At 46.5% G+C, this 52,885-nt stretch carries 45 protein-coding genes (1 of these 45 running past the window's edge); 25 read left to right on the top strand and 20 right to left on the bottom strand.

The genetic code is table 11. The features are described from left to right. Positions 1-417: NUDIX hydrolase (locus QUA83_RS07460; RefSeq protein WP_333292361.1), on the bottom strand; the 417-nt coding region annotated here is incomplete at its 3' end. 90 nt (positions 418-507) lie between these two features. Between QUA83_RS07460 and QUA83_RS07455 the strand changes: the two genes are divergently transcribed. Further along, the gene (locus QUA83_RS07455) at positions 508-1,836 is read left to right on the top strand and encodes an AMIN domain-containing protein (protein WP_333292360.1); all 1,329 of its coding nucleotides are present in this window, start codon (positions 508-510) and stop codon (positions 1,834-1,836) included. Further along, entirely contained in the window at positions 1,833-2,066 is a 234-nt protein-coding gene (locus QUA83_RS07450) for a hypothetical protein (RefSeq protein WP_333292359.1), read from the top strand. The genes QUA83_RS07455 and QUA83_RS07450 overlap by 4 nt, the downstream gene beginning before the upstream one ends. Positions 2,067-2,168: 102 nt before the next feature. Here QUA83_RS07450 and QUA83_RS07445 read toward each other — a convergent pair whose 3' ends face one another. Continuing rightward, positions 2,169-2,771, bottom strand: coding sequence for a DUF3172 domain-containing protein (locus QUA83_RS07445; RefSeq protein WP_333292358.1), 603 nt, complete (start codon positions 2,769-2,771; stop codon positions 2,169-2,171). A 291-nt stretch (positions 2,772-3,062) separates the two neighbouring features. Here QUA83_RS07445 and clpS point away from each other — a divergent pair, with 291 nt between their 5' ends. Beyond that, entirely contained in the window at positions 3,063-3,344 is a 282-nt protein-coding gene (gene clpS, locus QUA83_RS07440; RefSeq protein ID WP_015178019.1) for an ATP-dependent Clp protease adapter ClpS, read from the top strand. A 239-nt stretch (positions 3,345-3,583) separates the two neighbouring features. Here the strand turns inward: clpS and QUA83_RS07435 are convergent, their stop codons facing one another. After that, a complete protein-coding gene (locus tag QUA83_RS07435) occupies positions 3,584-3,913 on the bottom strand; it encodes an RNA-binding protein (protein WP_333198593.1) in 330 nt (109 codons plus the stop codon). Positions 3,914-4,200: 287 nt separating this feature from the next. Next, positions 4,201-5,481 carry a hypothetical protein gene (locus QUA83_RS07430; RefSeq protein ID WP_333292357.1) on the bottom strand — a complete coding sequence of 427 codons (1,281 nt, stop codon included), beginning with the start codon at positions 5,479-5,481 and terminating at the stop codon, positions 4,201-4,203. A gap of 408 nt (positions 5,482-5,889) precedes the next feature. Here QUA83_RS07430 and QUA83_RS07425 point away from each other — a divergent pair, with 408 nt between their 5' ends. Further along, positions 5,890-7,272 carry a UDP-N-acetylmuramoyl-tripeptide--D-alanyl-D-alanine ligase gene (locus tag QUA83_RS07425; RefSeq protein ID WP_333292356.1) on the top strand — a complete coding sequence of 461 codons (1,383 nt, stop codon included), beginning with the start codon at positions 5,890-5,892 and terminating at the stop codon, positions 7,270-7,272. A 123-nt stretch (positions 7,273-7,395) separates the two neighbouring features. On the opposite strand, the gene QUA83_RS07420 is transcribed toward QUA83_RS07425, so the two are convergent. Next, positions 7,396-7,830 (bottom strand): hypothetical protein, encoded by a 435-nt coding sequence (locus QUA83_RS07420; protein ID WP_333292355.1) that lies wholly within the window; start codon positions 7,828-7,830, stop codon positions 7,396-7,398. A 241-nt stretch (positions 7,831-8,071) separates the two neighbouring features. Here QUA83_RS07420 and QUA83_RS07415 point away from each other — a divergent pair, with 241 nt between their 5' ends. Beyond that, positions 8,072-9,169 (top strand): HNH endonuclease, encoded by a 1,098-nt coding sequence (locus QUA83_RS07415; RefSeq protein ID WP_333292354.1) that lies wholly within the window; start codon positions 8,072-8,074, stop codon positions 9,167-9,169. Positions 9,170-9,285: 116 nt separating this feature from the next. Here QUA83_RS07415 and QUA83_RS07410 read toward each other — a convergent pair whose 3' ends face one another. From QUA83_RS07410 to rpsB, 6 genes are all read right to left on the bottom strand, one after another. After that, complete coding sequence (locus tag QUA83_RS07410) at positions 9,286-9,822, bottom strand: Uma2 family endonuclease (protein WP_333155025.1); 537 nt, start codon at positions 9,820-9,822, stop codon at positions 9,286-9,288. A 123-nt stretch (positions 9,823-9,945) separates the two neighbouring features. Beyond that, positions 9,946-12,030 (bottom strand): elongation factor G, encoded by a 2,085-nt coding sequence (gene fusA, locus QUA83_RS07405; protein WP_333292353.1) that lies wholly within the window; start codon positions 12,028-12,030, stop codon positions 9,946-9,948. A 554-nt stretch (positions 12,031-12,584) separates the two neighbouring features. Beyond that, entirely contained in the window at positions 12,585-15,098 is a 2,514-nt protein-coding gene (gene recG, locus QUA83_RS07400) for an ATP-dependent DNA helicase RecG (RefSeq protein ID WP_333292352.1), read from the bottom strand. 150 nt (positions 15,099-15,248) lie between these two features. Further along, positions 15,249-16,172: a hypothetical protein gene (locus tag QUA83_RS07395; RefSeq protein ID WP_333292351.1), complete on the bottom strand. Its 924-nt coding sequence runs from the start codon at positions 16,170-16,172 to the stop codon at positions 15,249-15,251. A gap of 317 nt (positions 16,173-16,489) precedes the next feature. Then, a complete protein-coding gene (tsf, locus tag QUA83_RS07390) occupies positions 16,490-17,149 on the bottom strand; it encodes a translation elongation factor Ts (RefSeq protein WP_333056024.1) in 660 nt (219 codons plus the stop codon). A 432-nt stretch (positions 17,150-17,581) separates the two neighbouring features. Continuing rightward, positions 17,582-18,409, bottom strand: a complete 828-nt coding sequence (gene rpsB, locus QUA83_RS07385; protein ID WP_333292350.1) for a 30S ribosomal protein S2 — start codon at positions 18,407-18,409, stop codon at positions 17,582-17,584. A gap of 564 nt (positions 18,410-18,973) precedes the next feature. On the opposite strand from rpsB, the gene QUA83_RS07380 reads away from it, so the two are divergent. From QUA83_RS07380 to QUA83_RS07365, 4 genes are all read left to right on the top strand, one after another. Next, entirely contained in the window at positions 18,974-21,178 is a 2,205-nt protein-coding gene (locus QUA83_RS07380) for a cation:proton antiporter domain-containing protein (RefSeq protein ID WP_333292349.1), read from the top strand. A gap of 97 nt (positions 21,179-21,275) precedes the next feature. Next, a complete protein-coding gene (locus QUA83_RS07375) occupies positions 21,276-21,812 on the top strand; it encodes a hypothetical protein (protein ID WP_333292348.1) in 537 nt (178 codons plus the stop codon). 422 nt (positions 21,813-22,234) lie between these two features. Next, complete coding sequence (locus QUA83_RS07370; protein ID WP_333292347.1) at positions 22,235-22,861, top strand: DUF3038 domain-containing protein; 627 nt, start codon at positions 22,235-22,237, stop codon at positions 22,859-22,861. Between the two features lie 3 nt (positions 22,862-22,864). Then, the gene (locus QUA83_RS07365) at positions 22,865-24,037 is read left to right on the top strand and encodes a DUF4335 domain-containing protein (RefSeq protein ID WP_333292346.1); all 1,173 of its coding nucleotides are present in this window, start codon (positions 22,865-22,867) and stop codon (positions 24,035-24,037) included. Between the two features lie 349 nt (positions 24,038-24,386). On the opposite strand, the gene QUA83_RS07360 is transcribed toward QUA83_RS07365, so the two are convergent. Together QUA83_RS07360 and QUA83_RS07355 are read right to left on the bottom strand one after the other, a co-directional pair. Further along, positions 24,387-26,465 carry an abortive infection protein gene (locus tag QUA83_RS07360; RefSeq protein ID WP_333292345.1) on the bottom strand — a complete coding sequence of 693 codons (2,079 nt, stop codon included), beginning with the start codon at positions 26,463-26,465 and terminating at the stop codon, positions 24,387-24,389. 5 nt (positions 26,466-26,470) lie between these two features. Next, positions 26,471-27,142, bottom strand: a complete 672-nt coding sequence (locus QUA83_RS07355; RefSeq protein ID WP_333108427.1) for a hypothetical protein — start codon at positions 27,140-27,142, stop codon at positions 26,471-26,473. Positions 27,143-27,520: 378 nt separating this feature from the next. Between QUA83_RS07355 and QUA83_RS07350 the strand changes: the two genes are divergently transcribed. Then, entirely contained in the window at positions 27,521-28,456 is a 936-nt protein-coding gene (locus QUA83_RS07350; RefSeq protein ID WP_333292344.1) for an OmpA family protein, read from the top strand. Between the two features lie 165 nt (positions 28,457-28,621). Here QUA83_RS07350 and QUA83_RS07345 read toward each other — a convergent pair whose 3' ends face one another. Beyond that, positions 28,622-29,734: an AI-2E family transporter gene (locus QUA83_RS07345; protein WP_333292343.1), complete on the bottom strand. Its 1,113-nt coding sequence runs from the start codon at positions 29,732-29,734 to the stop codon at positions 28,622-28,624. Positions 29,735-29,830: 96 nt separating this feature from the next. Here QUA83_RS07345 and QUA83_RS07340 point away from each other — a divergent pair, with 96 nt between their 5' ends. The 3 genes from QUA83_RS07340 to QUA83_RS07330 are packed head-to-tail and all read left to right on the top strand — an operon-like array spanning position 29,831 to position 31,532. Next, positions 29,831-30,220: a type II toxin-antitoxin system RelE/ParE family toxin gene (locus tag QUA83_RS07340; RefSeq protein ID WP_333292342.1), complete on the top strand. Its 390-nt coding sequence runs from the start codon at positions 29,831-29,833 to the stop codon at positions 30,218-30,220. Next, the gene (locus tag QUA83_RS07335) at positions 30,213-30,542 is read left to right on the top strand and encodes a helix-turn-helix transcriptional regulator (protein ID WP_333142960.1); all 330 of its coding nucleotides are present in this window, start codon (positions 30,213-30,215) and stop codon (positions 30,540-30,542) included. The genes QUA83_RS07340 and QUA83_RS07335 overlap by 8 nt, the downstream gene beginning before the upstream one ends. 33 nt (positions 30,543-30,575) lie before the next feature. After that, positions 30,576-31,532: an alpha/beta hydrolase gene (locus tag QUA83_RS07330; protein ID WP_333292341.1), complete on the top strand. Its 957-nt coding sequence runs from the start codon at positions 30,576-30,578 to the stop codon at positions 31,530-31,532. Positions 31,533-31,645: 113 nt separating this feature from the next. Here QUA83_RS07330 and QUA83_RS07325 read toward each other — a convergent pair whose 3' ends face one another. Further along, the gene (locus QUA83_RS07325) at positions 31,646-31,873 is read right to left on the bottom strand and encodes a hypothetical protein (protein ID WP_333292340.1); all 228 of its coding nucleotides are present in this window, start codon (positions 31,871-31,873) and stop codon (positions 31,646-31,648) included. 112 nt (positions 31,874-31,985) lie between these two features. Here QUA83_RS07325 and QUA83_RS07320 point away from each other — a divergent pair, with 112 nt between their 5' ends. Beyond that, a complete protein-coding gene (locus QUA83_RS07320) occupies positions 31,986-32,174 on the top strand; it encodes a DUF433 domain-containing protein (RefSeq protein WP_333292339.1) in 189 nt (62 codons plus the stop codon). A 50-nt stretch (positions 32,175-32,224) separates the two neighbouring features. Here the strand turns inward: QUA83_RS07320 and cysS are convergent, their stop codons facing one another. The 5 genes from cysS to QUA83_RS07295 form a co-directional block, all read right to left on the bottom strand. Beyond that, positions 32,225-33,796, bottom strand: coding sequence for a cysteine--tRNA ligase (gene cysS, locus QUA83_RS07315; RefSeq protein ID WP_333292338.1), 1,572 nt, complete (start codon positions 33,794-33,796; stop codon positions 32,225-32,227). 74 nt (positions 33,797-33,870) lie between these two features. Beyond that, positions 33,871-34,431 carry a Uma2 family endonuclease gene (locus QUA83_RS07310; RefSeq protein WP_333292337.1) on the bottom strand — a complete coding sequence of 187 codons (561 nt, stop codon included), beginning with the start codon at positions 34,429-34,431 and terminating at the stop codon, positions 33,871-33,873. Positions 34,432-34,628: 197 nt separating this feature from the next. Further along, the gene (locus QUA83_RS07305; protein WP_333292336.1) at positions 34,629-38,129 is read right to left on the bottom strand and encodes a WD40 repeat domain-containing protein; all 3,501 of its coding nucleotides are present in this window, start codon (positions 38,127-38,129) and stop codon (positions 34,629-34,631) included. 23 nt (positions 38,130-38,152) lie between these two features. Then, the gene (locus QUA83_RS07300; RefSeq protein ID WP_333292335.1) at positions 38,153-38,836 is read right to left on the bottom strand and encodes an effector-associated domain EAD1-containing protein; all 684 of its coding nucleotides are present in this window, start codon (positions 38,834-38,836) and stop codon (positions 38,153-38,155) included. Positions 38,837-39,067: 231 nt separating this feature from the next. Then, positions 39,068-39,199 (bottom strand): hypothetical protein, encoded by a 132-nt coding sequence (locus tag QUA83_RS07295; RefSeq protein WP_333292334.1) that lies wholly within the window; start codon positions 39,197-39,199, stop codon positions 39,068-39,070. 235 nt (positions 39,200-39,434) lie between these two features. On the opposite strand from QUA83_RS07295, the gene QUA83_RS07290 reads away from it, so the two are divergent. From QUA83_RS07290 to QUA83_RS07240, 11 genes are all read left to right on the top strand, one after another. Then, positions 39,435-40,799 (top strand): DUF4912 domain-containing protein, encoded by a 1,365-nt coding sequence (locus tag QUA83_RS07290; protein ID WP_333292333.1) that lies wholly within the window; start codon positions 39,435-39,437, stop codon positions 40,797-40,799. A gap of 546 nt (positions 40,800-41,345) precedes the next feature. Next, positions 41,346-42,662: an ABC transporter substrate-binding protein gene (locus QUA83_RS07285; protein WP_333292332.1), complete on the top strand. Its 1,317-nt coding sequence runs from the start codon at positions 41,346-41,348 to the stop codon at positions 42,660-42,662. Between the two features lie 182 nt (positions 42,663-42,844). Beyond that, positions 42,845-43,753, top strand: a complete 909-nt coding sequence (locus QUA83_RS07280; protein ID WP_333292364.1) for a sugar ABC transporter permease — start codon at positions 42,845-42,847, stop codon at positions 43,751-43,753. Positions 43,754-43,824: 71 nt separating this feature from the next. Beyond that, on the top strand, positions 43,825-44,688 hold the full coding sequence (locus tag QUA83_RS07275; RefSeq protein ID WP_333292331.1) for a carbohydrate ABC transporter permease: 864 nt from the start codon (positions 43,825-43,827) through the stop codon (positions 44,686-44,688). A gap of 118 nt (positions 44,689-44,806) precedes the next feature. Then, positions 44,807-45,889, top strand: a complete 1,083-nt coding sequence (locus tag QUA83_RS07270; RefSeq protein ID WP_333292330.1) for an ABC transporter ATP-binding protein — start codon at positions 44,807-44,809, stop codon at positions 45,887-45,889. Between the two features lie 333 nt (positions 45,890-46,222). Then, positions 46,223-46,570: a hypothetical protein gene (locus tag QUA83_RS07265; protein ID WP_333292329.1), complete on the top strand. Its 348-nt coding sequence runs from the start codon at positions 46,223-46,225 to the stop codon at positions 46,568-46,570. A 484-nt stretch (positions 46,571-47,054) separates the two neighbouring features. Next, entirely contained in the window at positions 47,055-47,492 is a 438-nt protein-coding gene (locus QUA83_RS07260) for a DUF3574 domain-containing protein (RefSeq protein ID WP_333292328.1), read from the top strand. 162 nt (positions 47,493-47,654) lie between these two features. Continuing rightward, positions 47,655-47,858: a hypothetical protein gene (locus QUA83_RS07255; protein WP_333292327.1), complete on the top strand. Its 204-nt coding sequence runs from the start codon at positions 47,655-47,657 to the stop codon at positions 47,856-47,858. Between the two features lie 337 nt (positions 47,859-48,195). Further along, a complete protein-coding gene (locus QUA83_RS07250) occupies positions 48,196-48,708 on the top strand; it encodes a hypothetical protein (protein WP_333292326.1) in 513 nt (170 codons plus the stop codon). 282 nt (positions 48,709-48,990) lie between these two features. Then, the gene (locus QUA83_RS07245; RefSeq protein WP_333292325.1) at positions 48,991-51,024 is read left to right on the top strand and encodes an ABC transporter ATP-binding protein; all 2,034 of its coding nucleotides are present in this window, start codon (positions 48,991-48,993) and stop codon (positions 51,022-51,024) included. 643 nt (positions 51,025-51,667) lie between these two features. After that, a protein-coding gene (locus QUA83_RS07240) for a PAS domain S-box protein (protein WP_333292324.1) crosses the window boundary here: on the top strand, positions 51,668-52,885 show its start. 2,214 nt of this gene lie beyond the right edge of the window; only the first 1,218 of its 3,432 coding nucleotides appear in the window; its start codon is at positions 51,668-51,670; its stop codon lies beyond the right edge, outside the window.

Raw genomic sequence — 52,885 nt, 5'->3', positions numbered from 1 at the left:
TTCAGCCCAAAATTGTTTGGCTTCCAAGTTTTCACAACTGATAAAAAAATCCGACCCACATCTGCGGAATGTGGGATATAAGGTTGCTAGTTCCAAAATTTCTTCAGCAACATATCCCGTTTCTTCGGCAAGTTCTCTGGCGGCTGCCGATTTCCCGCTCTCTTCAGCAGGGTTGAAAGAGCCTGCAGGCAGTTCCAGCAAAATTTCGCCTACTGCGTGCCTGTATTGTCGCACTAATACAAGTTCGTGCTGCTCTGTTGTGGCAAATACGAGGGCGATATTTGGTCGGACATTAACAAAAAAGTCGTCTATAATTTGTCCGCTTGGCAATTCTATTTCATCTTGTCTAACCTGACACCACTTGTTGTTAAGAACAAAGCGCGATCGCAATAATTTCCATTTAGTTAAATTTTTCATATCGCAATAATGCTAAACTTTCAGCGTCATCCGAAGGCAAAATTTTCCCATCCATAATCTATTTCAGATCAAAAATTTCACCCAGCAGCCATGCCATACAAAAAATTACCACGAAAATTTTGGGCAGACTTACAAAAATTGACTGTTAATTCTCTACCAGCGGGATTGTTTGCGATCGAGTCACTGAGTCTGAGTCTAGCAGTCGTCGCCGCAGTTGCAGCAGTGCCCGCAACACTCGAACCAGCAAATGCTTCTACAGTCACAAGTTGGAAATTCGATCCGGCGACAAATCAGCTAGAAATTACTCTCCCAGAGGGCACAACCCCCACATATTCTCTACTCAATCCGTCTCAGATTGCTGTGGATTTGCCCAATACTGAGATCGGAGTAGATGCAACTCAGTTATACCCACAAGGTAGAGTGCGTTCTGTGGGGGTTAGTCAAGTTCAACCGGGAACGGCGAGAATTCTGGTAAATTTGGCTCCTGGAGTCGGTTTCAGCGCAGGGCAAGTTCAATTCCAAAGAAGCGGGGTAGAAAATCGCTGGGTGTTACGTCCTGTGATCGAACCGACTCCAATTATGGAAACTCCCGAAACTCAACCCCAGCCTGCAAGACAAGTACCGCAAAACCAGCCGCCGACTGATTCCAGGTCAAATGCTGTCCCAGAGGTTGATCGAGCTGAGCCTCCTACTTCCCTAAATCGCGCTACAAATTCTTCGCAGCGGTCAACTTCAAATGACCAAATCCGGCCGATAACAGTGCCTTTAGTCAATGTTCGCCTTGACGAACGCCGTGGGGTACAAGCTGCTGCTCTACCCCGCCTAGATCCTCAAATAACGGCTGCTGCTGCACCCCAACAGCGGACGCTTACTTTTGGTGAACCGCTTCCTGGGGGACGATCGAATGCTCCTTTGCAGGCTGCGACTGGGGCGAATGTCTTGTTGCCGGCGGGCACGGAGCTGAGTTTACTATACCCCGGTGCTCAGGCTTTGCGGCTGCAAGCGAAGCCCAGCCAAGAGGAAGTGCTGCTGCTGCAAGGGGGAATTCTCGACAGTCGCGGCAATACGATCGTACCTGCTAATACGCCGGTCATCGGTCGCTTTGAAACAACGAACCTCGGCAGTAGATTTGTGGTCGAAGCTATTAGTCTTAACGGCCGCAATATTCCTCTGTTGGCTCGCTCAGAACCGGTGGGAGGCCGTCGGCAACAGCCGACAGATCGCAGTTTGTTGCGAAATACTGGTATTGGTGGCTTAGCTTTGTTCTTGCTGAGCGGCTTTTCCGGTGTCGGTTTGTTGGCGGGAGCAGCCGGTGGTGTTGCTACAACTTACGTGGCTGCTCCTCAACCTGCTACGATTCAACCCGGTCAAATTTTGCAAGTTCAGTTAACGGAAGATTTCCCGCAGTTCGGTTTTTGAAGGCAGAAGGAAGAAGGAAGAGGGAAGAAGGAAGAAGGAAGAGGGAAGAAGGAAGAAGGAAGAAGGAGGGAGGAAGAAGGAAGAAGGAAGAAGGAGGGAGGAAGGAGGGAGGAAGAAGGAAGAAGGAAGAGGTTCGAGGGAAGAAGGAGGGAGGAAGAGGGAAGAAGGAAGAAGAAGGAGGGAGGAAGACTTTTTTCTTCCCTGGAACCTCTTTGTGCAATATTTTCTGAGAGCAGTTTTCCATTGTATGAAATAAAGTAAGGACTTAGGCTTTGCCTAAGTCCTACCCCCTATCTGTAATTGACTCAACTGAAAACCGCTATATCGGCGATTTAGAAATTTTGACCTTCACTGGTTGGAGCTATCGAACCCGGTTGGTTGAGGAACAGGTTTTTAGCGCCGTCATTTTGGTAGATACAGTTAATTTCGGGTTGAGCTTCCAAGGGGCCGGTGAAGCCAAAGGTGTTCATGCGATTTTTGCAATCCCGCACTTGGTCTTGGCTGATGAGTTTTCTTTGTTCAAGAATTGCCCAGTTATTGGTTCGCAAAACGCATCCGGGGCGCATACTCGGCTGCGAGATGTAGACGTTGAAAGGGTTGAGGGTGACGTAGAGCCGCATATCTGTCACCATCGCGCTTGCTCCAAACTGCACGCAAAGTTCGGGGTTGGGGGCGCTGCGATCAATAAATTCGCGGGAAGCTACGTTCTCTGGGCTAATTGTAGCTGTGGAGCTAAAGGCAATGCCAATCCCAATTCCCAGAATAAAGACGGCTGTTAAAATCCCTAGGGTGGCGGAATTGAGGAAAGAGGGTTTGCCGGACTGAGGTTGACGCCGCGACTGTCCGCCAAAGGAGCCTGGGTAGTCGGAGTCTTCATCTCCTCGGGATGGGTCGCCGCTGAATCTGTCGTTGTAGGATTTAGGTTTGCGTTTCATATAATGTTCGTTCCCTCAGTTCTGGAGACTCAACAGGTAGTAGTTTGTTATTTTTAACCGATCGCGCCTTTCTAATATTATGGCGCTAGGAAGGTGGTTGCCCAGGGCCCAGGACACCCCCTGTGGGTTTGGTGTTGGGTTCACAGCTTGCGATCGACCAAGGGGCTGCCTTGTCTGAATTTTCAGATTTCAATAAAATAGCTGAAAGTGAGATAGTCTTGCACAGCGGAGGAATCCGGCTCAAGATTGTTGACAAATTTTAACATTTTACAAGTCAGGAGGTATAGATTAGTGTCTGTCGAAATTATTCAAAAGCCTTCCACAGTCCGCAAGCTTGCACCGCGCTACCGCGTTCTGCTGCACAATGATGATTTCAATCCTATGGAGTACGTGGTGCAGACTTTGATGGCGACGGTACCGAGTCTGACTCAGCCACAGGCTGTAAATGTGATGATGGAAGCCCATACTAACGGGATGGGATTGGTGATTGTTTGCGCTCTCGAACACGCTGAGTTTTACGCTGAAACGCTAAATAATCACGGATTGAGCAGCAGCATCGAACCTGACGATTAGAACCTGACGGTACTGCAACGGATTCGCCCAACCGGTTTCAGACTCATACCGTCAACTCTCATACCAAAAAGCCAAGGGTTAGGCCCTTGGCTTTTTGGTATATTTAATCCGGTAGATATGGAAATTTGAAGAGCATAGGTTTTTCGGAACGGCCGGAAGTGGTTCGGAGCTAGGTGAGCTCTCGCGCCAGTTTCAACTCTCCAATCTCAAATCTTTATCCGAGGAAATTAATGAGGAAATTAATAACGTCCTCCTCCGCCTCCCCCTCCTGCGCGACCAAATTTTCCAGGGCCGCCGCCCCGGTTGCCACCACCCCGGCCTTCATCTTCGCGGGGCTTAGCTTTGTTAACTTTGAGGTCGCGACCCATCCACTCTGCTCCGTCGAGAGCACTAATGGCTGCATCTTCTTCTGCATCTGTGGACATTTCTACAAAACCGAAGCCGCGGGGGCGACTGGTTTCTCTGTCGGTAGGTAGATGTACTCGCTTAACGGTTCCGTATTCGGCGAAGACGGTGGTGATGTCTTCTTGGGTAACTTGGTAGGATAAGTTACCGACGTATATCGACATGAGGAATAACTCCAAAATTTAGACAGTGCGAAGATTTCAGTTTCGGAGAGTCCCCTGCCGATACAGAAGGGCAAGTTTTTAGACAATTCTGTAGCAATGAACAAAGCCTGCAACTGAATCTGATTCACACTTGGTACTTTAACATAGAATAATGTCTTTTGAGTAGGTTTCAGGAGTTAATTAAGTCGTTCTAATTAAAGGTAAAACTTTTAGGGTATTCCGAAACCTGGTCGATCGGTGTGATGTTTTGCCTGCAGTGGAAGCAGAGAAAGTTATGCCGCGCCCTCTCACCGCAGGAAAGATACATCCACCTTGCCAAAGTTGGTACTCAAAGCTAGGTTTACGTTTTCTAGGGCTTTGACTAACCACACTACGCCTTCTCGGGTACTGCATTCGTAGTGACCGAACAAAATTGCCAGCCGCTTTTCTAGGTACGGCTTGACTTTGCCGCAAATTAGTACGATTTTCAGCAGCAAACCTGTGGTTTGGGTCGGCCCGAGGTTTGAGATCAGGTCAATGAAGACAAAGTGGTTGGGCCGCACAGGACTCTCTACTACTAAAAAGTTCAATAACTGGCTGCAAGTTCTAATCATTAAAAATTCGTTAAACTTCTGATCATCGCTGTGGGGCAGGGTATTTTGTAGTTGCTTATACAATTTTTCGTTAAAGAGACGTTTGCCGTAGCGATCGTCGGTGACAGAAGAAATCAGGTATTCGTACAAGTCGTCTTTAAAGGAGCCGTAAGACTGATATGTGCTGGCGTTCGCCGTGAAACGGCCCGCTAGCTGTCTGTAGGTATCGGCTCCTTCTACTTTTCCGACAAATTGCTTGAGGGCAAAGAATAGTTCGGGGTCGGTCAACAAGGTCGGATTTTTTATAGGCTGTATATTTCTGCCGAAGGAAAGGGAGGTTTCCCGACGCGCTATATGAGCCTTTCTCACTTGGTGGGCGACATATTGTGAGAGGTTGATCTCAAATTGCTGCTGCTTTTGAGCTTGGATTTTTTTAATGATTTTTTGCTGTTCGTAGGTGCTGTCGTCGCTGAGGAGGCAGTGTTTGTAGAGGTAAGGGTAGCGGGGAATTAAGGTTCCGAGCGCAAGGCTAGCAGGGGTTTTGCTGTTGCTGCTATCTTCATTGCTGTGAGTTATGACTTTCGCTAAACGCTTGAGGGTGAGGTACTGTTCGCTTTCGGTAAATTGATTTATTAAATGTGGGATAGAGCCTCGCCCCCGTGATCGATTGTATCCAAATAATATTTTGGGCGCTTCTTCAAACAGAGCGATCAATTCAGGGATGGCTGCTTGCTTGCTGGGGTAGGTTTGCCAGCGGTTGATCAGGATGTGGCAGCAGCGGTTGAGGATGTACTTGAATTCTTGTTGGGCGTGTTCTGAGGCTGCTATTTTTTCGAGTGCGTCGGCGACGGAGCGATCGGGATATCCGCTACCCTGGATAAACAAAGTGCGAAAACGGCTGATGAGTTCGGCCGGCTGCTCTCGTTGTACCAACTCCAGCCAGTGCTTGTAAAGTAGCTGTTCTTCTTCGTGGCTTTGTCTGTTGTAGTCGTTCACTGTGGATTAACCCTCCGAGGGTGGGGCAGGAGCTTTCAGCGCTATTAGCTTGATGAATTGGCCAATGAATCGCCACAATTGAGTCAACCGAGCTTCTCGCCGGATGAGGATTATGGGTAGAAGCTGTCAGCAGCTTAAGCCGATCGATATTTTTTGCTTAGTTAAACTATTTATCAACACCAGCATGACATGAATTGTTGGTAATTAGCAAGGCCTTAAATACCATCGACTTTGTAAAGTATTGGTAAAGATTGTGGGTGGGTACGGGATAATTTCTTGGTAGGCAGACGATTTAGTATGAGGATAATCAAGGTCAATCCTGATTCGCCGCCCGCTGTTAGTTAAATTTGAGGTGGGGCAAGGTAGAATTAGCTGTGAAAATAATTATTTGAAATGTGAGTGCTGGTTATGGTTTGTCGCGTAAGTATCGCCCAACTTGCTGAAATTTTAACTGTACCTTTGCCTGCTGTGTCTGAGGGCATTTTGACAGCTTTAGGGACAGGTATTGCCACAGATACGCGCACTCTTGAGGGAGGCGAAGTATTTTTGGCGCTGCGGGGAGACAATTTTGACGGGCATCAATTTGTGGCAAAAGCCCACGATTTGGGGGCGATTGCGGCAATTGTTGATCGAGATTGGCAAGAGGAATTGCCTAATTTTCCGCTGTTGCGCGTTGACGATACTTTAAAAGCTTATCAGTCGATCGCCCGCTGGTGGCGTGACCAATTCAGTATACCTATAGTTGCTGTTACTGGGTCTGTCGGTAAAACTACTGTTAAAGAGTTAATTGCGGCGGTGTTGTCAACGAGGGGAAATGTTCTTAAAACTCAATATAACTACAACAATGAAATTGGAGTACCAAAAACTCTGTTGGAGCTTTCACCTTCCCACAATTATGCTGTAATTGAAATGGGAATGCGCGGCAGTGGTGAAATTGCGCTGCTGTCGCAAATTGCGCGACCTACTGTTGCGGTAATTACTAATGTAGGAACGGCACATATTGGGCGATTGGGTTCGGAAGAGGCGATCGCCCAAGCTAAGTGCGAACTGTTAGCCGAAATGCCTGCTGATAGCATTGCTATTCTCAATCACGATTGTGACAGATTAATCGCAACGGCAGCCGAAGTTTGGCAGGGGAAAACTTTAAGTTACGGTTTAGAAGGCGGGAATTTGTGCGGAGAATTGCTCAACCCTGATACAATGTTAGTAGAAGGTGTGGAATTGCCGCTGCCGCTGCCGGGACGACACAATGCTGTAAATTATTTGGCGGCTTTGGCGGTAGGGAAAGTGTTAGGTATTGATTGGGAAGTTTTAAAGCAAGGTTTGTCTGTGCAGTTACCGGATGGACGGGCGCGCCGCTACGATTTGCCCGATGATATTATGATTCTGGATGAGACTTACAATGCTGGTTTGGAGTCGATGTTGGCGGCCCTGAGACTGTTAGCAGATACTCCTGGAAAGCGCCGGATTGCGGTGTTGGGAACGATGAAGGAATTGGGCGACAGGGCGATCGAGTTTCACCGACAAGTGGGAAGGGCGGCGCGAGATTTGAATCTGGATGCTTTGTTTGTTTTTGCTGATTTTGAGGAAGCAGCGGCGATGGCAGCGGGCGCTGCGGGTGTGCCTTTTGTGGAGGTAGAAGATATTGGGAGGGAGAATTCCCGCGAAGATTTAGCAAGGCATTTAATGGAGTTTGTTACACCGGGCGATCGCATTTTATTTAAGGCCTCTCATTCAGTTGAGTTAAATCGAGTTGTGGAGAAGTTTAGGGCGGATTTTGCGGGGGAGTAATAGAAAAGAAATTTTGGGGATTTGAAATTATGCGAGCGCTTCTAGTCGATCGTCACCTCAAACTCACGTTTCGATCGCTGATGCGTAGGGTAAGATGCCCATCTGCACCTAAGTCCCGATGGTTCAATATCCCGATCGCTCTAACGGCCCGATTTCGATATCGGGCTCGATCTCAATTATTGAAATTTTGGCATTTTCAACTACTGTATTTCCCATCATTGTATTGTGCATTGCCTCAAACTTAGATTCATCTTTAGCAATTCGTTCGTAGTGCAAAATTACGTGATAACGCTTTTCAATCGGCTCTCCCGAATCCGAAATTTCCACCGCATCCCAATCTATATTTTGAGAGTCTTCGGCTTGCTGGCGGTAGCGAGATGCTAAATTTTCCAGGGCGATCGCGATCGCGTGTTCTTTCGTTTGTCCGTAAAAATTCATGCGATCATGGGGGCGATCGCTCAGAGATGACGAAATCTGACAAAGATACTGCCCGTTTGATTGAGCGCAAACGTCGATCGCAATTGTACCAGCAGTGCGATCGGGATTTATTTGACTCATAAGCTGTTCGGCATTTAAAAGACGATAGTAGGGTGCGTCAGTCCATAAGCGTTTCCCTTGTCCAGTAAGTATTCACTCCTGACGCACCCTACAAGGCTCAAACTCACCACAGCACAAGTTTTAGGAGCCGGGGAAGCATGACCTATTTCAGGATATGTCGAAAAAAAGCTAAAATATCGATGAGTTTTCGTTGGACTTGTCATGTCGGAGAGCAAATATGAGTTCAGTTGAGGAAACCGAAATGTCAGAAATCGTTGACTTGCCACTCATAGGGTGTGCTGAACAATATCTCTTCTCAGTCAAAGACAATCGAGAGCGTGCTGATAAGCTAAAAGAATTACTTATCCCTAAGCTTAAAATAATCATTAAACAAGCTTGTGACCTAATTCACCAAGTTTATGGCACAGATGTACTCTCAGATTGTCAGATAATGACTACACCAGCTCATAGCCTTGGAGCCAAGAAAACCCAGCCCTACAAAATAGCAACCGCTGGCTTGGCTATAAAAGGAAAAGGTTGGTATTTCCAACAGAGAATCGAGTGTACTTCTTATAGTTTACTTGTGAAATTTTTTGGATTAAGAGGGCTAAAAAGTAATCCGATTGTTCACGTTCTGAAAAACCATTTAGAAGATGTTACTAGGATTTTGAAGCATGGTAGATATATTATTTCCTCTAATAATATTGCACCGGAAAAATATGGTAAGTTTGAGTATGAGGAGTTCATTAACAGACTGCAATTAATTCATGAAGTAGGTTGGAATGGTACTTATATTCAGAGTCCATCCCTAGTTCTTCCTATTAAAGACCTAGATGCAGCTCAGCCAGTGATTAATAACTTTGTCGAAATCTTTGCTATCTTTCGTGCTGCATCAAATGTGATTCTTGGTAAGGAAGACCGTTTTGAGGACTACCTAAAATGTTTGAGGGATTGGCAAAATCCGCTTCAGGTTCAGGAATCTGTAACTACTCCTAGATTCTTTCCTGATGAAGTAGATTCAGTACAAACATTTCGTGAGGGGGCAGTACGGCAAGTTTCAGTCAACGCCTATGAACGAGAGCCTAAAGCTCGGCAAAAATGTATTGATTATTACGGTTCAAGTTGCTTTATTTGTGATTTCGATTTTGGCAGAGCTTTTGGGCAACAGGGAAAAGGTTTCATTCATGTTCATCATCTAAGACCCCTTTCAGAAATTGCAGAAGAGTATGAAATTGATCCTATAAAAGATTTGCGTCCTGTTTGCCCAAATTGTCACGCTATGATTCATCGTAGTTCACCACCATTAAGTCTTGAAGAAATCAAGATGTTGTTGAAGTCTGCTCGTGGTTCTACTATCTAATATGTGGGGCTTGCTGAATAAGCCGATCGCAAACCCAGACCACGCAATATGCGGTATATTCAGCAAACCCTAATTACTATCAACGGGGTTTTAAACCCAGTTTTCTAATAAAATGCCTACTGTCGGCGAATCATAGCCATCACAGCATCAACCGTAAGTTCCGGGAGAATACCTAAAACTGGTAAAATATCTGCACCCGAACAGATTATAGGTAGCTCCTCACCCTGCCATACCCAAACTTGTTGGTGAGAGAGATCGATTAGCCATGCTAATTGCGTGCCGTTAATGAGGCAGTGGAGGATCTTATTCTGCAATTTTAAAGTGCTTTGATCCGGCGATCGAATTTCAATTAACCAATCCGGTGCGCCGTTAAGTGGTCCGTCTTCATCGGTAAGCCGATCGCCTGCTACAATCGCTATATCTGGTACTGGCGAGTAGGGAAGTACCAAGCAACGCAACTCTGGTATCGCTTCAAATCGATCAGTCCGATCGTTGATATAGTTAACCAAGTTGTGTTGCAGTCGCGAATGAAAAAGGGTTGGCATAGTTTTTTGAACTGCTCGTCCCAGAATAAATTCCCATGCAGGCGAGGATTCAATATCCGGTTGAGCGAGGAAGTCTGTTAGTGAAAGTGTTGCGATCGACTCAATCATATTTTTTTGTCGAACCTCACTGTACTTATTATCTAGATTAAATCCCCGACTTCGTAGAAGTTGTCGGGGATTGAATTGTTCTGTTTGACTCCAGATAGCACCTACCGGGAGTCAAAAGCACTACTACTTCGCAGCTTGACGCTCTTTTGCCGCCTTAATCACTTCTTCAGCGATGTTATTGGGACAAGGAGCATAGTGCGAGAAGGACATGGAAAACTGACCGCGGCCAGATGTCATAGTACGCAAATCGCTAATGTAACCAAACATTTCGCTCAACGGCACATCTGCCTTGATCCGTGCTCCTGTCTGGCTTGTTTCCTGAGATTTCATCATCCCCCGGCGGCGGTTGAGGTCGCCGATCACGTCGCCCATGTAATCATCTGGAGTGAATACATCGACATTCATAATCGGTTCGAGCAACTGAGGCCCGGCTTTCGGCAGAGACTGACGATAGGCCGCTTTGGCAGCAATTTCAAAAGCCATTGCTGACGAGTCAACGGGGTGGAAACCGCCTTCTAGAAGCGTGAATTTCAAGTCCAAGCAGGGGAATCCGGCCAAGACGCCTTTGTCGATGCAGCTTTCAAAGCCTTTTTCGACGGCTGGCCAATATTCTCTCGGCACGCTACCACCAGTCACTTTTGACTCAAACTGGAAGCCGCTTCCAACCTCACCAGGCTCGATCACATAGCCGATTTTGGCAAATTGACCGGAACCACCTGATTGCTTTTTGTGGGTGTATTCGTCTTCGAGGCGCTTGGTAATCGACTCGCGGTAGGCTACCTGTGGTTCGCCGACTTCTACTTCGATACCGTGGGTGCGCTTGAGAATGTCTACTTTGATGTCGAGGTGTAACTCGCCCATCCCCTTGAGAATCGTTTCGCCGCTTTCTTGATCCGTCACCATGTGGAAGGATGGGTCTTCTTGCACCATCTTGGTGAGGGCTGCTCCCATTTTTTCTTCGCCGCCTTTTTGTTTCGGTTTGACCGAAATCGAAATAACGGGATCGGGGAATACCATCGGCTCTAGGGTTGCGGGATTTTTGGGGTCGCAGATGGTGTGTCCGGTGCGGACGTTTTTCATGCCGACGATCGCCACAATGTCCCCTGCTTGCGCGGATTCAATTTCTTCGCGAGAGTTGGCGTGCATTTCCACCAAACGGCTGATGCGCTCGGTTTTGCCTGTGGCGGTGTTGAGTACGGTGTCGCCCTTGGACAACTTACCGGAGTACAGGCGCGTGAAGGTTAGAGCACCGTAGCGATCGTCCATGATCTTAAACGCCAGTGCCCGCAATGGCCTATTGGGATCGACGATCGCAAATTCGCCGGTTTCCTCACCTTCGAGATCGACTTCTGGCTGCGGTGTGACTTCCATCGGGTTTGGCAGGTAGTCAACTACGGCATCGAGAACCAACTGTACGCCTTTGTTTTTAAACGATGAGCCGCAGTATGTGGGGAAAAATGCCCGATCGCGAGTACCTTTGCGAATGCAGCGCTTGAGGTCGTCGAGGCTCGGCTCGTTGCCTTCGAGATACTGTTCCATCACAGTGTCGTCTTGCTCGACGGCCAGTTCGATCAACTTTTCGCGCCAAGTTTCGACATCATCGACCATATCGGCGGGGACATCTTTAATTTGATAGTTCATGGGATCGCCTGAGTCATCCCAGATCCAGGCTTTGCGGGTCAGCAAATCGACTACGCCGCAAAACTTTTCTTCTATGCCGATGGGCAATACCATTACCATCGGTTTAGCGCCAAGGATTTTATCAACTTGCTGGACAACACGGTAAAAATCTGCACCCGTGCGATCGAGCTTATTGATGTAGATGACGCGAGCGACTTTGGAATCGTTAGCGTAGCGCCAGTTTGTTTCAGATTGCGGTTCAACTCCACCCGAACCGCAGAACACACCAATACCACCATCAAGAACCTTCAAAGAACGGTAAACCTCGATCGTAAAATCGACGTGTCCCGGAGTATCGATGATGTTGAGCTGATGGTCGTTCCAGAAGCACGTGGTAGCAGCGGATTGAATCGTAATCCCGCGCTCTTGCTCCTGTTCCATGAAGTCAGTAGTCGCCGCGCCTTCGTGAACTTCACCAATTTTGTGGATTTTGCCTGTCAGTTTCAGGATTCTTTCTGTTGTGGTGGTCTTGCCAGCATCTACGTGGGCGAAGATGCCAATATTTCGATAACGAGTGAGATCTTTCATAATTAGTGTTGAGATTAAATGCGACGAACCGTCGGCGACCACCTGCAAGCGTAACCAGCGAGGAATCAATGTTGCCTTAGGCGCCAGTACAGGCTAGATTTCCTTTCCCCTGTTGCTGGCAGAACTATCTTAATTTTGACACTTCTTCGTCATTCCTGCGAAGGATTCTTGGTGGAATAAGTACCCCAAGCCTGGCTCCTTATAAAAATAGCGTAAATTAAGGCCAAAATCCTCTCCTAAAGTAGTTTGGGTTGAGGCACTCGTTTCCAAAAAATTCGTGTTTTTGACGTTTCGATCAACCTGATATTTTGCAGCAGTCTCAGCAAAAAAGTATAAACCGCGTTTCCTGACAAAAAATCTAGGATTTTACATGAGTTTATGGGAAGAAAACTGGTTTCTGACATTACTGACATTAAATAAGGAGGGGTAAATAAACCGCCCTATGGGGAGGAGGGCGGGTGAGTGCAGCAATAAACTGGCGGCTTTGATATATCTTTGCTTAACCCCCCACTACCAAATATTATTAAAAACCCCATTGCTGCGTCCAAAACTATTTATGTCAAAATCGACCCACTCATCATCCGCTGATATCTCCGCTCCAATTCATCCCGCACCACCGGCCACTGATTCAAACTTTCATCATTCTCAATTACCATTTGAGCCGCCGCCCTCGCCAACTCCAAAACCTCCTGATCCTCCACCAAACTCGCCAAAGCAAAATCCGGCAAACCAGACTGCCGAGTTCCCAAAACCTGACCAGGCCCGCGCAGTCTCATGTCCATTTCCGCAATAAAAAAGCCATCTTGAGATTGTTCTAAAACCTTCATTCTCTGCATAGCTTCCGCCGTTTTGGAACCGGGCATTAACAAACAATAAGAACGGTTGCTGCCCCGACCAACTCGACCCCGCAACTGGTGCAGTTGCGACAGTCCAAAACGCTCAGAATTTTCAATTAGCATTACCGTGGCATTCGGCACGTCTACTCCCACCTCGACCACAGTAGTAGATACTAAAATATCCGTTTCTTTGTCCCGAAACTTTGAAATTGCGTCATCTTTGTCGGCACTGCTCATTCTCCCGTGCAGCAAACCCACCTTAAACTCAGGAAATACACTTTTTTCAAGTTTCTCTTTTTCCTCAATTGCCGATCGCACATCCAACTTTTCCGACTCCTCCACCAGCGGCAGCACCACATAAACTTGACGCCCGCTCGCCACTTCCCGCCGAATCAAATCGTAAGCTTGAATGCGTTCTTTGGCAGACAGTACAGTTGTTTGAATTGCCTGCCTGCCGGGGGGAAGTTCATCAATTTGACTCACATCTAAATCCCCGTGCAGCGTCAGCGCCAGCGTCCGGGGAATGGGAGTTGCCGTCATCGTCAAAACGTGGGGAGCTTCACCTTTTTGCTGTAATTTAGCGCGCTGCTGTACACCGAATCTGTGCTGTTCGTCAATTACCGCCAAACCCAATTTATGAAAATTCACCGTATCTTGAATCAGCGCGTGAGTTCCCACTAAAACGGGCAATTCTCCGGTTTCTAACTGGTTGTGAATTTCGCGGCGCTTGGCTACTTTTGTGGAACCAGTTAACAGTTCAACAGACAAGTGCATCAAATTAAACCAACCTACCAATTTGCGGTAATGCTGTTCTGCTAAAACTTCTGTCGGCGCCATTAATGCGGCTTGATAGCCGGATTGAATTGCTGCTAGCATTGCCACGACTGCTACTACAGTTTTGCCAGCGCCGACATCGCCTTGCACTAATCTGTTCATCGGTTGCGATGAAGCTAAATCGTTGAGGATGTCATTGATGACTCTTTCCTGAGCATTAGTCAACGCAAAAGGCAAGATTTCATAAAAATGTTCGATCAATTTGCCAGTAGGAAGGATGACTGCACTAGCTTGAGCTTTCCTTTGGGTTTGGCGGCGCTTTAAAAGTCCTAATTGCAGGTAGAAAAATTCGTCAAAAACTAAGCGACGGCGGGCGGCGGCCAAACAATCTCGATCGAGCGGAAAGTGAATATTAGTCACGGCATCGGCTAAACCCATTAAACCGTAACGCTCGCGCAAATCCTCTGGTAGCGATTCTGGCAACATTTTCGCCGCCGGCATTACAGCCAAAATCGATCGCCTCACCGAACCAGCATCCACCCCCTCAGTCAGCGGATAAACTGGTATCAGGCGGCCGACTTTCATTGATTCGATCGCACCGCCGGAGTCGTCTAATACTTCTAACTCAGGATTTTCTAAAGTAATTCCATATTTACCCTGCTTCACCAACCCGGAAGCTGCGAGTACCGCACCTGTACAATACTCGCGCTTTTTGAATTCTTGCCAGCCGCGATTACTGTAGCGAGGGCCTGCAAAAAAACGACTAATTTTTATTTCTCCGGTGCGGTCTTTTAAAATTACTTCTAATATGGTTAACTTCTTATTCTTCGGGCTAGAAAAGCAATTGCAGCGCTTTACTTCTGCGATTAAAGTGACAGTTTCCCCGGCTACTAGCTCGCGAATTTGTACTTGCTTTGCATAGTCGATGTGGTTGCGCGGATAGTAGTAAAGCAAGTCATATACAGTGTATAAACCCAGTTTTACCAAGCGGTTGCCGTTGGCGGGGCCGATGCCGGTGACGCGGGTTAACTGTTGGTCGAGAGTCAGGCTGGGCGGTGGGGGTGCTGTACTCAGGGGTGCAGTTCGGGGAACGGAAACTGCTGGGGCGGTTTGTTCCGAAGCGTTAGCGTTTGCGGGTATGACTTGTGCTACTTGTTCTGGCTGGTGGCGAGTTTCTTGTTCCCAAACTTGCTCCATTTGCCTCAGAAAACTGACCGTAATGGCGATCGAATGTTGGCGCTGTTCGAGATCTTTCTGAGGGTAGATGTCAAATTCAGCGGCTAGTTGTCTAGCTCGATCGCGCGCCGAAGCCGCCACAGAACCTGCCAACTGTCTCAAACTCAGACCGAGAAACTCGCTGAAGCGGTATTGACTGCCTTGGATGTCGTTAAATCCGCGATCGGCTTCTACGGAAAGAGCTTTTTGCAATCGCTGCCATTCGGGTTGATTATTAGTCATCAGTCATTAGTTATTAGTCATTAGTTATTAGTCATTAGTCATTAGTCATTAGTCATTAGTTATTAATCATAGCTCAAGAATTCCACACAACTGACAACAGTCAACAGTCAACAGTCAACTGACAACTGACAACTGACAACTAACAACTGACTAATCTTCAAACCAACTCGATCGCCAAGCCGACTCAGCCTCCACCACAGCAAGTTCCCGCTGCTTTTTCTGGTAATCGCGGCCCAGCGAGTTCAACTTGACAGAGAGGTTGCGAATTTGCTGGCGCCAAGCCGAGGTTCCCGCATCGGCAAACTCTATTTCCGATAGCCGCAGTTTAATCGCTGTAAAGTGCAGCGCCCTACTACCAAAGGTTGCGGCCAGTTTTCGCGATGCTGATGAGGCATCGGTTTCAATGATTAAGTTTAATAAGTTAGGCGGCCCGGCAACACTATCGCCGGAGGATTCAGCTTGAGAAGCAGCTTCTAGAACCGGTTCTGGCAATTGACTCGGCAAGATTCCCGACTGTTGCAGCAAGCGGTTGGTGTCGCGAGAAAGCAGCTTGAGTATATGGACGATCGACTTTTCAATACTATTTTGCCAGCGTGCCAAACTTTCCGGGGAATTGGCATTTGGCAATTGATAATTTGCCAATGAAAATAGATAGTTAATGGCGGAAACTTGGTTTTTTTCCTTTTCGTCTTCTTCCTTGTCGTCTGATTCGTCTTCCTCTTCTTCCTCTTCCTCTTCATCGAAGTCGTCTTCGTCTTCTTCTTCCTCTTCCTCTATTTCTTCATCTGCTTGTGATTCAGCCACCAGCGATCGCAATTTTTCCTCCGACTCCGCAGCCAAAGCCTTTACAGACTGCTGCATTTTTTGCCGCCCCTCGAAGGACAACTTGAGAAACGACTCCGGTACTGCTTGAGTGCAAAGGTGATAGCAAGCCAAAATTAACTGCTGCCGCACCGCTTGTCCCAACGCAGTTAAATAACCTTCGTAGGTACTGCGAAACTCCAAATTCAAGGCTGCTAAAGCCTCTTCGAGTCCTGCCAAATCTTGCTCTATTCTCTCTCTTGGTCGCACCATATCTCTCGTATAAAATTAAAATAGGACTTATATCATTTCCGGTAACACCGGAATGATGTTGACTGTTGACTGTTGACTGTTGACTGTTGACAACGTGAACAGTTAACAGTCAACAGTGAACTCTAATTTACGATTCCGATGCTAACAGATTTGATATTACGCAAGTTTTCCATCTTTACGATATCTGTAGTAGTAAGGTTTGCAGCGATCAGCCTACAAATATAGTCTGTCCATAACTCCTATAAAAATTAAAAATTAAAAATGCAAAAAATTAATTTTTCACATTTTTAATTTTTAATTCTAAATCTTAATTGGGATTATTGAACACCCATTTGGGCTGCCACTTCATCGGCAAAGTTAGCTTCTACCTTTTCAATGCCTTCGCCCAAGACAAAACGCACGAAGCGACGCACTTGGATATTTTCTCCAATTTGGGCGATCGTTTGTTTCACCAACTCTTCCACCGAGATATTCTGATCTTTAATAAAAGGCTGATCCATCAAAGATAACTCTTTCATGCGCTTCTCAATCCGCCCTAGAACAATCTTTTCTTTGATGTTTTCCGGCTTGTTGCCCAAGTCATCTTTGCCCATTTCAATTGCCTTTTCTCTTTCGACAACTTCGGCGGGGATATCTTCAACTTTCACGTATTCCACATTCGGGCAAGCTGCAATTTGCATCGCGATATTCCGCACCAAAGTTTGGAATTCTTCGCGACGTGCCACAAAATCTGTTTCGCAGTTAACTTCCACCAGCACACCGACGCGGCCGCCCGTGTGAATGTAGCTGCCTACAAGCCCTTCTGAGGCAACTCGTCCACCTTTTTTACCTGCCGAAGCCAGACCTTTTTTCCGCAGCCACTCAATGGATGTTTCCATATTGCCTTCGTTTTCAACGAGGGCTTTTTTGCAATCCATCATGCCCGCGCCAGTTTTTTCGCGCAGTTCTTTAACAAGTTTTGCAGATATGTCCGCCATCTTCTTTAAGTTCCCAATCAAAATTAGTTATTAGTCATTAGTCATCAGTCATTAGTCATCAGTCATTAGTCACTAATTTTAATGTTAATGATTAGACCAGAGTGAAGAAATACCCAGTCGATATTAGTACCGACTTTGTAGGTGTAGCGCCAGAATTAATTCTGACCCTGACACAATGAATGCTTTTGCCAGAGCTCTACTAATGACTTAGACTCGTGCTAAGCAGTCGCGCATTTAAATTGTATATTCAGGGCGGGCTCTTAGGCCCAACCCCTACTCCCCACAAGACTTTAATCTTTTTTGACATACAATTTAAATGCAGACCAGCTTATGTACAATTAAAAATTAAAAATATCCCACTAAAAATAATAATTATTTTTAATTTTCAATCTTTAATTTTTAATTTCCTGGTGTCAGATTCCGAGGGCAATACTAGCTGTCGGTTTCTTCGCCTTCAGCGTCGGCGTCCTCGGGATCTACATAATTGGGGTCATCCAATTCTTCGATTTCGACATCATCTTCAGCGCCTTCGTAACCACCGTCGTAGTCGTAGTCTTCATCAGAGTCGCCGCCCTGCTGACCGTGACGACCTTCGTAGATGGCATCAGCCAACTTGCCGACAATCAGCTTGATCGATCGAATAGCATCGTCATTCGCCGGAATCGCAATGTCAACCAAATCCGGGTCGCAGTTGGTATCCAACAGAGAGACGATCGGAATTCCCAACTTTTGGCATTCCAACACCGCATTATACTCGCGGCGTTGGTCTACCAGCACCACTCCGTCGGGAATCTTCCGCATAGACTTAATCCCGCCCAGATATTTCTGGAGTTTTGCCATTTCTCGGCGCAGTACGGAAGCTTCTTTTTTCGGCAGCAAATCGAGGGCGCCGATTTCCTCGCGGCGCTCCAAATCCTTGAGGCGCTCCACGCGGGACTTAATCGTCGTCCAGTTTGTGAGCATTCCCCCCAGCCAGCGCTGGTTGACGTAATAAGCACCGCAGCGTTGAGCTTCTTGGGCTACAATCCCGGCAGCTTGGCGCTTTGTACCCACGAACAAAAACTTTTTGCCTTTTTCTGAGGCAACTCTCATGTACTCGTAGGCGTCTTCCATAAGCTGAGCGGTTTGCACGAGGTCGATGATGTGAACCCCGTTGCGCTCTGTAAAAATGTATGGAGACATTTTCGGGTTCCACCGACGGGTTTGGTGTCCGAAGTGAACCCCTGACTCTAACATTTGAGCCAAACTGACTACTGGCATTGTATTTTTAACTCCTAATTCGGGTTAATCCTCCACCCGGTCGTATTTCTGAAGGTTTGCGCCCTAGAAACACCCGAAAACCCGGATGTGCGAATTTAAACAACTTTTCTAGTTTATCACAGCGCGCGCTACTTTTGCTGACAATCTGATATCACTACGTTTAAACTCAGATGTTGCACCATTGTCAAGAACTGGCTCTCCGGCCCGTTCCACAAAGAAAGAATGAGTTTTCTTGTGGAACAGGCTTTTCGGCCTGTTCCTAAACAAGTAATTGAGAATGGTGGAAGATGTGAGTTTCAATGGGCTGTGGGCACCAGGAGGTGAGATTTAGTCCGGGGTGCAGAGGCTGCGGTTAAAGTTACTTGCAAGCGCCTGTAAAAAATAAAAAATCCAAGTGGGATGTTGCCAAAGCCTTTGTTGGCTTGTGAGACAATGGCGTTGTTGGTGCGCCTCTTGTGCCTTCTACCTTCGATCGAGCTGGCATCCATTTTTTTCGATCGGCAATTGAGTCAGCTTTAGTACCCTGCCCTCTCGATCCGCAAAAATCCCAAAGCTAAAAACGCCATGCCCATACCCATTCTCGTCCTGCTTGAAGTTCTAATTGTTATCGCACTTTCGAGACTTGTAGGTTTAGGATTTCGAGCGATCAAACAACCTCAAGTCATTGGAGAAATTGTAGCAGGAATTATGCTTGGGCCTTCACTATTTGGCTTAGTTGCACCAGATTTAGCAACAGCACTTTTTCCAGCCGAAGCCGTTCCCTTCCTCAACGTGTTGTCTGAGGTGGGGCTAATATTTTTCATGTTCTTGATTGGTTTGGAACTGAATCCCAAGTATCTAAAAAGCAATTTAGATATAGCGATTTTAACTTCCCACGTCAGCATTCTAGTGCCGTTTTCCCTGGGAAGCTTGCTCGCACTGCTGCTGTATCCCATCGTTTCAAATAATAGCGTTTCCTTTACCGCCTTTGCTTTGTTTTTGGGCGCTGCAATGTCAATTACTGCCTTTCCGGTGCTGGCAAGAATTATTACAGAACACAACTTGCAGAATACAAAATTGGGGACGCTGGCCTTGACTTGCGCTGCGGTAGACGACGTAACGGCGTGGTGTTTGTTAGCAGTGGCGATCGCAGTTACTCGTACTAATTCGATGATCGGTGCTTTGCCGACAATTATTGAGTCTTTAATTTACATCGGTTTCATGATGACTGTAGTCCGCTGGTTCTTGCAGCGACTTTCCAAACAGTACAACCGCACTGGCAGATTAACACAGTTATTGCTCTCCGGCATTTACATGGGAGTTGTAGCTTCTGCCTTAATTACTGAATTGATCGGCATTCATTTAATTTTCGGTGCATTTTTGCTGGGGGCTGCCATGCCTAAAAATGCGGCATTAACCAGAGAATTAGCAGAAAAAACTGAAGACTTTGTACTAATATTTCTGCTGCCCATATTTTTTGCTTATAGCGGCTTGCGGACTCAAATCGGCTTGCTCAATAGCCCCGAATTGTGGCTGCTGTGCGCCGCAGTTTTAGGAGTGGCAATTATCGGCAAATACGTCGGCACTTACGTTGCGGCCAGAGTTTGTGGCATCAGCAACCGCGAAGCTTCTGCGCTGGGATGGCTAATGAATACTCGCGGTTTGACTGAACTAATTGTGCTGAATATCGGTCTTTCCTTGGGCGTAGTTTCGCCCCTGCTATTTACGATGTTAGTCATCATGGCTTTAGTGACAACTTTTATGACTTCGCCTCTGTTGGAGTGGACTTATCCAAAACGGTTAATTAGATTAGATATTTCCGAAGTTAACTCTGAGGATTCTGAATTAGAAGATTCACCAATTGCCGATAGCAGCGAAGAAACTGCTAACAAATTGCTGCCAACTTATAGAATTTTAGTACCGGTTGCCAATCCCAGCACGCAGAAAGGCTTACTGCGACTAGCGGTAGCGCTGGCGCAGCCGGCTGCTGGTATGGGTGGTGAGGATTTACAGTCGGCGGCGGTTCATCCTCTGAGTTTGATAGAATTAAATGATGATTATGCCTTTGAAAGTACGCCTGCAGAAGCCGATCGCATTATTCAAGAGCGTCGCTCGAAATTATCAGAATTGATTGAGAGTTTGGAACTGCCGGAGGCACAAAAATTCGTACATCCCATCATTCGGGTTACTAATGATGTAGCCAGGGAGACAGCCCAAATTGCGGAGATCGATCGCGCGGATTTGATTTTAGTAGGATGGCACAGACCTACTTTTAGCAGCAACCGTTTGGGAGGACGTGTCGGCCAAATTCTCAGTAACGCTAAGGTGGATGTAGCAATTTTTGTTGACAGAGGCAGGGAAAGGTTGAATAACTTGTTAGTACCTTACGCGGCAAACATTCACGATGATTTGGGTTTAGAATTGGCGCTGAGACTGTTAGTAAATAGCGAGGAACGCCGTTTGACGGTGCTGCGGGTGGCGGTTGACGGGGAAGCTGAAAACGAGCTGAGTTACGATTTTGGGCGAGTTATGGAGCAGTTACCGATTGAGGTACGATCGCGCATAGAAACTCCGATTGTGGAGGCTGCTGAGCCAATTCAAGCAGTGGTGGCGGCTTCTGCTAATGCTGATTTGACTATTGCGGGTACGAGTCGGGAGTGGGGAATTGAGCGCCAAACTTTGGGACAGTATACTGATGAATTGGCTGTGCAGTGTCATTCTTCGCTGCTGATTGCGCGGTGCTACGTTAAAGTGCGATCGCACTTGGCATCGGTACTTCCTCAAAGGTAGTCAGTTGACGGTTGATTGTTGACTTTTGACTGTTGTTATTAGTTATTGGTTATTGGTTATTTGTGAGTTAGTATCAATGCCCAATGCCCAATGCCCAATGCCCAATGCCCAATTATTAATTACCAAGATGATGAATCATTTAAGCCTCAAATCGCTGGCATTTTACGGAGTTGCGATCGGCTCAGTTTCGCTGCTGTTTAAAGTAGTAACTGCTTACGGCGAAGCAAATTTAAAGGCGGCCCCGGCAATTGCGGGAACTTATCGCTTCGATGCTAACAGTTTGCCCGAATGTCTGAAATCTGATGTTTTGGTATTGACAATCGAGCAATCGGGTGTTTATTTGAGCGGTAATTTGCGATCGGGCAGCAGGGAGGGCAGGGAAAAAACAGGCGAGGAGAAACCTTCTCTATTTGGTAAGTGGGAAACTCAAGGATTGAACTTGTCGGGTGCGGTTCCTAATTTAGCGGGTTGCAGCGACTCCACAGCAACCGGTCAAAACAGTTCTGTTAAAATGCGCGGAATTGTGGAGCAAGAAAGCCTCAAGGGAAAAATTAGTCTAACTGATAAGACGGCGGCTACTGATTTTACGGCTCAAAGAGAAGCGGCGGTGCAACCCCAAAAGGATGAACATTGATTGAGTCCAATAGAGAATAAGAAATGGGAAAGGGGCAATTCTTTGTCGCTTTCCGACCGAAAGCATCCAGGATACAAGCCCCCGGATTCATCCGTCCAGAAATAAAAAACCTGTATCCGATAAAGGAACCCCAGAATTTATCCGTGGGATCAATACTTCAATTCTAAAATCTAAAATCTAAAATCTAAAATCGATTGACTCTCCCCTTCTCCCCTCATGAAGCAAGGAATCACAAAGTGCCTGTGGGGGTGAGGGAGTGGGCGATCGAACTCCCGCCGCCGGAGCTCGCCTGTGACGGTCGGTTGCTGCTAAATTAGAAAATATACGTAAAAGTAAATGATAAAAATAAAGTATCGCTGAGGAGTCGTCGGTTCTGAATTTGTCTTGCTCAAGACCCCCCGTGCCCGTATAGTTTGTTTGGAATGGATGTTGCCGTGATATTAATGCCGTCAGAAACTTCGCTTACCCAGTCAAACCCGTTGATTTTAGACAGTTTGCCAGACTTGTCGCCCTCCGATGGGGGATGTTCCCGCCGAGCCAGATTGCAAATTGACTTGATGTTGCTGGCGATCGAAGCCTTGTATCTCGGAGGTGCCGAAGAAATGCTGGCTGTGTCAAAGGATCTGGAATTGGAATCAATTATCAAAAATCGGGTTGCTCTTTGGCTGATGCGTAATACTAACCCGCTGAGACGCTACACCCAGCGCCGCTCCCTTACCATTGTGGAGGCAAAAGCGCTGGTGGCGATCGCCTGTAATATGGCGCGTAAGTTAACCGCCACAATTCGGCAGTTGCTGCTAGACTCGCAGCAGTTGCGATCGAGAAATATCCCCCTCAACCAGAACCAGCCTCTGGCGGAGTATTTAGAACGCTTTCGAGCTCACTTTCGATCGCGCATGAACCCCAAGCGATCCCTCGTTGCAGCTTACGATTCCGACGAAAAGCTCAACGAACTAGCTTTGAACTTGTTGAGCAAACTGCTATTTTGTACAGGCACAGCCGGAATGCAGCGCTTCTGGGTTAGCCTGTTTGATGGAGAAGTTGAATAAAAAATGACTATTAGGCGTCAGTACAGTCTGCCAAATTGCACCCTAGTTCTAGAAGGGTTGAGCGATGGATCGGCAGCCAGCCAGTTAGATATACGGCCAGTGCTTTCCATACTAATGAGCGCTGAATGCTATGTGAAAGGTCTCGGCGAGCCCCTGACGGGGGGGCGGGAGTTTTTTGAAAGCTTGGTGAGGGCCGTCAGCAGCTACGCTCAAGAATTTATGAGCGGAGTGCATTATCCCGATCGCTACGGCCCGAATGTGGGGATGGTGCAGTTACACAGAATTGACGGGAATTTGCACCGATTGACCGTTCTACCCGCCTCCACAGGCAGCCCAACCCAAATCGATCAAAAAACAGAACTGTCGGCAAAAGTTGATTTGACGACGGTACAGCTATTTGACTTGGTAGAGGCGATCGATCAGTTTTTTGCCGACACGCAGACGCTGCCGGAATTGTCGCTGCAATTAACCCCAATTTCCAGGCGTTACGTCAAGTCTGCCGAACCTTTGGCGAAGCGGAGTTTGCCTGCTGTGGTGGGAGTTTCGAGTTTGGCTTTGGCTGCGATGGCGTTTTTCTTGGTGCCGGTACCGGAAGTCCAGCGGCCGAGAGATCCGGTGCCGCAGCCCAATCCAGCGGGCCAGAATCAAGGGACGCCGAATCCGGGCGGATCGGGTTCGCCTAATCCCAATCCCACGCCCCCTGCTGACGGTTTGCTGCCTGGGACTCAAACTCCGAACGCTGAATCGCTTTCGCCGACTCCGATCCCCGCGCCGCTGCCGGACGCTTCACCGTTGGCCACACCGCAGTCGAGCACTTCGCCGGAAAGCACGCCCACTCCTGTTGCTGAAGGTTTGGCAAGCCCAGAGGTGGCAGCCGTGCCAATTACCGATCCAGGGGAAATTGAGCTGTTGAGGGGCAAACTTTCCCAGCAAATTGATGGAGTTGTGAAGGATAAGCCTCCGGTTGATGCGGAGTTGGTTTATCGGGTGAGTGTGGCCCAAGACGGGGCGATTGTCGGTTACAAGCCGGAAAATTCGGCAGCAGTCGATCGATCCGAAACGCCGTTGTCTGAGTTGCTTTACAAACCCATTGGCACCAGGCCACCTGCGGAACCGCTGGCTGATTTCCGCGTAGTTTGGGCACCAGACGGGACTGTTCAAGTCACTCCTTGGTAATGGTTGATTGTTGGCTGTTAACGGTTAACGGTTGACTGTTAACGGTTGACTGTTGACTGTTGACTGTTGACTGTTGGCGGATACCAAATCCCGCTTAAATACTCCCTCAATCTCTTAGTCTGCGGAGGCAGACTTGGTTTTTCTAGTAGCGACTTCATATCCTTTCCGGTTGCATCGGTATTGTTCAAATGTCCAAACAGTGAGTTGTCATATTAATTCCGGTTGTATCGGAATGATGAAACCGCTCTTGACACAGAGGATACAGAGAAAGGGAAGAGAGAGATGAATACAGGACGATGCCAAGGGATTTGATATCAATCGCCGAATCATCTACAAACCGATTGCTGATTCAAAAGCCTGTTGGTGCGATCGGCTCAATGTCTGGGTCAAATCCTCCGACTTGATTGGTGCGAATTATCCACAAAAATGCTCCTTGTTTTAATAAAACTTTGGCGATTTCATCTTGGGTGCGCCTCGGCAACATTGTTCGGTAACTAATAGCAGCTTTTATCAGGTTTGCTATACCCCCAAAAAAGGTTTTTTTCAGTTCCGCATCAATCCCCGCCAATCTTGGATTTTTCTGCCAATCTGGACGGACAATGCCGAGGGGCATTAATACTTTTTCTAAACTCTCTCCTAAAGCTACTAATTGGTGAAATCTTTGGGTTTGTGCGTCGGTGGGATGTGTTTTTAACCAGTCTTGAATCTGAGGATTTGACTCTATTTCGGAAGTTATTTTTTTAATTGTCGCGTAAATTGCCTGACTTGAATCTTGGACGCAAGAAGTTGCTGGCGTGACTAAACTTGCGCCGGTGCCGTCTCCGCTGCGGTAGCGGGCCATCATGATATCTAGTTGCTGGTTTAATTCGGTTAAAGGCGACAAGGTTATGCCACCAAAATCGTAGTCGCAACAAACGCAGTCTAATTTACAGATGATATCGCAAACCGGGCGATCGCCCAACCAGCCGCGCTGCAAGTCTCCCATGTAGCTTTGCCATTTGCTGGAACCGGCAACAATTCCGTCCGGATTGTGGGCGTAAACTTGTTTGTATTCTATGTCAAAACGCAGTTCGCTGGTAAAGCGATCGCGCACTACTTTTGCTACTCCAAAAGCAAAATGTCCGGTGACAATTCCCAGCGGTGGCCGTTCGCCTTTTTTGCCACCGATACCCCCGAAACTGTGAATCACCATCCCGATATCTCCTTCTTGCCAAGGAGAGATTGAAGCGTTTTCTGTAGCGTCATTTGGGGTTAACAATACTATTTTTGCTTGCCCTTTTTTTGCTGGTGTATTTTCCCAATTTTGGCTGCTTAAATAAGCGATAGATTTTTTTAGTCCGAAATGTGTTTCATCTGGGATTAATTGAGCAATTTTGCGGGGTTCGATTGCCTGCACTACAAATATACTGTCTTCGTCTCTTTCGCCATAAATGTACCAGCCGTCTGGATTTAATGGCGATTGTTCGATTAGGTGATTGGTAGACCTCGCTACGCCATTTTTGTCTGGCTGTACTTGCGGAATCCGAATAATTTCGGCGGCGCCGTCAAATTGTCGAGATGTTTTGTTGAAATGCCGGACAATAAATTTGTCGCTGTCGGGTTCTTTTCGCTGTAAAATTGAGACTAAGGCGCAGAAACGTCCGATAATTTGTACGGGTTCGCGATCGATCGTGAGTTCATGGCGATCGCTGCTGCTATAATTAATCGCAATCACGGGCCTCCGCAGCATCACAGTCACGCTGTCTTCGAGTCGGCTGCCTGCTAGAGTTTCTAAAGGGCCGACATTTCGCCAGCCGTTCAATCTATCTGGATGGATATTGCCAGATTTTTGACTTTTTTGAGTTTCTTGTGTGAAGTTTATATCTTGACTGACTGCGTGGACAAAAAATTGTACTTCGCGATTTGTACTCCATTTCAAAAATGCTGTTTTGCCAATAAAGTTTTGATGTTTTTTGGGTGCATTTATTACTTCAAAAAATACTGTCCCGTAGGGCTGGCGCTGTTCGTTTGAAGGCAAAATTAAGCGCCCGTGCCAAAGAGCGATCGGCTTGTAGAGATAGGCAACGGATGCTGAATTCTCGCAGATTATATCCGGTTGAAGCGCTCTTGAAATATCGCTTTTGCCTCCAAAAATAGTGGCAGTTAAATTGCCGTCACTTTCTACGAATCGGGGTTCTAAAAAAATCTTTTCTGGTTGGGAAATATTAGCGGTTAAATGATCTGTGTTTTTTGTGAACGAGCGGTTCAAAAAAAACTGCTGGTTCTCCAGTTTTGCCTGCAACCAATTGACAAAAAGGCGAATAAAAATAAACGCTGTTAAACCAAAAACAACAGCTAAAATAATCAGCCCCAAAGTCAAAATGAATTGGTTGAAAGACTGACCTGATACTAAAAAAAATGTTGGCCCGATCAAAGAAAATGCCGCCATAATATCTAAAAACGAGTTTTAGGTTCGATCCAGTCTGTGCTGGCTTGACTGCCGAAAACTAGGGGTTTGTCCTCGGTGACTGCTACCGTTTGCCCTGTCATATCAACTGCACAAAGAGGCCAAGATCGATCGCCCAAATTGCCTGCGCGGAACAGAACTTGTCCGGGACAAACTTGACTCCAACCCAACAATACAGCATGAGTGTAAAGACTGCGAGCCGGAGCAACGGTATAAGTGTAATTATCATTTTTGTCCCAAATGACACCGTAGTCGGACATATCGGAAGAGTTGAAAAGTGCTTCAAATTCGCGGGCGAGAATGCGGGAACCGTCTTGATTCCAAGAAACAGGCACTAAAATGGCGATCGTCCCGGACATATCTGTATCATCGCTAGCATACATCCCACTTTCGGCCAGTGGCGAAGCAGCCGCCACTGTTTGCAGTTCCCCGGTTTTGAGATTTTCCACAAACATGACACTGCTAACCCGACACCGGGAGAATTCCGGCTGTACTTGCAACTCAATTCGACTGTAAGCTGCGTATTGGCCGTTAGTTGATACGAGGGATGGACTGCGATAATAGCGCAGGCCTGTGCCGGCAGTGGAGCTCACTTTAGCATGAGTGGCACTAATCCATTCCCAAGGAACGGGATAAGGGCTATTTAAAGGGTCAGTCATCGGTTTTTTTTCCCAAAAGTTCTACTGATCTCGTTTCCGGTTGCATCGGAATCATCAAATCGAGTCAACAGTTAACACTCAACCATTCAGTTTTTCGACCCCTCCTTCAACAGTCAACAGTCAACAGTCAACTATTCCAGAGGAGTGCAACCGGAATTGATATGAATTATCCAACAGATTCAGGCTGGCACGCAACGGACTAGAAACCCGGTTTCTGCCTCGATGCTTCGGCACTAAACCCCAGATTTATAGAAACCGGGTTTCTTGTTTAGATTTTAGATTGGAGGACAAATCTCAAATCTCAAATCTCAAATTTCAAATCGGATAGGTAAGATAGTATCGAAATTAATCTGGTATGTACACCGAGAGGGATGAAATATGACGCGATCTTTTAACCAAAAACCTTCAATCCCCCCCACTCGCGTCTCCAAGTCGCGGGGAAAAGGTTTGCTTGTACTGTCGCTGATTTTTCGACTGCTGCTGCTGGGGGTGGGCAGCGGTTTTGCGTGGGTTTTGGGGATGGCGATCGCTCAAATTTATCCGTCAGGCGCGACGGAAATGCCGCTGTCAGAGAGATTGCTGCGTGTAACTCAAAATTTGACCTCCAGCCCGAAACGCGCCCCAGCAACGCCAATTCCGGCGCCCCCGCCACCAACCGCTACACCGACTCCCCAGTCAAAAGTCAGTCCTGCCCAGAGAGAGAAATTGCAGTCGGATTTGAGACAGTTGCAGGGCGAACTCAACGCCCTGATTGGTCGCACGGCGGCTTTGGAGAGTCAGTTGGGCAGCAGCCGCCCGACGGAAACTTTGGAAAAGCGTTTGCAGTTGATGTCGCGGGAATTGGCGGGGCCGGAAACGGCGACAAGTCTTGCCCCTGCTTTACCGGCGATCGGCAGCAGCCCGAGTCTGAACCCTGAAACGGTGAATACTGCCCCACAGAATGCCAATAATCCGGTGTTTGGGGGGGATGGGCTAATGGTGACTTTGCCCAGCGATGTTTTGTTTGATACTGGCAGCATTTCTTTGCGCGCGGGAACAAGTGCGATTTTGGACAATTTGGTGGCGGAGTTGAGTAATCACGAGGGGGCAACTGTGCGGGTTGCGGGCCACACTGACGACGCGGGGGAAGCGGCGGATAATCGCAATGTGTCGTTTGCGCGGGCTCAGGCTGTGGTGCAGTATTTGTCGGGTGTACTCGGTCAGAAATATCATTGGGTGGCGATCGGCTATGGGGAAAGTCGCCCTTCGGTGGATAATAGTTCGGATACTAATCGGCAGCGCAACCGCCGCATTGAAGTGGCAATTAGTCCTTAGTCAGCGGACTTGTGGATACTAGATTTATTGCATGAATCTTTGATTGATAGTCAACCGCAGATGTCAGGCAGATAAACACGGATAAACGCAGATAATTTCCCCAGAGGTGAGCGAATGCTTGCAATTGGAGTCTACTGTGTTGAATTCTCAAGGCGTAAGCTGCTGTCACGCCGAAGGTGTAAGAGGTGGCAAGTCTGAATTATTTTTAGCCCGATCTATTGCTTCTCGATGTTCGCTCCTAAGTTTCGGTTTTAAATACAAGTTCTCAATCAAAGCTGCCACTCCCGCAAACCAAGGCGGTACAATAACAGCTCCAATAATTCCTAATACTTGAACTCCTCCCAATACAGAAAGCAATTGATATAAAGGATGCACACCAACCGATGAACCAACCAGCAAAGGATCGAGGACGTAAGTTTCTAAATTCTGGATGATTACAAATAACAGTAATACCCACAAAAGTACCCAGCCACCTTTAGCTAATGCTACGATTAATGCTGGTACTGCTCCCAACACTGGGCCGATGAAGGGAATCAAGTTGGTAACACCTGCGATCGCACCCAAGCCTAAAGCAAATTCCGGCATTCCCAAAATGCTCAAACCTGTGGTAATAAATATCCCTAAAATGCCGGAAACTAACACTCGCCCGCGAATATAACTCCCCATTCTTTGACCTATTGGCGCCACTTGTGCGGCTAATCTTGTATCCCAAGGTTTTGGGAAAAATTGCACCAAACTTTTGATTAATGTGTCGCTGTCGGCAACCATGTAACCGGAAATAAATAATGCTAAAACTAGGCTGAAGAAACCGCCTAGAATGCCTCTGGTTAAACTGTACGATCGCAAAACCAGTTGTTGACTCGATCGAATCAGCCAATTTGTCAGCGATTGAGTGTCCACCAACTGACCCACCAAGGTTGGGGCATCGTCGGTGAGGCGACTCAATACATTAGTTGCCACAGTTCGCAAACTTTCGACATAAACTGGTAACTGCCGCAGCAGTAACTCTATTTGTTCGATGACCGTGGGCCCGATTAACACTACCGTCCCGCTAAATCCGCCGATGAGAGTTAAATAAACCATAATCACCGCCAGCCAGCGGGGAACCCGCATCGTTTGGGCCCAATTCACGATCGGGACGATCGAAGCAGCCAGCACGACTGATATCATCAGAATTACTAGCAGGCTCCGCAATTGCCACAGCAGCACTAGCAGCAAGGACGATGCTACAATTAGCAGCAAGTTAGGTAAAGAAATGGTAATCCGCTGTTCTGACATGATTATTCTGACAAAATTGAGTAATGATATTGTTGTCGATCGTGTCACTCTCTATTTTATGATAAACGATATGATATAAATAATATAATTAAGATTATGAATTCGCTATTAAAACCCGTTGAATGGATCGGCAGTTCCCGTGACGACTTGCGCGACTTTCCTGAAGATGTCCAGCAAATTATGGGTTTTGCTTTGTACCGCGCTCAACTGGGTAAAAAGCATCCTGATGCTAAACCGCTTAAAGGATTTAAAGGTGCTGGCGTTCTAGAAATTGTTGAGAATTTTGATGGAGACACTTACAGAGCGGTATACACCGTAAAATTTGAAGGAATAGTCTATGTTCTTCATGCTTTTCAAAAAAAATCAAACCAGGGAATTGCTACCCCCAAGCAAGATATAGATTTGATTGAATCTCGACTTAAGCGTGCCAAAGAACATTACAAAAAATATTTAGAACAGCAAGAATTGGAGGAACAAAATGACTGAAGAAATAAAAGTGCATTCCAGTAGTGGAAATGTTTTTGCTGATTTAGGGCTACCCAATCCAGAGGAATTACTGATTAAGGCAGAACTAGCTCATCAGATTAGTGAATTAATTTCGGAACGCCAACTAACCCAGAACCAAGCAGCAAAGCTATTAGGAATCGATCAACCTACACTCTCAGCATTGATGCGCGGTAAATTATTAGATTTCTCTACGGAACGCCTATTTCGTTTTCTCAACGCACTCGGCAGCAACGTAGAGATTAGGATTGCCCACTCGCCACCAAATGTTCAAGCTAAAACTCACATTGTCGTAGCATCATAAGTAAACAAACAAGTAAAAAATTAAAAGATTAATATGCAATCACAACCTTCAAATAAAAATTTGTCAACCCTTTCGTCTATAAAATCACCAACGCTGTTTTACGAATGGCAAAATTACCGTTGTGCTTATGATGTTTATAAACCAAATACTGCGACCGAAGATAGCCTCCCTTTGTTATTAATTCATCCGATAGGAGTTGGTTTGTCAAGAATCTTTTGGCATAGATTTTGTGAGAGTTGGTACAAAGCAGGGCACAGTAATCCGATTTATAATCCCGACCTTTTGGGCTGCGGCGATTGCGAAATGCCGACTGTGGCTTGCTATCCAGACGATTGGGCCGCACAGTTGCAGTATTTCTTGGAAACTGTAGTCAAAAAACCTGCGATCGTCCTCGTGCAAGGTGCTTTACTGTCTGTAGGCTTGGCTTTAGCAAAAAAGCAGCAGGAAAGCGGCTCAAATTTAATTCGTGGCTTAGTTCTCGCAGGGCCTCCAGCTTGGGCGGTAATGAACAAACATTCCACAGAAAGACAGCAAAGAATTGTCTGGAATTTGTTAGGTTCTCCCTTGGGAAACGCTTTTTACCGCTACGCCAGACGCGCTGAGTTTTTGCGTTCTTTTTCAGTGAAACAACTGTTTGGCGATGCGGCACAAGTTGACAGCGAATGGTTGGATGCTTTGCAGGCTGGGGCGGCAAATCCTGACAGCCGTCACGCGGTTTTCTCGTTTTTAGCGGGGTTTTGGCGGCAGGATTACAGTAGCACGATTCAAAAGTTCGATCGGCCCGCACTCATTGTGATGGGAGAAAAAGCCTCAAGCATCAGTCAAGCGGGTAAAGAAGAGAAACCGGATGAAAGATTAGCGCAATATTTAGCCCATTTTCCCAATGCGGAAGGTTTATTAATGCCGGGGCGGAATGTTTTGCCCTACGAATCCACCGCAGAATTTGTCGCGGCTGTTGCCGAATTTGTGAACAAGTTAAATAAAACTTAAATCTATTTGTGGAGTTATTATCTAATAATAACTGATATCGTTTCCGGTTGCATCGGTATTGTTCAAATACTCAACAGTTAACAGTCAACAGTCAACAGTCAGAACCAGTTGTCTCATGCTTCCGGCTCGTCCAAAGACTGGCGTAATGTTGAAATAACATCCTCGGCTGACTGGTGTCGGAATTTGCCTTTACGGAAATCAGCTAAGGTTTGTTGAGCATCCGCAGCTATTTCGGCGCGGATACTCTCGCGGTGACGATTTTGCAGGATTTTTATCAGCATTTCCTGCTGTTCGTAGGACAGTTGTAAAGCAGTTTCTAGCACTTGATCGAGGGTATTCATAGAGTTAGGCTATTAGCTCTAAGGTTGAACAAATTGCGAAGTTGAGTAAATTGTATCGCTTATTCTAAGACTAGGCTACCCTAAAAAACAATCTACTAAACTCGGTTTTGTCATGAGCGAAAACATCATTACGATCGAACCAGGTAAACGCGGTGGAAAGCCTTGCATCAGGCGAATGCGAATTACCGTTCACGATGTGCTGGGTTGGCTGGCTGCGGGAATGTCTCATGCAGAAATTCTAGACGATTTCCCAGAGTTGACGGAGGAAGACATTAGAGCGTGTTTAGAATTCGGCGGTTGAAACCGCTTCTTGTCAAACAAAGTCTGCCTCCGCAAATTATGAATTTAGTTTCAACCCCTATGCCAGATGGTTGTACCATCCTTTTGATCGATCAAAGTAATGCCCCGATCCTTAAGTTCATTGCGAATGCGATCGCCCTCAGCAAAATCCCTAGCTTTCCGGGCATCTTTCCGCTGCTGAATCATCACTTCAATCTCCGCGTCACTCAAACCATCAACAGCATCATTGCTGTCACCTTCTGGCTGAACTTCTAAACCCAAAACCCCCGCCAAACTCACCAAAGTTACCCATTTTTGCTGCAACAAATCCGGCGCAGTTTCTGTTTTTCCCTGATGCACTAAAACATTGCCTTCTTTGGCCAATTCCTTAGCCAATTCAAACAAAACAGTCAAAGCGCCGGGAGTATTGAAATCATTGTCCATCGCTAATTGGAATTCCTGCACAGCTTTGCTATCCTGTCCAGTTTTCTCAACGTCCCAATTCAGTTTATCGGCATATCGGAGTCCAAAAAGCAAGCCTTCGCTGATAGTATTCCAGCCATTTTTAGCGGAGGCGATCGCCTCTTCGGTAAAATCAATTTGACTGCGATACTGCGCCATCAACACAAACAGCCTCACCGCCATCGGTTCCACCGCTTTTGAATTCTCGCTTCCTTCATTCTTACTCCCCCCCTTACCAAGGGAGTCTTCATTCTTACTCCCCCCCTTACCAAGGGGGGGCTGGGGGGGGTTAGATGCCAAATCGCCCGACCAATTCCCATCCAACAAATCGCGGATTGTAATAAAATTGTGCAAAGATTTGGACATCTTTTTGCCGTTGACAGTCACAAAAGCATTGTGCATCCAATAATTAGCAAGTGACTTGCCAGTCGCGGCTTCAGATTGAGCAATTTCGTTCTCGTGGTGGGGAAAAGTTAAATCGGAACCGCCGCAGTGAATGTCAATTGTTTCGCCCAAGCAATCGCGTACCATCGCCGAACATTCGATGTGCCATCCGGGGCGACCTTTTCCCCAAGATGAATCCCAAGCAGGTTCTCCCGGTTTAGCGCTTTTCCACAGAGCAAAATCAGACGAATCTTGCTTTTTTTGAGCTTCTATTTCTGCGGTTTCCAATCTACCGCTAGCCCCGGCCTGCATTTCTTCCAACTTGCGGCCGGAAAGTTTTCCGTAATCAGCAAACTGCCTGACGCTGTAGTAAACGTCGCCGCCGGAAGCATAGGCATAACCTTTATTTTCTAATTCGTGAATCAGCCGTTTAATGCCGTCCATTGTATGGGTGGCGCGGGGATATTCATCGGCCCTGAGAATATTCAGCTTGTCCATATCTGCGAAATATTCATCGATGAAGCGTTCCGCCACGGCTTCCATTGTTGAATTTGTTTCGCGGGCGCGGTTGAGAATTTTGTCGTCAATATCTGTAAAATTCTGCACGTAGCGCACATCGTATCCCCGCCACATCAGATAGCGGCGCACCATGTCCCAAACAATGTAAGCGCGGGCGTGGCCGACGTGGCAGTAATCGTATACCGTAACGCCGCAGCAGTACATCCGCACCTTTCCTGGTTCGAGGGGCTCAAAAGGTGATTCGCGACGGGTCAAGCTGTTGTAAAGCGTTAGGGGCATGGGATTTGAGATTTGGGATTGACGTACTGCTGTAATTTATTATATTGCGGTTGGTGAATCTTTCGGTGTCATTATCAAACATCTGTTAAATCTAAGAGAAATCCTGGTAACACATCTTCCCCTGACAAAGTGCTGGGATTATCTAATATTTCCACATCCTGATTTTGTCTGTATATCTCAACTTTCTGGTTTTTGCGATCGATCAACCATCCCAAACGCGCGCCATTTGCGATGTATTCTCGCAGTGGTTCCATGTTGTCAGACTTAGAGCGCAATTCTACAACAAAGTCTGGACAAATGGGAGCGAAACCTTCTTGTTCTTTGGGTGTGAGAGTTTGCCACAGTTCTAATTTAACCCAGGAAGCGTCAGGAGAGCGATCGGCCCCATTGGGCAGTTGAAAACCGGTAGAAGAGTCAAATACTACTCCCAGCTTTGTTTGGGGATTCCACTGCCAGAGTTGTCCTGACACATCTTGGTTGCGTTTGCCTGTATCGCTTCCTGTGGGTGGCATAACAATTAATTCTCCTGTAGCAGTTCTCTCTAGCCTTAACTCACGGTTGACGGCTGCAATTTGCTGGAACTGTTCGTGAGTTACTTTGAAGGTTTGGGGAATGGTAATGGTGTTGTTGAACATATTGTGCGGCCTCGCGATCGGCTATTACCTAAGTTTACCTATTTGAGAAATATTATAAATGCGATCGAGCAGCTCGCCCTATTATACAAGACTCATGAGAAACCCGACTTCTTCAAAAAGTCGGGTTTCTCATGAGTAGTGCGATCGCAGTTTCAATTGCATCGGATTTTCTAGACGCGATTAATCCTGTCCCTACTCTACTTTTGTTTAGTGTCAATACCATCGCAGAGTTTCTTGTCGTCCTCACTCACATTGAGGTTATTCTGCAAATAGGGACGCACCCAATTGCAACTCCGCACCAGTAAATCATCAAAATCCAAATTCCACAAAATAACTGTTGCGTCACCACTGCCAGAAGCCAAGGTTTTGCCATCAGGACTGAAACTGATGCTATAGACCCCATTGGTGTGTCCGTCGAGGGTAATTATGTTTCCAGTATTCAAATCCCATAATTTAACGCCTGGATCGTCAGTGCCATAGGCCAGGGTTTTACCATCGGGACTGAAACTGACGCCATAGACCGTACTGACTTCTGTGAAGATGTTTTTTATTATTGGTTTATCGACACCAACATCCCAAAGTATGATGCTTTTGTCGGCACTGCCAGAAGCCAGGGTTTTGCCATCGGGGCTGAAACTGACGCTACTGACCCAATTATCATGCCCAGTGAGGGTGTTTTTTGATTTACCCGTAGTATTAACATCCCAGAGTTTGATGGTACTGTCATCGCTGCCAGAAGCTAGGGTTTTGCCATCGGGACTGAAACTGACACTCCTGACAGTCTTATCATGCTCCTTAAGGATTGTTTGTTTGTCCGTATCGAGATCCCAAATTTTGATGGTTTTGTCTTCACTGCCGGAAGCCAGAGTTTTGCTATCGGCACCGAAACTGACGCTATAAATTGGCTTGCTATGCGCGTCCTCAATGGTGCGGATTAATTCGCCCTTGTCCTTATCGATATTCCAGAGTTTGATGGTTTGGTCATCACTTCCAGAAGCAAGAACTTTGCCATCGGGACTAAAACTAACGCTCCTGACAAATTTACTATGCTCTTTCCCCTTGAGGGGTTTTTGTTTGCCTGTGGTGAGATCCCAAAGTTTGATGGTTTTGTCAGGACTGGCAGAAGCTAGAGTTTTGCCATCTGGACTGAAACTGACGCTAAAGATTGAATCCTGATGCCCTTTAAAGGTTTGTTCTTTGCCTGAGGAGATATTCCAGAGTTTGATGGAGTTGTCACCGCTGCCAGAAGCCAGAGTTTTGCCATCAGGACTGAAACTGAGGCTGCGGACTGTATTGTTATGTTCAGTGAATATGGTTGTTCGTTCACCAGTCTTGACATCCCAGAGTCTAATCGTATTGTCGTCGCTGCCGGAAGCTAGGGTTTTGCCGTCAGCACTGAAACTGACGCTAAAAACTGAATTTTTATGCTCCTTGAGGGTGTGGATTACTTTGCCCGTTTTGATATCCCAGAGTTTGATGGTGTTGTCAGCGCTGCCAGAAGCTAGGGCGCCATCTCTACTGAAACTGACGCTCAAGACTGCATTCTCATGCTCCGGAAGGCTTTTTTCTTCTTTGCCCGTCTTGACATTCCAGAGCTTGATTGTTTTGTCAGCACTGCCAGAAGCTAAGATTTTGCCATCGGGACTGAAACTGATGCTATAGACTATATTTTTATGCCCTTTGAGGGTGTGAATTACTTTGCCAGTTTTGACATCCCAGAGTTTGATGGTGCTGTCATCGCTGCCAGAAGCTAGGATGCCATCTCTACTGAAACTGATGCTACGAAGTCCCTTGCTATGCTTGTTGAGGGTAGTGATTACTTTGCTCGTCTGGACATTCCAAAGTTTGATGGTGTTGTCAGCGCTACCAGAAGCTAAGGTTTTGCCATCGGGACTGAAACTGACGCTTGTGATCGGACTGTTATGTGCCTCGATAGTGCTGATTACTTGGCCAGTATCGACATTCCAAAGTTTGATGGTATTGTCACCGCTGCCAGAGGCCAGGGTTTTGCCATCGGGACTGAAACTGACGCCATTGACCCAATTGCTATGACCTTCCAAGCGATTGCGCTCTATTACCCCGTAAACCGCTTGTCGCAACCCCTCTACTACTTCTATTGGTGGCTTGGGTTCTGAGGGTAGTGGTTTGGCGACTTGCAAAGCTGCCATCAGTGCATCGAAATTTTGCCCTTGATTAAAGAGTGCAGCTGAATAATTAATCCTAAGTTGGCTTTGGCTATTTTCAACTTTTTGTTTTTGAGATTCTGCGTGCCACCACAGCCCCCCCGCAATGCCCAAAAATCCCATCAACACTGAAAAAATCCCCCACCGGATGTGTTTCTGTTTCTGTTGCTTTTGTTTGTGTAGCTTCAAACTTTGCTCGATATATTCCTGCTCATTTATCAACTCCGAGCGGCGTTTTTGCAACCAATCTTCAGCAATAACTAGAGGTCTTCCCCTTAACAAATCTCCTTGATCTCGATCTCCATAATTCCATATCTCCATTTGTGCCCACAGTTGATGTCGCCAAGTGAGAAAAGCGCGGTCATCATCAATCCATTGCTGTAACTTTTCCCATTCTCGAATCAACGCCTCATGGACAACCTCAACTGTCTGATCTCCTGTTCGATCGTTCCGTCCGGTTACTAACAGCGGTAGCTGTCTCTCCTTATCGGGTTTATCCGGATCGGAACTCGCAAGTTTCTGAACTAAATTCCAATTAGATTCTCCTATTTCAGCGCGCGTCGCTAGCCGTCGGGTATCCACCGCCACAGTGATATCTTCCAGCATTTCTCCTGGACGCGCTAACTGTAAGAAGATTTGTTGTGCCTGTTGTTTCTCCTCTTCATTCAGTCGATCGTAAATCTTGTCTGCATGATTGGCTAGCACCTTTTTCACACCTCCAATCTTTTCATATGTCTGAAAAGTTAATGTTCCTCCCTTGTTTTCTTTCCACAACTGTGTCAGAGCAAATTCCAGTAGTGGTAAACTTCCGGGTTCTTGCTGCACATCATCCAAAATGCGCTCTGTCAGTCCCTCCTCCAATTCGACTATCTTCTTCTGGGTAGGGCGATCGACTAACTCAATGACGGATCTCATCTCCTCTCGGTTCATCGCCCCCAGAAATTTATGGCTTTCCTGCTGTAAAGCCGCTTCCTTAAAGCGGGGATACATCATAATGCGATCGAGAAAATCAGTGCGGATGGTTAACACCAATTTGAAACGAATTGGATTTTCTTTGATTGCTTCCAACAGCGCATCTACAAATTGTTGCTGCTCTTCGCTATCAAGAGCGTATAATTCCTCAAACTGGTCAATTACTAGCAATAATTGCTTGCCAGGATTTTCTTCCAGGATGTTAATTACTAACTGCCATAGTTTAAGATCCTTCATCAAATCAAACCGCTTGGATGTTTCTTTATCCTGCTCATCTTTCTGTAATTCTGGATAGCGCACGCGGACTAAAGCTGAAGCCAGCCCATAAAATGGCTGATTCTGCGGACGAAAAGATGCAATCAGCCAGGTTTCCTCTGCTTGCAAACGAGGAATTAGTCCAGCCAGCACAACAGAAGATTTACCACTCCCAGAAGCACCAATTACAGGTACTAAAGAATGTTGTTTCACAGCCTCTACTAACTTCTCGACAAACTCCTCCCGTCCAAAAAATAAGTCTTTATCTTCTTCTCGGAATGCGGACAAGCCCCGATACGGGTCGGGGCGAACTACTTTCCCTCGTTAAGTGCCTTTTGAAACAGTTGGACGATCGGCTGACGCAGCCTCCGCAACGAATTTTCTGTATCTAGTTCAAACTCATAGACAAGAAAGCCAGGAATAAGATTTAAAGCAAGCTTCGCCTTGGCTGCCGCAGTTGGCCCCGGTTCGTTCAACTTATCTCGTATTTCTACCAACAAACACATCAACTGATCATTGACATGAGGTTGATTGTTAATCACTCGTAAAACTTCTGCCTTAACCTGGAATATAGCACTCTCCGCATCAACTTCTTCGAGTTCGTAAGAGTTGGCTCTTTGTGCTAGTTGTTGCAAATATTCAGTCTCATATATTCGGACAAAAGCGGATAACTTGGGATTGCCTGGGTTCGACTCACGAGCCGCGAAAATGAGTTGAGCTTCCCATCCATGAGATTCTGCATTTTCAATTAACTTGAGTACACGTTCTGCTAAATCAGCACCTGTTCCTACTACATCCGGGTTCTTGTCCAGTTGTAACCTTACAAACTGCTTAAGTTTTGGTTCAGTATAGTAAGCAGAAATCAAAGCATCGTGTAGTTGTCTGCGTCGATCGCCCGTTAGTGTCATTTGATTCTTCTCAGCGAGTGATTGTGATTGCTTTTCACCTTCTTCACTCATCCAGCGGGCAAAACCGCAATTTTTATAAAATGTCATGTTCCTAAAGGCATACATATTATAAACGATCGCCCCCACCCTCCAAACCCATCAAAAGCCCCCTATTCCAATTTGTCATCAAATTCTGACATTCGTTGCCGCACCGATCCCCCAAATCTCCACAATGTCAAGATTCCCTGACATATTGATCCCCAAAATCACGAAAATGCGTATAAGTACCCAGGATTGAGGCAAAAGACCCCTTGACCCGATCGCAAGTTGTCTGCAACATTAAGTCATGACAAAGCGATCCCAAAGAAATGCTTCGATTAAGCAGCCCTGGGAGTCGAATAGCGCGTGTGCTGCCAGCACAGCGTTGCTAGCAGCACCGATCGCACTCAAAAAATCGATCTTGTCAATCAAGAATCGACAGAAAAGTTTTATTTAGATCGGACGGTGCGCGCAGAAGCCAAGAAGTCAAAACCCCCGATCGCACGGGGAAAAGACAAGCTAAAAACAAGCAAGGCTTCAAAGGTTGGAGAGATTTGGAAGCTCGATAATATGTAGATTTAAAAGAGTTTCTAACTCAAAAAGTCAACACATTTGTGTTGAAACGAAAAATCTAACCCGCCATCCTAAATTAGTGGAGAACCAACTCATGGCAAAAGAACGCCCACCATTAGAAGAGATGACTTTGCGACAACTCCGCAGAGTTGCTAGCGAATGTGGAGTCTCTCGCTACAGCCGGATGCGGAAATCGCAACTCCTGGCATCAATTCAAGAAATTCAGCGCACCAAATTTTCCTACAGCCCATCTCGCAAATTAGAGGCACAAGAAGCAGTGGAAGCAGCAAAGTTTGAACTCGGTCAAGAAGATAGAACAGGCGGTTCTTTGTCGTCTGTAGATGAAGGTTTAGCAGATTTGCCCAACGGCTACGGCGAAAGCCGGGTTGTTTTAATGCCCCGCGACCCAGAATGGGCCTACACTTACTGGGACATTCCCAACGATCGCAAAGAAGAATTGCGTCGCCAAGGAGGACAGCAACTCGCCCTGCGGATCTACGACGTTACAGATGTTAACCTCGACACTCAAAGCCCGCACAGTATTCAAGAATATCCCTGCGACGAATTGGCGCGGGAATGGTATGTGCCAATCCCCGTGAGCGATCGGGACTACGCGATCGACATTGGCTACCGCTGTGCAGATGGCCGCTGGCTGGTATTAGCTCGATCGGCAGAAGTCCGCGTTCCTCCCGTCTATCCCAGCGACTGGATTGAAGATCAATTCATCACCCTCGACTGGGAAGAAGACTTGCAAGGCAAAACCTTCGCCGAACTGGTTCCTCCGGCCAAGAAAATGGCACAAGCAGCCAATGGCTTCGGTTACAGCACCGAAAACGCTATCTACGAACAAATCTTCGGCATGGCAGAATCTGCCGAATCCCTGCGGGTAGCGGGTTCTATTTTCGGTTCCATGCAGCACGTCGCCGGTTCCGTCCAGCAAGTCGGCATTCACGAACAAGCTCTCAGTTCCTACGTGTTCCCCTCCGGCGTCGGAATGTGGGCGGCTCCCACCATGTCCGGCCTCACCGCGTCGGGTGTCGGTATGTCCGGCCTCACCGCGTCGGGTGTCGGTATGTCCGGCCTCACCATGTCGGGTGTCGGTATGTCAGGTCTCACGATGTCCGGTTTCGGTATGTCGGGTGTCGGTATGTCGGGAGTTGGCTTCGCCGCCCCGATGCGCCCCCGCCAGTTCTGGTTAGTTGCTGATGCCGAACTGATCGTCTACGGCGCCACCGAACCCGACGCTACCGTCTACGTAGGCGGACAGCCGATTAAACTCAATCCGGACGGCACTTTCCGCTTCCAGATGTCCTTCCAAGACGGCTTAATCGACTATCCGATTTTTGCAGTAGCAGCAGACGGCGAACAAAACCGCGCCATCCACTTGAAATTCAACCGCGAAACTCCCGAACGGCGCACCAATACCAAGCAGGATGCTGTTGTGGAATGGTTGGGCTAATCGCAAAGGTCGATCGAGCGGCGACAGATAATGCAGGTTTGTGCCAATTTTTGAACCATCACAAGGCATAGCCTCAGCCGAGCCTGATTTGTTAAGGTTAATCCCAGACAACAACCCATAACACCCCCTATACACCGTTCTCCTGTTTTGAGGAGCGGTGTTTTTTGTATTTAGAAGGAAGAAGGAAGAAGGAAGAAGGAAGAAGGAAGAATTATTTATTTAAATGTTCTCAATAGACTTGAATTGCATAAATCTTTGATTGAAGGATCAACCGCAGATGACAGGCAGATAAATACAGATAAACGCAGATAATCTCAAGATAGTTGATGATTTTTGTAATAGGTTTAATATCTATCTGTAGATAGATGTTGATTTAACTTGCCATCTAATCAATTAAATCAAAATTTGCACTTTCCACTCAAGCATTATTAAGTAAGCTAAAGTTTACTTAAATTTTTATTGCACAAACTCGCTAAATGCAGCGAAACAAAAGAAAGCGAGTTATGAGAGAAACAAGGCGATCGCACCGCCATTTCTCAAAAGCAAATGCAAAAAATAAATTCCCCGCAGCAACGAAGCCAGAAGCGTCCCCGTCTTTTAGCCTTATTCGCTGCCACATTAGCCGCCGTCTTGCTGTTATTTATTCTGCCGGCACTGACTCAACAGCCAGTCGTGCTCACCATGTTAATGCAAGGTCAAGACCTTGTTAACTGGAAACCCTTTGTCAAAGAATTTGAACAGAAAAACCCCGACATTCGCATCAACCTCATAGAAGGGCCTTTTGACAGCAACCTCATAGAAAATCTTTACACATCTGCCTTTCTTTTAGGCGAATCGCCCTACGACATCATCAACATGGATATTGTCTGGGTTCCCAAATTTGCAGCCGCAGGTTGGGTAAGCGATTTGACAGACAGAATTCCCCCCGAACAACTATCAAAATTTATCCAAGGTAACGTCGAAGGCGGGCGGTATCGGGGCAAACTTTACCGAATTCCCCACGCTTCCGATGCCGGAATGCTTTATTACCGCAAAGACATTTTAGAACAAGCGAAAATTCCAGCCCCGAAAACCTTTGAAGAGATGGTAAAAATCTCTCAAAACTTGCAGAAACAGGGAAAAGCAACTTGGGGTTATCTGTGGCAAGGTAAACAATACGAGGGAGTCTCTGCGATGTTTGTCGAGGTACTCTCCGGTTTCGGCGGCTTCTGGGCTAACCCGCAAACTTTTGAAGTTGGGTTAGATAAACCGGAGGCAATTAAAGCAGTGGAATTTCTCAAAAATACGATCGCCTCTGGCATTTCTCCTCCGGGTGTCACCACCTACGGCGAAGAAGAAACCAGGCTGTTGTTTCAAAACGGCAAAGCACTATTTTTGCGAAACTGGCCGTATGTTTGGAAGCTGGCAAATGCCGAAGGATCGAATGTTAGAGGCAAAATTGCGATCGAGCCAATGCTCAGCAGTACGGGTAAAACAGGCGGTTCCTGCTTGGGCGGCTGGGGTTGGGGAATTGCCAAAACCTCAAAACATCCAGAACAAGCGTGGAAAGCAATTCAGTATCTTACCAGCGAGGAAACCCAACGCAAATTTATTTTACAAACCGGTTTAGTTCCCAGTTACAAATCCCTATTTACCAACAAAGAAATAGTCGCCAAATATCCCCACTATCCGCAACTGCTAAAAGTAGTGGAACGGTCAGCTTTGCGCCCGCCCCTGGCACAATACGCTCAAGCTTCTGATATTTTGCAGCGTTATTTGAGTTCAGCTTTTACCGGGAGAATGAGTGCAGAACAAGCAATGAAAGCAGCAGCTAGCGAAACTCGTAATTTATTAGGCAGTTTGAAACAACCCCAAGCTTCGTAAATTAGACATCTTGCCTCTGTCAGAAACAGGCAAGATGCCTGTTCCACAAAGAGTTAGAAACAGGCAAGATGCCTGTTCCACAAAGAGTTAGAAACAGGCAAGATGCCTGTTCCACAAAGAGTGAAGTTTTCATTGTGGGGTGGGCATCTTGCCCGCCCAAAAATAAATTAAAGGTGAACAATATGCAATTAGACAAGATGCGACAGCGCGAACAAAAAACCGGATGGATATTGGTAGCACCAGCTTTGATAATTCTGATGCTAGTATTTGCTTACCCAATATTGCGCGCTTTTTGGCTGAGTTTATTCACCCAAAACCTCGGTACTGAATTAAAACTGGTTTTTTCCGGTTTTGCTAACTACAGTCGAATGTTAGGTGACGGGCGTTTCTGGCAAACTTTAGCCAACACCACAGTATTTACAGTCGCCTCTGTTGTGCTGGAATTAATTATCGGTATGGGCATTGCCTTAGTCTTAAATCAATCCTTCGCAGGGCGCGGCATCGTGCGGACGATTTCCCTGCTACCTTGGGCACTACCGACTGCATTGATGGGAGTAGCTTGGGCGTGGATTTTCAACGACCAATACGGCGTAATTAACGATGTTTTGATGCGTTTGGGATTGATTCAAAATAGCATTAGCTGGTTGGGAGATCCGACTTTGGCTATGATGGCAGTGATTACAGCGGATGTGTGGAAAACTACGCCATTCGTCAGCTTGCTTTTGCTAGCAGGATTGCAATCAATTCCCGGTGATTTGTACGAAGCCCACGCGATTGACGGCGCGAGTAGCTGGCAGAGTTTCCGTCAAGTTACCCTGCCCCTGCTGATGCCGCAGATTGTGATTGCTTTGCTGTTTCGATTTGCCCAATCTTTCGGCATTTTTGACTTGATTCAGGTGATGACGGGAGGGGGGCCGGCGGGGGCAACAGAGACGGTTTCTATCTACATTTACAGCACGGTAATGAGGTATTTAGACTTTGGGTACGGGGCGGCTTTGGTGGTGTGTACTTTTTTGATGTTAGTGGCAGCAGTTGCGATCGCCGCTTACCTGTTATCGAGAGCCCGCACCAATGCAGCCGGAGGAAACTAAGACGATTTTAGATTGGGGATTTTAGATTTGAGATAACCCACAGTTGCACATTTATTTGATTGGTATAAAGTATGTCGATCGCCCGCGAACAACCTAGCAAAAAAACCTTTAACATCCGGCAATTAATCTTGCCAATCTCAGCGATATTAATCGTCGCATATTTTCTCGCACCCATTATCTGGCAAGTGTTAACTTCTTTCAAAGTAAATGCGGATATTTCAGCGATTCCGAACGTCTACATTCCCAAACGAATTACTTTCGAGCATTACCTGTCGCTCTTCCAGCGCCGCCCGTTTGCACTTTACATTTTAAATAGCGCTTTTGTTTCCATTACTTCAACATTGCTGTGTTTAGCAGTAGGCGCTCCCGCAGCTTACGCTTTAGCCCGGTTGCGGCTGTGGAGCGAGAGAATCATCCTGGCAACTGTGACGATTGTGACGCTATTTCCGGCGGTGCTGCTATTTTTGGGACTGCTGGAAATTGTCAAAGCTTTGGATTTAGGAAATAATTATTTAGCATTAATTATTCCTTACACCGCCATCAATCTGCCGCTGACAATTTTGGTAATGCGGAGTTTCTTTCAACAGTTGCCAAAAGATTTGGAAGATGCCGCTAAAGTTGACGGCTACAACACTTTTCAAATGCTGTGGCAAATCGTACTACCGATGACATTTCCCGCGTTAGTCACAACGGGAATTTTAACATTTATTTCAGCTTGGAACGAGTTTATATTTGCACTAACATTTATGACTCGCGAATCTCTAAAAACAATCCCCGTTGCCACGGCTCAACTCAGCGGGGTGTCAGTATTTGAGATTCCTTACGGCCCGATCGCCGCAGCGACCGTTTTGGGAACTTTGCCCTTGGTTTTGCTGGTTTTGGTGTTCCAGCGGCGCATCGTTCAAGGTTTAACTGCGGGGGCTGTAAAAGGATAAATCGATTTTAGATTTTAGATTTTAGATTTTAGATTGAACTGGTTCCTGGGTTCTGGCTGGGAACGAGTCAAACAACACAGTCAACAGTCAACAGTCAACAGTCAACACTTTAAAAATCATGGCAAAATTGCAACTAAAAAACCTCAATAAAACCTACAGCCCTAAAGTTGTTCCCGTAAAAGACATTAGTTTGGATGTCAGCGAAGGGGAATTTCTGACTTTGTTGGGGCCGTCGGGGTGTGGCAAATCTACGACGCTGCGGTTAATTGCAGGGTTAGAACAGCCGACTAGAGGCGAGATTAGAATTGGCGATCGCAATGTCACTTATCTCAGACCGGGCGATCGCGATATTGCAATGGTTTTTCAAAGTTACGCGCTGTATCCGCACATGACAGTATACGAGAATATGGCATCGAGCCTCAAACTTCGCAAAATCTCCTCCAGCGAAATCAACCGATTAGTGACAGAAGTTGCAGCATCCCTCGGATTGACGGAATTAATCGATCGCAAACCCGGAAAACTATCAGGCGGACAGCGGCAGCGAGTGGCCCTCGGCCGCGCATTAGTGCGCCAACCGGAAGTATTTTTGCTCGACGAACCTTTGAGCAATCTCGACGCATTATTACGGGAAAAAGTTAGGGCCGAACTCAAACAATTATTTTCCTCCCAAAAAGCTCCTGTAGTGTACGTCACTCACGACCAAACCGAAGCAATGACGCTTTCTACAAAAGTCGCAGTTCTCAACAGCGGCAGCGTGCAGCAGCTCGATCCGCCACACTTAATTTATACCCGTCCTGCCAATCAATTTGTGGCTGGTTTTGTGGGCAGCCCGCAAATGAATTTGCTCGTGCTTAAATGCCAGGGCAATTTTGCGATTTTGGGCGATTTTCGAGTTCGACTACCAGATATGCCGACTGTGCCGCCAGAAATTGTGTTGGGAATTCGCCCGGAACACGTCGGCTTTGCAGATGCAGAGGCCGGCAAGATAGCGACCCCAGAGGCAATTAAAGGTGAGGTTTATTTAGTGGAAAACTTGGGAATGCAAAATTTAGTTAGCGTCCGAGTTAAAGGTTTGGAGTCAGTAACGGTGCGGGCTTTGCTGCCAAATGACCGCCACTGGAATTCCGAAATTGTAGAGCTGGTTTTTCCGTCTCAGTTGCTGCACTGGTTTGACGTAAAAACGGGCGATCGCTTGCAATAAGAATTTGCCCTGCAGAGCATGATTGATTAAAAATTGTCTAACCATGTGTATAAAAATATGTTTTTTGCTTCTAACTAAGTTATGACTTTAGTTAGAGGTAGAACTATTTTGCTGCTGTTAACGTGATATTCATGTGTGAAAAAGCTAGTTGGCTGACACATAGGTTGCGTGTTTACCAGATTTTATCGCTAACCTATAACTCTATTTAGGTGGTCGATCGCAAGTTAAAGCTAAGTTGGCTTTACCTCGCATTAGCTGCTAATTTTGGAGCGAGTCAATTAGATGAAAAAATGTTGAAAATTATCACCAATCAACTTAGGGAGTATTACTGAGATGAATTTGATTTCCACAGCCATTGCTCGCATCAGTTCCCTGCTTAAGGGCTTTCAAATCAAGAGTTTTTTGAGTGTTGTCCTAGTCGGTTTTCTGGTGCTGACAACCACTGTTGATTCGGGACGCACTAACAAAGGTTTTGGCACGCAAGCCAGCTCAAAGTCTGAGCTCAACAATCCTGAAAGACCCCAAACAACCCGGGAATGGAGGCAAGAAGCTCGCGAAACCTCTGACTCTCCCGGCGAACGAGCTCAGAAGATTGGGCAAGAAGCAGGAGCTGCCGTGAAAGAAATGGGGGAGATGTATCAAGACACTGCTAAGAGAAGTATCCGCGAATTAAAGGATTAGTAGCTCCACCTAAAAAAATATAACACTGAGAAACCTGATTGCTTTTGGGGCGCAGCCAAGAGTGCTGGCCCTTCCGGGTTTCTGAACACCTGAAAAGTTTGACGTTTAAATAGGTTGAGCTACTTAATAAGCTGTCGCGAATTTAAATTGTATATTCAGGGCGGGCGGGACGCCCAACCCCTACTCCCCCACAAGAATTGGATTTTTTTTGACTTACAATTTAAAGGCCGCAACAGCTTACGACAGACGCAATCAAGTAGGCGATCCTAAATAAACTAGAACAGATCCTCAAAAACCCAGTTTCCCCTGAGAAACTGGGTTTTTGAGTTGGAAGTATTTTATGTTAACTTAAATCAAATTCGCGTTAAAAACCCGTTGCTCAGACTTGGTGGTTAAAACTGAGATATTGCAGCATTCTCAATCAGCATTTCAAGGGCACGCTAGAAACAACGTCCCACAATATAGAATTTCCGCGTAAGTCCTGATGAATAAACATCTTAACAGTCTTTGCTTGACCGGCCTGCTGTTCATCCTGCCTGTTTGTCCTGCGACAATTGCCCGCGCTCAACTGCCCGAAACTTCCGAGACTAATGCCAAGCAAACAAATCTCCTCAAAGATGAACTGTATTTTGGCTTAACAAAACCGGGAGGCGAGACAATTTCTGAATCAGAATGGCAGGAGTTTGTCAAGGCAGTTATTACCCCTCGCTTTCGGGAAGGGCTAACCGTATTAGACGGCTCCGGGCAGTTTCTCAACAGTTCGGGAATTCTGATTAAAGAAAATTCTAAAATAGTTATTTTAATTTATGAAAGTAGTCCGGAAAAAAATCAAGCTATTCATGAAATTATCGAAACTTACAAGCGCACTTTCCAGCAAGAGTCAGTGCTGCGGGCAACCAGCGAAGTTAAGGTTTCTTTCTGATGTGGTCATCCAATCAGCGTATTTATGATATTATTCGTGGTAATCAAGGTCATATCCTCAAAGATACGTAGGGTGCGGGTGCAAGAAAAATCATAATTTGTGGGTATCGATCGCAGACTGCAAAAAATCGCTAGAAAAACCTGCCCGGGAGAAAACAAAAACATGATGAACGACGGCAACCAAAAAGCTGAAGCGCCTGAAAGCGAGGATGCACAAAATTTGTCCGGCATGGCGAAAGCTTTTCTTGTGAGCGTGGCTTGGTCTTACGCAGAGGCATTGGAACGCATGAAACGATCGCAAAATCCACAGCAACCCGCGCCGGCATCTCCGACAGAACAAGTCGAACCCGATACTGAAAAAAATTAATGACAGACTATTAATGCGATCGATTTGCCAAACTATCTGTGCGATCGAACGCAATAGTCAATTAGCTGTTTTGAGTTAAGAAAAATTAACTCAAAACAGCGAACTGTGCAGCTTAAGCCGGATTTGTATTGGATTTTACAATAAAAAAAACTGAAAGCCTCGTGACCCTTCAACAAGCTCAGGAAAAGCTTTAGTCCGGGGATGACAACTGCGTTGCAGGTTTGAACCTCAACCTATATCTATCCATTATCTATCCATCAAAGGGATTTAAACTAAACAAAGTACGGTTTTACCGCTACAGTGTACAAAACAAATAACCAATTTTTAGATCGGTCTCATGTCTAATTCAAAAATGATTGGTAAAGCGATCGCAGGTAGCCTTTGCTTGGGCATCCTCATTAGCTTCAACGCCTCACTCGGCCCAGCATCCGCAGCAACACCAACAATTGCCCAAGAAACAGCAGCCCCGGCCGCTAGCACCCTCGACCAGCAACTCCTGGGCCAATGGCAAGGCACAGTCCCCTCCGGTGAGTCTTTCACCTTCGTCTTTGCCCCAGAAGGCAAATTGTTTCTCATGGCTAAAGGCCCCGACGGAGCCGCCCGCGCCAAAGAAATGAGGTACAAAGTTAATCAGGGTGAAAAACCGATGCACATTGATGTCGGCCTCAGCAGCACAGAAACTGTTGAGACTGTTTTTGAATTGACTCCCGAAGGTCAAATGCGGCTTCAGTTGCAAGGCACTAATCCCGGACAGGCCAGACCTAATTCCTTAAACGAGCAGGCAACTGTGTTTAAAAAGGTCTCCGAGGCCACTGCACTGCCTGCTGACACTCAAGTCATCGGTTTTTAAGGAAAATTACTCACAGGCAGAAGGCACTTATCGCAATTGTCAATTGAGTGAGGTACTGATTGGGATTTTCGATTTTTGATTTTCGATTTTCGATTCGGGAATTGGTAAGAAAGCCGGCGAGTACCTCACCTGATTGATAGCCGCTATAACTAGCTCTGAGTTTTCAGATTGCCACGCTTCGCGAGGAACGAAGCAATCTTAAAACTTTCCCCGTGCCTTCTGCCTTCCACAGGCCCTGCTACAATCCACTTAATCTCCCTTTAATTTTTGCCATAGACTTCCATGAGTGAAACCGTCCTAGAAGTTCGCAACCTGCGGGTTCAATTTCAATCTGCGGACGCAGGCGATGCGTCTGCAACCGTCAAAGCGGTTGACGACATTTCCTTTGAGGTCAAGCGAGGGCAAACTCTGGGCATCGTGGGAGAGTCGGGGTCGGGAAAATCGGTAACATCCCTGGCTGTTATGGGTTTGCTGTCGAGTTCGTCAACCAAAATCGATGGCGAAATTTGGTTTTCTCCGACAAAAGACGGCGTTAGCAATGGGCCTGTGAATCTGCTGGAAATGCCCGACAGGGAAAAACAAACATACCGGGGCAGCCAGATTGCGACGATTTTTCAAGAGCCGATGAGTTCGCTAAATCCTGTTTATACGATCGGATTTCAACTCACAGAAGCCATTTGTTTGCACCAACAGGTGTCGCAGACAGAAGCGCGGCGCCAAGCTGCTTCTCTGCTACAAGAGGTGAAGCTGCTACCGGGCGACGATGAGCTCAGGCAGCGGTGTTTGGCTTTGCGGCAAGAGCACTCCCGGACTGCTGCGGGGAATCAAGCAGTTATGGAGGACGATCGCGATTTGATGCAGCTCGTCAACGGCCAAAAACAAGCTATGCTCGATCGCTATCCCCACGAACTATCAGGCGGTCAAATCCAGCGCGTGATGATTGCAATGGCCATTTCTTGCAATCCCACTCTATTAATTGCTGATGAACCTACCACGGCTTTGGACGTAACCGTGCAGGCAACAATCTTAGCTTTGCTGCGCGAGTTGCGCGACTCTAGAGGCATGGCAATGATTTTTATTACCCACGATTTGGGCGTCATTGCTGAAATTGGCGATACGGTGGCGGTGATGTACCGAGGCAAGATTGTTGAGTGCGGTGCGATCGAACAAATTTTCAGCAATCCCCAACATCCTTACACAAAAGGTCTGTTAGCTTGCCGCCCAACTCTCGATCGGCAACTGCGCCGCTTGCCGACAGTTTCCGATTTTATGGATGTCACCACAAATGCTAGCGGCGAATTAGTAATTGTCGAGAAAAATGCCGATTTAGACGGCGACAACAGCGGGGGAAATTCCGCTTTTGCAACAGGAAAACCGCCTCGGTTGCCGCATATTTCTGGCCCTTTGCTAGCTGTTGATAACTTGCGCGTCGGTTTTCCGGTGCAGGGGATGTTTGGCGAAACCAAACGCTTATTTATGGCGGTAAACGATATTTCTTTTGAGGTTTATCCGGGCGAGACTTTGGGTTTGGTGGGCGAGTCTGGGTGTGGCAAATCTACTTTGGCGAGGGCTTTGCTGCAATTAATTCCGATCGCCAGCGGTAAAGTGTTTTTTGAAGGTCAAGAAATTACGCCTCCTGCGAAAAGTAGTTCGGCATCGCAGTGGATGGCTAATTATCGGATGCAAAAAGAGTACGATCGCAAATTGCGGTGGCTGCGGCGCGATCTGCAAATTATTTTTCAAGACCCTTTTAGTTCTCTCGATCCGCGCCTAAATGTTGGGGATGCGGTGATGGAACCGATGGTGATTCACCGCTTTGGTAAGAACCACAAAGAACAGCGCGATCGCGCGGCTTATTTGTTAGATAGAGTGGGTTTAAATCCCGATTTTATGCGGCGCTACCCTCACGAGTTTTCGGGCGGACAGCGGCAGCGAATTTGTATTGCTAGAGCTTTGGCTTTGAATCCTAAGTTTATTATTTGCGATGAGTCGGTTTCGGCATTAGATGTGTCGGTGCAGGCGCAAGTTTTAAATTTGCTGAAGGAGTTGCAAACAGAGTTTGGACTGACTTATATTTTTATTTCTCACGATTTGAGCGTGGTCAAGTTTATGAGCGATCGCGCGATCGTGATGAACAAAGGTAAAATCGAGGAAATTGGCACTGCTGAGCGCATTTACCGCCAACCGCAGCAAGCTTACACGCGGCAACTCATAGCTTCTATTCCTGCGGGGAATTTGGAGCGAATTCGGCAACAGCAACTAGGTCGCCAAGCTGCTTGGCCCCCATCGCCTGCGGATGAATCAGAACAAAATTGATATTTAGTGTTTTTAACTCGTATCAAGTACCAATTGCCTGTGACCAATTACCACCAATTACTAATTAGCCATTACGGGCGAACATCTCCTACAAGGAAAAACTGCTATGAAGTTTTTTTTCCTTTTATCATCACAAATTAGCAGTTTATATTTATTTTAACTTCATAAGTTATGCTCAAATTAAACCTGCTTGAACTTGACTAATATTCCGGGGTTTTTAACCCACCGCCAGGGCGCTCCACGCAGTATTTTCCTACATCAAACCCAGTTATTTCTAGACGCAAAAACTGCCGTATAACACGCTACTATAACGCGGTAAGCAGCTTCATGTGCAGCCTAGATAATTAGGTTCTGCGTCTAGGACTAGCTAAATTAGGCCAAATGTCCAATGACTAACAACAATATATCGCGTAGTATTATAAGTAAACTCTCTCTGAGTCGCAAAAATTAGCAAATGCGTACCCCAGCTAAAAAGAGATTGGTGGCTACTTCCGTAAATACACTTAATTATCTCCTCGTTTTGGGTACATTTACCCAATGATCCAATATTAGAGCTCGCAAAGTAGGAAATATTTATAATATTTAAACATCTTTATTGTAATTTTTAAATCAGCACAACTCACAGTAACTCTAGAGTAAAAGAATGAAACATTCAGTTCAACTAGAAGAATCTAAAACCACTAAAGTGGTGAAATTCCTGCAAGTGTTGTGGACAAAAATTACGGGATCATTTACCACAATACAAAAACCAGAATCTAGAAAGCAGTATGAAAAAAAAATCAGCGTAGCGACGATCGCCCCTGGCAGTATATTCTCAATTTTGATAATTGTACTGCTGGTGTTAAATGGGTGGCTCGTAGCTGGCAGCGGCGATAATTTCTATGCCCGCCAAGTCGCCCTGGGATTTTTGGGAATAGTAAATATTGTCTTTTTGGCGGTATCGGCGGGCTCAAAAGCTTCTGCTGTCGCAGCCCAAAACGATCGCCCATCCAGCGAACCCGACGGGGGCGATCGCTTTTTTAGTCTCTCGCTAGATTTGCTGTGCGTCATTAGTTTTGACGGTTATTTAAAACGTATCAACCCAGCAGCAGAAAAAATCCTCGGCTATTCTCCAGCAGAAATGGTGGGCCAACTCTTCATTGAATTCGTGCATCCAGACGATCGTGAAGCTACTTTAAAAGAAGCTGAAAGTATTGCTGCGGGGAATAATACCGTTGGGTTTGAAAACCGCTGGCGCTGTCGAAACGGTTCTTACAGGTGGATAGCCTGGACTGCTACGGGTTTCTACGAGGAAGAATTGATGTATGGTGTCGGCCGCGACATTACCGAGCGCAAACAAGCAGAAGCAGCGCTGCAAGAGAGTCAGCGTTTTGTTGAGCGAATTGCCAATACCAGTCCGAATCTTCTCTTTGTTTACGATGAAAGCGAGCAGCGAAATGTCTACAGCAATCGCGAAATCACTGACACCCTCGGCTATACGAGGGCAGAAGTTGAAAACATGGGCAGCAATCTACTGCCCACCATCATCCACCCTGACGACTTAGCTAAATTTCCCGGCTATTTTCAGCAATTAGAAAATGCTCCCGACGGCGAAGTTATTGAGTACGAATATCGGGTACGCGACAAACAGAATTGTTGGCACTGGTTAGTCAGCCGGAATATTGTATTTAGCAGAACAGAGGACGGAAAAATTAAGCAGCGTCTCGGTGCTGCTACCGACATTACACAACGCAAAATAGCAGAACAAGCTTTAGCAGAACAATTGAAACTTTCTTTATTCACAGCAGATGTGGGAATTGTTCTAACTCAAAACCAGAGTTTGCGTACAACTTTGCAATATTGCGCCGATGCAGTTGTGCGC

It is taken from the genome of Microcoleus sp. K1-B1, assembly GCF_036704705.1.
GTDB lineage: Bacteria > Cyanobacteriota > Cyanobacteriia > Cyanobacteriales > Microcoleaceae > Microcoleus.
Note: the sequence above shows the minus strand (reverse complement) of the source record. Positions and strands in the feature narration are given on the sequence as shown.

Bases quoted from the DNA above. Each gene is read 5' to 3' on its own strand.
- QUA83_RS07290 (WP_333292333.1), top strand. From the start codon at position 39,435: ATGGCAAAAGAACGCCCACCATTAGAAGAGATGACTTTGCGACAACTC.
- QUA83_RS07445 (WP_333292358.1), bottom strand. From the start codon at position 2,771: ATGAAACGCAAACCTAAATCCTACAACGACAGATTCAGCGGCGACCCA.
- recG (WP_333292352.1), bottom strand. From the start codon at position 15,098: ATGACTAATAATCAACCCGAATGGCAGCGATTGCAAAAAGCTCTTTCC.
- QUA83_RS07340 (WP_333292342.1), top strand. From the start codon at position 29,831: ATGAATTCGCTATTAAAACCCGTTGAATGGATCGGCAGTTCCCGTGAC.
- QUA83_RS07275 (WP_333292331.1), top strand. From the start codon at position 43,825: ATGTCGATCGCCCGCGAACAACCTAGCAAAAAAACCTTTAACATCCGG.
- QUA83_RS07285 (WP_333292332.1), top strand. From the start codon at position 41,346: ATGCAAAAAATAAATTCCCCGCAGCAACGAAGCCAGAAGCGTCCCCGT.
- QUA83_RS07300 (WP_333292335.1), bottom strand. From the start codon at position 38,836: ATGACATTTTATAAAAATTGCGGTTTTGCCCGCTGGATGAGTGAAGAA.
- rpsB (WP_333292350.1), bottom strand. From the start codon at position 18,409: ATGCCAGTAGTCAGTTTGGCTCAAATGTTAGAGTCAGGGGTTCACTTC.
- QUA83_RS07365 (WP_333292346.1), top strand. From the start codon at position 22,865: ATGACTATTAGGCGTCAGTACAGTCTGCCAAATTGCACCCTAGTTCTA.
- QUA83_RS07250 (WP_333292326.1), top strand. From the start codon at position 48,196: ATGTCTAATTCAAAAATGATTGGTAAAGCGATCGCAGGTAGCCTTTGC.
- QUA83_RS07260 (WP_333292328.1), top strand. From the start codon at position 47,055: ATGAATAAACATCTTAACAGTCTTTGCTTGACCGGCCTGCTGTTCATC.
- QUA83_RS07330 (WP_333292341.1), top strand. From the start codon at position 30,576: ATGCAATCACAACCTTCAAATAAAAATTTGTCAACCCTTTCGTCTATA.
- QUA83_RS07320 (WP_333292339.1), top strand. From the start codon at position 31,986: ATGAGCGAAAACATCATTACGATCGAACCAGGTAAACGCGGTGGAAAG.
- QUA83_RS07345 (WP_333292343.1), bottom strand. From the start codon at position 29,734: ATGTCAGAACAGCGGATTACCATTTCTTTACCTAACTTGCTGCTAATT.
- QUA83_RS07265 (WP_333292329.1), top strand. From the start codon at position 46,223: ATGAATTTGATTTCCACAGCCATTGCTCGCATCAGTTCCCTGCTTAAG.
- QUA83_RS07325 (WP_333292340.1), bottom strand. From the start codon at position 31,873: ATGAATACCCTCGATCAAGTGCTAGAAACTGCTTTACAACTGTCCTAC.
- QUA83_RS07335 (WP_333142960.1), top strand. From the start codon at position 30,213: ATGACTGAAGAAATAAAAGTGCATTCCAGTAGTGGAAATGTTTTTGCT.
- tsf (WP_333056024.1), bottom strand. From the start codon at position 17,149: ATGGCGGACATATCTGCAAAACTTGTTAAAGAACTGCGCGAAAAAACT.
- QUA83_RS07310 (WP_333292337.1), bottom strand. From the start codon at position 34,431: ATGTTCAACAACACCATTACCATTCCCCAAACCTTCAAAGTAACTCAC.
- QUA83_RS07380 (WP_333292349.1), top strand. From the start codon at position 18,974: ATGCCCATACCCATTCTCGTCCTGCTTGAAGTTCTAATTGTTATCGCA.
- QUA83_RS07435 (WP_333198593.1), bottom strand. From the start codon at position 3,913: ATGTCGATATACGTCGGTAACTTATCCTACCAAGTTACCCAAGAAGAC.
- QUA83_RS07370 (WP_333292347.1), top strand. From the start codon at position 22,235: ATGGATGTTGCCGTGATATTAATGCCGTCAGAAACTTCGCTTACCCAG.
- QUA83_RS07255 (WP_333292327.1), top strand. From the start codon at position 47,655: ATGATGAACGACGGCAACCAAAAAGCTGAAGCGCCTGAAAGCGAGGAT.
- QUA83_RS07375 (WP_333292348.1), top strand. From the start codon at position 21,276: ATGCCCAATGCCCAATTATTAATTACCAAGATGATGAATCATTTAAGC.
- QUA83_RS07455 (WP_333292360.1), top strand. From the start codon at position 508: ATGCCATACAAAAAATTACCACGAAAATTTTGGGCAGACTTACAAAAA.
- QUA83_RS07360 (WP_333292345.1), bottom strand. From the start codon at position 26,465: ATGGCGGCATTTTCTTTGATCGGGCCAACATTTTTTTTAGTATCAGGT.
- QUA83_RS07350 (WP_333292344.1), top strand. From the start codon at position 27,521: ATGACGCGATCTTTTAACCAAAAACCTTCAATCCCCCCCACTCGCGTC.
- QUA83_RS07425 (WP_333292356.1), top strand. From the start codon at position 5,890: ATGGTTTGTCGCGTAAGTATCGCCCAACTTGCTGAAATTTTAACTGTA.
- QUA83_RS07245 (WP_333292325.1), top strand. From the start codon at position 48,991: ATGAGTGAAACCGTCCTAGAAGTTCGCAACCTGCGGGTTCAATTTCAA.
- QUA83_RS07410 (WP_333155025.1), bottom strand. From the start codon at position 9,822: ATGATTGAGTCGATCGCAACACTTTCACTAACAGACTTCCTCGCTCAA.
- QUA83_RS07270 (WP_333292330.1), top strand. From the start codon at position 44,807: ATGGCAAAATTGCAACTAAAAAACCTCAATAAAACCTACAGCCCTAAA.
- cysS (WP_333292338.1), bottom strand. From the start codon at position 33,796: ATGCCCCTAACGCTTTACAACAGCTTGACCCGTCGCGAATCACCTTTT.
- QUA83_RS07355 (WP_333108427.1), bottom strand. From the start codon at position 27,142: ATGACTGACCCTTTAAATAGCCCTTATCCCGTTCCTTGGGAATGGATT.
- fusA (WP_333292353.1), bottom strand. From the start codon at position 12,030: ATGAAAGATCTCACTCGTTATCGAAATATTGGCATCTTCGCCCACGTA.
- QUA83_RS07415 (WP_333292354.1), top strand. From the start codon at position 8,072: ATGTCAGAAATCGTTGACTTGCCACTCATAGGGTGTGCTGAACAATAT.
- QUA83_RS07280 (WP_333292364.1), top strand. From the start codon at position 42,845: ATGCAATTAGACAAGATGCGACAGCGCGAACAAAAAACCGGATGGATA.
- QUA83_RS07395 (WP_333292351.1), bottom strand. From the start codon at position 16,172: ATGGTGCGACCAAGAGAGAGAATAGAGCAAGATTTGGCAGGACTCGAA.
- QUA83_RS07420 (WP_333292355.1), bottom strand. From the start codon at position 7,830: ATGAGTCAAATAAATCCCGATCGCACTGCTGGTACAATTGCGATCGAC.